General features: G+C 51.7%; 51 protein-coding genes and 6 pseudogenes (1 of these 57 running past the window's edge). 22 read left to right on the top strand and 35 right to left on the bottom strand.

Annotation, left to right across the window (positions count from 1 at the left end):
• The 6 genes in view from DES54_RS03355 to rsxA are tightly spaced (at most 10 nt apart) and all read right to left on the bottom strand, a layout consistent with a single transcriptional unit that may run on beyond the window.
• Positions 1–216, bottom strand: partial view of an electron transport complex subunit E gene (locus DES54_RS03355; protein ID WP_113865202.1) — the 5' end (the start) only. It extends 516 nt beyond the left edge of the window; only the first 216 of its 732 coding nucleotides appear in the window; it begins with the start codon at positions 214–216; its stop codon lies beyond the left edge, outside the window.
• Positions 209–859, bottom strand: a complete 651-nt coding sequence (gene rsxG, locus DES54_RS03350; RefSeq protein ID WP_113865201.1) for an electron transport complex subunit RsxG — start codon at positions 857–859, stop codon at positions 209–211. Before rsxG ends, DES54_RS03355 begins: the two co-directional genes overlap by 8 nt.
• Before the next feature lies 1 nt (position 860).
• Positions 861–1,832, bottom strand: a complete 972-nt coding sequence (locus tag DES54_RS03345) for an RnfABCDGE type electron transport complex subunit D (RefSeq protein WP_113865200.1) — start codon at positions 1,830–1,832, stop codon at positions 861–863.
• Positions 1,826–3,274, bottom strand: coding sequence for an electron transport complex subunit RsxC (gene rsxC, locus DES54_RS03340; protein ID WP_113865199.1), 1,449 nt, complete (start codon positions 3,272–3,274; stop codon positions 1,826–1,828). The genes DES54_RS03345 and rsxC overlap by 7 nt, the downstream gene beginning before the upstream one ends.
• Complete coding sequence (locus tag DES54_RS03335) at positions 3,267–3,809, bottom strand: RnfABCDGE type electron transport complex subunit B (protein WP_113865198.1); 543 nt, start codon at positions 3,807–3,809, stop codon at positions 3,267–3,269. The genes rsxC and DES54_RS03335 overlap by 8 nt, the downstream gene beginning before the upstream one ends.
• Positions 3,810–3,819: 10 nt before the next feature.
• The gene (gene rsxA / locus DES54_RS03330; protein WP_113865197.1) at positions 3,820–4,398 is read right to left on the bottom strand and encodes an electron transport complex subunit RsxA; all 579 of its coding nucleotides are present in this window, start codon (positions 4,396–4,398) and stop codon (positions 3,820–3,822) included.
• A gap of 331 nt (positions 4,399–4,729) precedes the next feature.
• Here rsxA and nifL point away from each other — a divergent pair, with 331 nt between their 5' ends.
• From nifL to DES54_RS03310, 4 genes are all read left to right on the top strand, one after another.
• A complete protein-coding gene (nifL, locus tag DES54_RS03325) occupies positions 4,730–6,214 on the top strand; it encodes a nitrogen fixation negative regulator NifL (protein ID WP_113865196.1) in 1,485 nt (494 codons plus the stop codon).
• Between the two features lies 1 nt (position 6,215).
• Positions 6,216–7,805, top strand: a complete 1,590-nt coding sequence (gene nifA / locus DES54_RS03320; protein WP_113865195.1) for a nif-specific transcriptional activator NifA — start codon at positions 6,216–6,218, stop codon at positions 7,803–7,805.
• Positions 7,806–8,004: 199 nt separating this feature from the next.
• Entirely contained in the window at positions 8,005–9,402 is a 1,398-nt protein-coding gene (gene nifB / locus DES54_RS03315; protein ID WP_113865194.1) for a nitrogenase cofactor biosynthesis protein NifB, read from the top strand.
• Complete coding sequence (locus DES54_RS03310; protein ID WP_113865290.1) at positions 9,402–9,926, top strand: nitrogen fixation protein NifQ; 525 nt, start codon at positions 9,402–9,404, stop codon at positions 9,924–9,926. The genes nifB and DES54_RS03310 overlap by 1 nt, the downstream gene beginning before the upstream one ends.
• A 21-nt stretch (positions 9,927–9,947) precedes the next feature.
• On the opposite strand, the pseudogene DES54_RS19320 reads toward DES54_RS03310, so the two are convergent.
• Positions 9,948–10,079 (bottom strand): annotated as a pseudogene (locus DES54_RS19320) (substrate binding domain-containing protein); the annotation flags it as partial.
• Between the two features lie 129 nt (positions 10,080–10,208).
• Here DES54_RS19320 and DES54_RS03300 point away from each other — a divergent pair.
• Entirely contained in the window at positions 10,209–10,805 is a 597-nt protein-coding gene (locus tag DES54_RS03300) for a hypothetical protein (protein ID WP_113865193.1), read from the top strand.
• A 195-nt stretch (positions 10,806–11,000) separates the two neighbouring features.
• On the opposite strand, the gene hutG is transcribed toward DES54_RS03300, so the two are convergent.
• The 9 genes and pseudogenes from hutG to pth form a co-directional block, all read right to left on the bottom strand.
• Positions 11,001–11,804 carry an N-formylglutamate deformylase gene (gene hutG / locus DES54_RS03295; protein ID WP_113865192.1) on the bottom strand — a complete coding sequence of 268 codons (804 nt, stop codon included), beginning with the start codon at positions 11,802–11,804 and terminating at the stop codon, positions 11,001–11,003.
• 3 nt (positions 11,805–11,807) lie between these two features.
• A complete protein-coding gene (locus tag DES54_RS03290) occupies positions 11,808–13,196 on the bottom strand; it encodes a formimidoylglutamate deiminase (RefSeq protein ID WP_113865191.1) in 1,389 nt (462 codons plus the stop codon).
• Between the two features lie 24 nt (positions 13,197–13,220).
• On the bottom strand, positions 13,221–13,997 hold the full coding sequence (locus DES54_RS03285; RefSeq protein ID WP_113865190.1) for an amino acid ABC transporter ATP-binding protein: 777 nt from the start codon (positions 13,995–13,997) through the stop codon (positions 13,221–13,223).
• Positions 13,997–14,668, bottom strand: a complete 672-nt coding sequence (locus DES54_RS03280; protein WP_113865189.1) for an amino acid ABC transporter permease — start codon at positions 14,666–14,668, stop codon at positions 13,997–13,999. The genes DES54_RS03285 and DES54_RS03280 overlap by 1 nt, the downstream gene beginning before the upstream one ends.
• Before the next feature lie 27 nt (positions 14,669–14,695).
• Complete coding sequence (locus DES54_RS03275) at positions 14,696–15,448, bottom strand: transporter substrate-binding domain-containing protein (protein WP_113865188.1); 753 nt, start codon at positions 15,446–15,448, stop codon at positions 14,696–14,698.
• 17 nt (positions 15,449–15,465) lie between these two features.
• A complete protein-coding gene (locus DES54_RS03270; protein WP_113865187.1) occupies positions 15,466–16,260 on the bottom strand; it encodes an IclR family transcriptional regulator in 795 nt (264 codons plus the stop codon).
• A gap of 233 nt (positions 16,261–16,493) precedes the next feature.
• Positions 16,494–16,673, bottom strand: a pseudogene (locus tag DES54_RS03265) (Arm DNA-binding domain-containing protein); the annotation flags it as partial.
• Positions 16,674–16,887: 214 nt separating this feature from the next.
• On the bottom strand, positions 16,888–17,979 hold the full coding sequence (ychF, locus tag DES54_RS03260; RefSeq protein WP_113865186.1) for a redox-regulated ATPase YchF: 1,092 nt from the start codon (positions 17,977–17,979) through the stop codon (positions 16,888–16,890).
• A 130-nt stretch (positions 17,980–18,109) separates the two neighbouring features.
• Positions 18,110–18,748 (bottom strand): aminoacyl-tRNA hydrolase, encoded by a 639-nt coding sequence (gene pth / locus DES54_RS03255; RefSeq protein WP_113865185.1) that lies wholly within the window; start codon positions 18,746–18,748, stop codon positions 18,110–18,112.
• 244 nt (positions 18,749–18,992) lie between these two features.
• On the opposite strand from pth, the gene ychH reads away from it, so the two are divergent.
• On the top strand, positions 18,993–19,262 hold the full coding sequence (ychH, locus tag DES54_RS03250; RefSeq protein ID WP_113865184.1) for a stress-induced protein YchH: 270 nt from the start codon (positions 18,993–18,995) through the stop codon (positions 19,260–19,262).
• Between the two features lie 179 nt (positions 19,263–19,441).
• Here ychH and prs read toward each other — a convergent pair whose 3' ends face one another.
• The 3 genes from prs to lolB form a co-directional block, all read right to left on the bottom strand.
• Positions 19,442–20,389, bottom strand: a complete 948-nt coding sequence (prs, locus tag DES54_RS03245; protein WP_121556322.1) for a ribose-phosphate diphosphokinase — start codon at positions 20,387–20,389, stop codon at positions 19,442–19,444.
• A 146-nt stretch (positions 20,390–20,535) separates the two neighbouring features.
• Complete coding sequence (ispE, locus tag DES54_RS03240) at positions 20,536–21,420, bottom strand: 4-(cytidine 5'-diphospho)-2-C-methyl-D-erythritol kinase (RefSeq protein WP_113865183.1); 885 nt, start codon at positions 21,418–21,420, stop codon at positions 20,536–20,538.
• A 3-nt stretch (positions 21,421–21,423) separates the two neighbouring features.
• Positions 21,424–22,047, bottom strand: coding sequence for a lipoprotein insertase outer membrane protein LolB (lolB, locus tag DES54_RS03235; protein ID WP_113865182.1), 624 nt, complete (start codon positions 22,045–22,047; stop codon positions 21,424–21,426).
• A 233-nt stretch (positions 22,048–22,280) separates the two neighbouring features.
• Here lolB and hemA point away from each other — a divergent pair, with 233 nt between their 5' ends.
• The 7 genes from hemA to DES54_RS03200 all read left to right on the top strand — a co-directional run bounded on the left by hemA (position 22,281) and on the right by DES54_RS03200 (position 30,052).
• Positions 22,281–23,537, top strand: a complete 1,257-nt coding sequence (gene hemA / locus DES54_RS03230; protein ID WP_113865181.1) for a glutamyl-tRNA reductase — start codon at positions 22,281–22,283, stop codon at positions 23,535–23,537.
• 34 nt (positions 23,538–23,571) lie between these two features.
• On the top strand, positions 23,572–24,654 hold the full coding sequence (prfA, locus tag DES54_RS03225) for a peptide chain release factor 1 (protein ID WP_113865180.1): 1,083 nt from the start codon (positions 23,572–23,574) through the stop codon (positions 24,652–24,654).
• A complete protein-coding gene (gene prmC, locus DES54_RS03220) occupies positions 24,654–25,499 on the top strand; it encodes a peptide chain release factor N(5)-glutamine methyltransferase (protein ID WP_113865179.1) in 846 nt (281 codons plus the stop codon). Before prfA ends, prmC begins: the two co-directional genes overlap by 1 nt.
• Positions 25,500–25,767: 268 nt before the next feature.
• Positions 25,768–26,577, top strand: a complete 810-nt coding sequence (sirB1, locus tag DES54_RS03215) for an invasion regulator SirB1 (protein WP_113865178.1) — start codon at positions 25,768–25,770, stop codon at positions 26,575–26,577.
• Between the two features lie 81 nt (positions 26,578–26,658).
• Entirely contained in the window at positions 26,659–27,513 is an 855-nt protein-coding gene (kdsA, locus tag DES54_RS03210) for a 3-deoxy-8-phosphooctulonate synthase (RefSeq protein ID WP_113865177.1), read from the top strand.
• Positions 27,514–27,945: 432 nt separating this feature from the next.
• On the top strand, positions 27,946–29,442 hold the full coding sequence (locus tag DES54_RS03205) for a catalase (protein ID WP_205680174.1): 1,497 nt from the start codon (positions 27,946–27,948) through the stop codon (positions 29,440–29,442).
• 67 nt (positions 29,443–29,509) lie between these two features.
• A complete protein-coding gene (locus DES54_RS03200) occupies positions 29,510–30,052 on the top strand; it encodes an ankyrin repeat domain-containing protein (protein ID WP_113865175.1) in 543 nt (180 codons plus the stop codon).
• A gap of 71 nt (positions 30,053–30,123) precedes the next feature.
• On the opposite strand, the gene ydgH is transcribed toward DES54_RS03200, so the two are convergent.
• Positions 30,124–31,074 (bottom strand): DUF1471 family protein YdgH, encoded by a 951-nt coding sequence (gene ydgH, locus DES54_RS03195; protein WP_113865174.1) that lies wholly within the window; start codon positions 31,072–31,074, stop codon positions 30,124–30,126.
• Positions 31,075–31,648: 574 nt separating this feature from the next.
• Here ydgH and pntA point away from each other — a divergent pair.
• Entirely contained in the window at positions 31,649–33,178 is a 1,530-nt protein-coding gene (gene pntA / locus DES54_RS03190; protein ID WP_113865173.1) for a Re/Si-specific NAD(P)(+) transhydrogenase subunit alpha, read from the top strand.
• 10 nt (positions 33,179–33,188) lie between these two features.
• The gene (gene pntB / locus DES54_RS03185; protein WP_113865172.1) at positions 33,189–34,577 is read left to right on the top strand and encodes a Re/Si-specific NAD(P)(+) transhydrogenase subunit beta; all 1,389 of its coding nucleotides are present in this window, start codon (positions 33,189–33,191) and stop codon (positions 34,575–34,577) included.
• A gap of 91 nt (positions 34,578–34,668) precedes the next feature.
• On the opposite strand, the gene uspE is transcribed toward pntB, so the two are convergent.
• The 9 genes from uspE to DES54_RS03140 all read right to left on the bottom strand — a co-directional run bounded on the left by uspE (position 34,669) and on the right by DES54_RS03140 (position 46,531).
• Positions 34,669–35,625: a universal stress protein UspE gene (gene uspE / locus DES54_RS03180; RefSeq protein WP_113865171.1), complete on the bottom strand. Its 957-nt coding sequence runs from the start codon at positions 35,623–35,625 to the stop codon at positions 34,669–34,671.
• A gap of 124 nt (positions 35,626–35,749) precedes the next feature.
• Positions 35,750–36,502 (bottom strand): fumarate/nitrate reduction transcriptional regulator Fnr, encoded by a 753-nt coding sequence (gene fnr / locus DES54_RS03175; RefSeq protein ID WP_113865170.1) that lies wholly within the window; start codon positions 36,500–36,502, stop codon positions 35,750–35,752.
• Positions 36,503–36,674: 172 nt separating this feature from the next.
• A complete protein-coding gene (gene ogt, locus DES54_RS03170) occupies positions 36,675–37,208 on the bottom strand; it encodes a methylated-DNA--[protein]-cysteine S-methyltransferase (RefSeq protein WP_113865169.1) in 534 nt (177 codons plus the stop codon).
• A gap of 225 nt (positions 37,209–37,433) precedes the next feature.
• A complete protein-coding gene (gene sodC / locus DES54_RS03165; RefSeq protein WP_113865168.1) occupies positions 37,434–37,958 on the bottom strand; it encodes a superoxide dismutase family protein in 525 nt (174 codons plus the stop codon).
• Between the two features lie 195 nt (positions 37,959–38,153).
• Positions 38,154–40,625: a putative virulence factor gene (locus DES54_RS03160; protein ID WP_113865167.1), complete on the bottom strand. Its 2,472-nt coding sequence runs from the start codon at positions 40,623–40,625 to the stop codon at positions 38,154–38,156.
• Positions 40,622–43,609 (bottom strand): virulence factor SrfB, encoded by a 2,988-nt coding sequence (locus DES54_RS03155; RefSeq protein ID WP_113865166.1) that lies wholly within the window; start codon positions 43,607–43,609, stop codon positions 40,622–40,624. The genes DES54_RS03160 and DES54_RS03155 overlap by 4 nt, the downstream gene beginning before the upstream one ends.
• Positions 43,609–45,006 carry an SrfA family protein gene (locus DES54_RS03150; RefSeq protein ID WP_113865165.1) on the bottom strand — a complete coding sequence of 466 codons (1,398 nt, stop codon included), beginning with the start codon at positions 45,004–45,006 and terminating at the stop codon, positions 43,609–43,611. The genes DES54_RS03155 and DES54_RS03150 overlap by 1 nt, the downstream gene beginning before the upstream one ends.
• Before the next feature lie 322 nt (positions 45,007–45,328).
• A complete protein-coding gene (locus DES54_RS03145; protein WP_113865164.1) occupies positions 45,329–45,595 on the bottom strand; it encodes a YjbD family protein in 267 nt (88 codons plus the stop codon).
• Positions 45,596–45,841: 246 nt separating this feature from the next.
• Positions 45,842–46,531 carry an expansin EXLX1 family cellulose-binding protein gene (locus DES54_RS03140; protein ID WP_113865163.1) on the bottom strand — a complete coding sequence of 230 codons (690 nt, stop codon included), beginning with the start codon at positions 46,529–46,531 and terminating at the stop codon, positions 45,842–45,844.
• A gap of 455 nt (positions 46,532–46,986) precedes the next feature.
• Between DES54_RS03140 and xopG the strand changes: the two genes are divergently transcribed.
• Positions 46,987–47,631: a XopG/HopH/AvrPtoH family type III secretion system effector gene (gene xopG / locus DES54_RS03135; protein ID WP_113865162.1), complete on the top strand. Its 645-nt coding sequence runs from the start codon at positions 46,987–46,989 to the stop codon at positions 47,629–47,631.
• Between the two features lie 104 nt (positions 47,632–47,735).
• Here xopG and pdxK read toward each other — a convergent pair.
• Positions 47,736–47,984, bottom strand: a pseudogene (pdxK, locus tag DES54_RS03130) (pyridoxine/pyridoxal/pyridoxamine kinase); the annotation flags it as partial.
• A gap of 329 nt (positions 47,985–48,313) precedes the next feature.
• Between pdxK and DES54_RS03125 the strand changes: the two are divergent.
• The 5 genes from DES54_RS03125 to DES54_RS03105 all read left to right on the top strand — a co-directional run bounded on the left by DES54_RS03125 (position 48,314) and on the right by DES54_RS03105 (position 52,132).
• The gene (locus DES54_RS03125) at positions 48,314–49,159 is read left to right on the top strand and encodes a mannosyl-3-phosphoglycerate phosphatase-related protein (protein WP_113865161.1); all 846 of its coding nucleotides are present in this window, start codon (positions 48,314–48,316) and stop codon (positions 49,157–49,159) included.
• A 22-nt stretch (positions 49,160–49,181) separates the two neighbouring features.
• A complete protein-coding gene (locus DES54_RS03120) occupies positions 49,182–50,399 on the top strand; it encodes a glycosyltransferase family protein (protein WP_113865160.1) in 1,218 nt (405 codons plus the stop codon).
• A gap of 72 nt (positions 50,400–50,471) precedes the next feature.
• Positions 50,472–51,221 (top strand): bifunctional NADP-dependent 3-hydroxy acid dehydrogenase/3-hydroxypropionate dehydrogenase YdfG, encoded by a 750-nt coding sequence (gene ydfG, locus DES54_RS03115; protein WP_113865159.1) that lies wholly within the window; start codon positions 50,472–50,474, stop codon positions 51,219–51,221.
• A gap of 162 nt (positions 51,222–51,383) precedes the next feature.
• A complete protein-coding gene (locus tag DES54_RS03110; protein WP_113865158.1) occupies positions 51,384–51,734 on the top strand; it encodes a DUF1283 family protein in 351 nt (116 codons plus the stop codon).
• 95 nt (positions 51,735–51,829) lie between these two features.
• Positions 51,830–52,132: a DUF1161 domain-containing protein gene (locus tag DES54_RS03105; RefSeq protein WP_113865157.1), complete on the top strand. Its 303-nt coding sequence runs from the start codon at positions 51,830–51,832 to the stop codon at positions 52,130–52,132.
• A 46-nt stretch (positions 52,133–52,178) separates the two neighbouring features.
• Here the strand turns inward: DES54_RS03105 and DES54_RS03100 are convergent, their stop codons facing one another.
• The 4 genes and pseudogenes from DES54_RS03100 to DES54_RS03085 form a co-directional block, all read right to left on the bottom strand.
• The gene (locus tag DES54_RS03100; protein ID WP_113865156.1) at positions 52,179–53,648 is read right to left on the bottom strand and encodes an MDR family MFS transporter; all 1,470 of its coding nucleotides are present in this window, start codon (positions 53,646–53,648) and stop codon (positions 52,179–52,181) included.
• Between the two features lie 140 nt (positions 53,649–53,788).
• Complete coding sequence (bioD, locus tag DES54_RS03095; protein ID WP_113865155.1) at positions 53,789–54,454, bottom strand: dethiobiotin synthase; 666 nt, start codon at positions 54,452–54,454, stop codon at positions 53,789–53,791.
• A gap of 183 nt (positions 54,455–54,637) precedes the next feature.
• Positions 54,638–55,855, bottom strand: coding sequence for a sugar metabolism global transcriptional regulator Mlc (gene mlc, locus DES54_RS03090; protein WP_113865154.1), 1,218 nt, complete (start codon positions 55,853–55,855; stop codon positions 54,638–54,640).
• Positions 55,856–56,004: 149 nt separating this feature from the next.
• Positions 56,005–56,395: pseudogene (locus DES54_RS03085) on the bottom strand (LysR family substrate-binding domain-containing protein); the annotation flags it as partial.
• 16 nt (positions 56,396–56,411) lie between these two features.
• Between DES54_RS03085 and DES54_RS03080 the strand changes: the two are divergent.
• Positions 56,412–56,945: pseudogene (locus tag DES54_RS03080) on the top strand (MFS transporter); the annotation flags it as partial.
• A gap of 42 nt (positions 56,946–56,987) precedes the next feature.
• On the opposite strand, the pseudogene DES54_RS03075 reads toward DES54_RS03080, so the two are convergent.
• A pseudogene (locus DES54_RS03075) lies at positions 56,988–57,479 on the bottom strand (YopT-type cysteine protease domain-containing protein); the annotation flags it as partial.
• Between the last annotated feature and the right edge of the window lie 192 nt (positions 57,480–57,671).

Here is a 57,671-nt window from a genome sequence, read left to right as displayed (position 1 = left end):
GCTGCGCAGCAGCGATACCAGCAAATTAGCCCCCGCCAGTACCGCGGTGGTCATGACGCCCATCCCGAAACCGTTGGTGGCGGTGGTGGTGACGGCCATCAGCGGACAGAGTCCGAGGATCTGCACGTAGGTGATGTTATTGGTCCAGATCCCGCTGACCAGAATAGCGCGGTAGGCGGGACGATCGACCGGCGCGGTGGCGGTAATCTCACTCATTGGCTTTCTCCTGCGTTAAACCCAGCAATTGAGCACGATGTCGTTGGAACAGTTGCAGTGTCCGGTGAACCCCCTTCACTACGGCGCGCGGGGTAATGGTGGCCCCGGTGAAGGCATCGAAATCGCCGCCGTCTTTTTTGACATGCCACTGTTTTTCCGAAGTGTTTTGCAGCGACTTGCCGTTAAACCCCGTTATCCAGTCGCTGCGGTTTACTTCGATTTTGTCGCCCAGGCCCGGCGTTTCCGTATGGGAGATAACCCGCACGCCGGTCAGTTCCCCGTTGGCGTCAATGCCGATCAGCAGGCTGATGATGCCGCTGTAACCTTTTTCGCCGCCAAACATCACCACGCCGCTGGGCCGGCCTTGCAGCGTGGCGCGATAAGCCCGTACCGGCGCGCCATCCAGCGTTAATGTGACTTCGCTGTCGCTGAGCGGGTTGTCATGCAGTTCACTGGGGAAGACCGCCGCCAACTGGCGCTGGGTATCTTCCTGGTGGCGCAATTCAATCTCGGCGTAGGTTGACCACCAGGTACCGGCAACCATCAGGCTGATGAGCAGGGTAAAGGTGCCGAGCAACAAGCTCAGGTTGACGGGGTGACTGCGTGGCGGCCAGCGCAGTTTGGTACCTGACGCGGCAGCCATGTTATTTCTCCTTTTGGGTCTGATAGCCATAGGCCCGCGGACGCGTCCAGCTATCGATCAACGGGGTGATGGCATTCACCAGCAGAATGGCAAAGGCGACGCCTTCGGGATAATTGCCAAAGCTGCGGATGGCCCAGACCAGAAAGCCCGCCAGCGTGCCGTAATACAGACGGCCACGCGGACTACCGGGGCCGGTGACCGGATCGGTGATGATAAATACGGCGCCCAGCATCAAACCGCCGGTGGTGAGTTGCGCCAACGGCGGTAAAATGGATTGCGGCGCAATAAACCATTGGGTCATCCCCGGCAACAGGCAGCCGACCAGCATGGCGATCGGGGCATGCCAACTGAATACCCGCTGTTGCAATAACCATAGGCCGCTTAGCGCGAGCAACAACGTGGAGGTTTCGCCGAAGCTGCCATTATGGGTGCCCAGCAGCATGTTTTCCCAAGAGAACGAGGCCACTGCCTGTTCACGAAACGCGCCGAGCAAGGTGGCGCTGGTGGTGCCATCGGTATGCAGGGAGTAGACCGCGCCGTTCCAGAACTCGCTTGGCACCACCCACTGCGTCATTTGCACCGGGAAAGCAATCAGCACCACGACCCGCGCCAGCATCGCCGGATTGAACAGGTTTTGTCCCAGCCCGCCGTAAATATGTTTACCCAGCAGGATGGCGACGGCGGAACCAAACGCGCCCAACCACAGCGGCGCATGGGGCGGCAGACTCAGGGCGAACAACAGGGCGGTCAGCAAGGCGCTGCCGTCGAACACATGGCCGAGCGAAACCGGGTTGGCCCGCAGGCACAAGGCTTCGCACAGCAAGGCGGTGATAATACAGGTGACCATCAGCATCAACGCTGGGGCGCCAAACTGGACAATCCCCAGCATAACCACCGGCATCAACGCCAGATTGACCTTATACATCAGGTTCCGGGTACTGAGCCCCTGATGAACATGAGGTGATGTCAACATGCGGAACCCTCCATCGGCGCATCTGGCGCAACGTTACGGCGGCGCGACGGTTTGGCCGCTTTCGCCGCGGCTTTTTCGACGGCTTCACGGGCCAGCCGTTCCTGCCGCCGCAGACTATTGGCGCCGGCGCGTTGCATTTTGTTGTCCCGGCGTTGTTCCAGCCGCAATTGTTGTTGTCCCCAGTCGAAGAACTGTGTCAGCGGCAGTACGGCGGGGCAAACCCATGAACAGGAACCGCACAGTAAACAGCTATTCAGCCCCAGATCGCGGGCGTTATTCAGTTGGTCAATCTTCAACTCGGCCAGCATCGCCAGCGGCGGCAACCCCATCGGGCAGGCATCCACACAGCGACCGCAACGCAAACAGGCGCTGCTGTGCGGCTGGGGAATTTCATCCTCGGTCAGCAACAGCAAGCCGCTGGTGCCTTTGGTGATGGGGGCATTGAGATCGGTAGTCGCGCGGCCCATCATCGGCCCGCCGAGGATCATGCGTGCCGGTGTGCTTTTCAGCCCGCCGCAGGCGGCGATAATGGTGTTGATCGGCGTCCCGATCGGCACCAGCAGATTACCGGGTTCTTCAACCGCCCGACCGCTGACGGTAATCACCCGGTGAGTCAAAGGCTGACGGAAGCGAATAGCCTGGAAGATGGCGATACAGGTGCCGACGTTCTGAACCAGTACGCCCATTTCCGGCGAACGTTTGTTTTGAGGGATTTGCTGTCCGGTCACCGCTTCTATCAACTGCTTGGCGGAGCCCATTGGGTAGAGCGACGGCAAGGCCACCACCTCGATATCGGGTTCATCCTCACACAGCCGGTCGAGACGCAGAAGGGCCTCGCGTTTGTTGTCTTCAATCCCGATATAGACCTGACGCGCGTTGGTCAGTTGTTGCAGATAGCGGATGCCGCCAATCAGAAATTCGGCCTGCTCCTGCATCATGCGTTCGTCGGCGGTGATGTAAGGTTCGCACTCGCCGCCATTGATGATCAGGTAGTTGATGTCATGGCGCATCGCCAGACGGATTTTATCCGCCGCCGGGAACATGGCGCCGCCCATGCCGACAATCCCGGCCTGCGCGATAAGCGACAGCATGCGCTCGACGCTGCTGTCTTCGGTGGTGCTCAACCGAGAGACAGTCGAGGTGGCGGGCTGGGTGCGCAGTTGAATATAGCCCGCGTCGCCGGTCACGATTTCCGTCACGATCGCATCGGTCGGACTGTGTATCGGCGCCGACATCCGGCCAAACGGCTGGGCCAGGCATTGACCTTTTGTGACGGTGTCACCAATGGTCACCACCGGAATCGCGGGCGCGCCAGTATGCTGGCGCAACGGCAGCACCAGTTTTTCCGGCGTGGGCAACGTTCGAATCGCCCGTTCACGGGTTAAGGATTTATGGCTATAGGGACGAATGCCGCCGTGGGGCGTCGTGAGGGCTTTAAGCATAGTTGGGCTCCTGGCGCGGCGCTAAACCGGGTTTGGCGACGGTGGGGGTAAGTTGCGGATCGGCATAAAGATGAATGCTGTCTTGCGGACAGATATCGACACAGGAACCGCAACCGGTGCAGTCTTCGCTGAGTACGCCATGTAATTGACGTGTGGCGCCGATAATCGCGTCGAAGGCGCACTGTTTGAGGCAACGACCGCAACCATCGCACCTTTGAGGGTTGATCATCGCCACCATCGGCCCCTGCGCCTCGCTGTCATCCAGACTGACGCCCATCAAGGCGGCGATGCGCTGCGCCACCGCGTTGCCGCCGGGGGCGCAGATGGTAACGGCGGCTTTTCCGCTGGCCATGGCGACTGCGGCCTGACGGCAGCCGGGATAGCCGCATTGACCGCATTGGCCGCTTGGCAATAACGCCGTAATGCTATCGACCATCGGGTCGCTTTCTATTTTCAGGTAGATGGCGGCATAACCGAGCAATGCGCCGATTATCGCGGAGATAAACGGCAGGGCGAGTAAAGTCAGTATCAACATCTCACACCCCTCATGACGACAATCCGGCAAAGCCGGTAAAGGCCAGCGCCAGAATACTGGCGGTAATAAAATTGAGCGGCGTCCCTTTGAATAACAACGGCGGGAGCGCGCTGGCCTGCCGTTCACGCAGTCCGGCAAAAATAATCATCACCAGCGAATACCCCAGCGAGGCGCTGAAGCCAAAGAATACGCTGTGGGTAAAACTCAGCCGATCCTGAAGCACCAATAACGCCACGCCCAGCACAGCGCAGTTGGTGGTAATCAGCGGAAGAAAAATGCCCAGTGAGCGGTAAAGGGGCGGGCTGTATTTGGCAATCACCATTTCAATCAACTGAACCAGCGAGGCAATGATCAGAATGACCGAGAGCAAACGCAGGTAAACCAGATCGAGCGGGGCCAGGATCCAGTACTCAACCAACCAACCTAATGCGGAACCCAGTGTAATCACCACCGTGGTCGCAATGGATATCCCTATCGCCGCCTTGACCTGATTGGTGACGCCCATAAAGGAACAGAGTCCCAAAAAGCGCGCCAGCACCACATTGTTGACCAGAATATTAGCCAGCATGATTAACAGTATCTCTTTCATTTCTCCCCCAGAGGTCGAGATTCCCTGAGGGGTATTGCGAAAGGCGTGCCAGCTTGAACGGGTTAATAAATGTTCACTCAAGGTGCAAAAATGTGCGCCAAAAACGGGCAACGTCGCGACAGAAAATGGCGTGACAGCGATCACAGATGACGGAAATCGGGATATAGCGGCAAAAACCCACATCGTGATCAAGGTTTTTGCGTTTTTTTCGCGGAGGGGAATAAATCTTGCACCGTAAACAGGGGTATTTCATGTCGTTCGATGTCTGTTCCTTAATCTGACAATTTGTCATGAAGCCGACAGACTCGCTATGCAAACCGGAGGGGCCCGGATGAGTTCATCGTTAGTCTTGGATGATGTACAGTTGATAACATCATCGCTGGGAGGAAAAGGGCTGCACGCGGCGCTATTTCATACGGCTGTTGAACAATCTTCAGTGGCGATTTCGATTACCGATCCGCAGGCCAATATTGTGTATGCCAACCCCGCTTTCTGTGAACTGAGCGGTTACTCGCTGCATACATTAATGGGCGCCAATCATAATCTGCTTTCCAGCCATCAGACGCCCGCGTCGGTATACCAGTCGCTATGGTCGACGATTACCGCCGGCAATTCGTGGAGCGGTCAGCTTATCAATCAGCGCAAGGATATGTCGCTCTATCTGGCGGAAATCACCATTTCCCCGATCGTCAATGCGCAAGGGGAAATTGAACATTATCTCGGCATGCATAAAGACATCAGCGAACGCTACGCGCTGGCGCAGCGGGTGCGTAACCAGATGACGCTGATTTCCGCGGTGCTGAATAACATTCCGGCGGCGGTGGTGGTGGTGGAAGGAGAGCAAAATATCGTGATGGACAATCTGGCCTACAAAACCCTCAGCGCCGATTGTGACGGTCAGGAACCGCTGGTGTTGCTGGATTGCCTGAATGGTAACGAGAATTCCGCCATGACGCCGTTGACCATTCGCGGCGTCCAGCGTTGGTTTGCGGTGAGTTGCTGGCCGCTGCACGCGGTCAATGAGGAAGCCAGTCTTTATTTCACCGACAACGCGCCGCCGCGACAGTTGGTGGTGATTGTCGATTGCACGGAGCAGCAACGACAAATGACGCAGGATCGCCGGGCGCAGCTTGAGCGCCAGATTAGCGTCAATAAAATGATGGCGGCGATCCGCGAAACGCTGGACGCCGCGTTAATTCAACTCAGTTGCCCGTTGAACATGCTGTCCGCCGCGTTGCGTCTGAATCCCGATATCGATAGTGTCGCGCTGCGCACCGCCTGGAATGAAGGAAAAGAAGCGATCGCCCGTCTGACGGCATGTCGTCCTCCATTGCAGCAGGAACCGCAAGAGCGCGTTCCCGTCACCGCGATGATGACGGATCTGGCTGATATCTATCGGTATCGTATGGGGCCGTCCGGCAAGCTGGTGTGGTCTTGTTCCTCACCGGATCTCAGTCTGCGCGGTCAGCGAACGCTGATTCTGACCGCCTTGAGCCTGTGGCTTGATCGCTGCCTGGCATTGGCGGGGAAAATGCGGGATGAGGTGTTGATCTCCATTCAGGTCAGGCAGCAGTGCCAGCGACTGTGCTTTGTCGTCACCGATAACCTTCCGTCCTGCGTGCAGGAGGCGGCTCACCCGATGATAGAAATATTGGCGACCGGTCAATGCATGGAATTGCGTTTGATACAGATGATCATGTCGCAACTGCGTGGCTCGGTTACCACCGAACAAACGGCGTCAGACGGCACCTTGATGATGCTCATGCTGCCGGTTGACAGCTTATGCCTCACCGATACAGAAGCTTTGGGAGGATAAAATGGCGCATTTCCCCACGACAGAACGACTTTCCCGACGCCTGGATTCACAGCAACAGGTGGTGGCGCTGCATAAAATCAGTGTGGCGTTGAGCCATTCTCTGGATGTGCAGCACACGCTGGAAGAGATGATCCAGGCGCTGCACGACCATGCATTTATGCAATATGGCATGGTGTGTCTGTTTGATAAGGATCGTGCCTCGCTGTTTATTGAAGCGTTGCAAGGCGCGGATACACAGGTGGTCAAAGGCGGGCGCGGCGTGCGTTATCGGGTTGGCGAGGGCATTCTGGGCGCCGTGATGAGCCAGCGGACATCGCTGGTGCTGCCGCGGGTATCGGACGATCCGCGTTTTCTGGATCGCCTCAATCTCTATGATTATGCGCTGCCGTTTATCTGCGTGCCGATCCCCGGCCCGGATGAGATGCCGCTTGGCGTGCTGGCGGCCCAGCCGATGGAATTGCATGAGGACAGATTGCCTTCCAGCACCCGTTTTCTGGAAATGGTGGCTAACCTGATTGCGCAAACCGTGCGCTTAATCGGGCATGCCAAAGGGGAAAGCGAAGCGTTGCGCAGTGAACGCGACAGCCTGCGGCGAAAAGTTCAGCAGCAGTATGGTTTTGACAATATCGTCGGTAAAAGTCAGCCGATGCGACATATCTTCGACCTGATGCGTCAGGTATCGCGCTGGGACACCACGGTGCTGATCCGGGGAGAAAGCGGCACAGGTAAAGAGATGATCGCCAACGCCATTCACTACAATTCCCCGCGTGCCGGTACGCCGTTTGTGAAATTCAACTGTGCGGCGTTGCCCGATTCGCTGCTTGAAAGCGAACTGTTCGGCCACGAAAAAGGGGCCTTTACCGGGGCGGTCAAGCAGCGCAAAGGGCGTTTTGAACTGGCGGATGGCGGCACATTGTTTCTGGATGAAATCGGCGAGAGCAGCGCGTCGTTTCAAACCAAGCTGCTGCGTATTTTGCAGGAGGGCGAAATGGAGCGTGTCGGCGGCGATGAGACGCTGCGGGTGGATGTGCGCATCATCGCGGCGACCAACCGCAACCTGGAAGATGAAGTCAGAGCCGGGAATTTTCGTGAAGATCTCTATTACCGCCTGAATGTGATGCCGATTTTTTTGCCGCCGTTACGTGAACGGCTTGAGGATGTACAGGATCTGGCGCAGTTTCTGATCGCCAAGCTCAGCAAGCGGCAAGGTCGGGAACTGCATATCAGCGACGGCGCGATACGCTTGCTGATGAGCTATGACTGGCCGGGTAATGTGCGCGAACTGGAAAACTGTCTGGAGCGAGCAGCGGTGATGGCGGAGGACGGTTTAATTGACCGGGATGTTATTCTATTCAACTACAAAGAAAACTCGCTGGCGCCGTTTAATCGCAACAAAATCGCCAACGATGTTGGCACGAATATGAATCACGAACCCGACATTGAAAATATTCAGGATGAGCGGCAACGTTTAATTGCGGCGCTGGAACGCACCGGCTGGGTACAAGCCAAAGCCGCCCGCCTGTTGGGAATGACGCCGCGCCAGGTGGCGTATCGTATTCAGATTATGAATATTAATATGCAGCGCATGTGAGATGCGTTATGAGTAAAGGGGAGGTCGGATAGCCCTCGGCCACACCAATGTCGCACTCAATACATTGTCAGACAATGTCAGTTATGAAGCAGTAAAGTTAATCGCTAACCCACTATAAAATAAACGTTTTATCTTCGTGATTGTCCGGCATGCCGTTTGCACCAAAGAGATGAGGTCGCTCATTATTGAGGTTAAGCATATGACAGACAACGCATCTCTTTCAGGCAAACGATCATGCGGGCCGATGAATACGGCGCAGTTTACCCCGTTACAGGCGGATAAAGTGTCTCGCCACCCTTGTTACTCGCCGCTGGCCCATCATCGCTACGCCCGGATGCATCTGGCGGTGGCGCCGGCCTGCAATCTGCAATGCAACTATTGCAACCGCAAGTACGATTGCAGCAATGAATCCCGTCCCGGCGTTGTCTCGGAACTTTTATCGCCAGAGCAAGCGATCGCCAAAGCGAAATATGTCGCATCACAGATCCCGCAATTGTCGGTGATTGGCATTGCCGGGCCGGGCGATCCGCTGGCTAACATTGCCCGTACCTTTAAAACGCTGGAAGGGCTGCGGGCGGAATTGCCGGATATTAAGTTGTGCCTGTCCACCAATGGCCTGATGCTGCCGGATGTCATCGATCGATTGGTGGATATCGGCGTCGATCATGTCACTGTCACGGTGAACGCCATCGATGCCGTGATTGCCGAAAAAATCTATGACGGCCTGTGGTACGAAGGCGACAAACTGAACGGGCGTATCGCCGCCGATTTGCTGATTGAACGGCAGGGTGAAGGCATTCGCAAACTGGCGGAACACGGCATTATGGTGAAAGTGAATTCTGTCCTGATCCCGGAAATCAATGCCGCGCATCTCAGCGAGGTCAGCTTGCAGGCGCGCCAATGGGGAGCCGTGCTGCATAATGTAATGCCGCTGATTGCCAGGCCGGAGCATGGCACCCGGTTTGGTCTGGAAGGCGTGCGCGAACCGGATGCGGAAACGCTGGGCGAGGTGCGCGGCCATTGCGGACGGCATATGCCGCAAATGGCGCATTGCCAACAGTGTCGCGCTGATGCGATAGGGATGCTGGGCGAAGATCGCAGCCAGGAATTTCCGCTGGCTTCATTGCCTGACCGCCAGGAATCGTGGCTGCCGGCATTGTTCCGGCGGGCAAGCATTCAGGCCAGCATCGCGTCACAGGGGGAATCAGAAGAAGCCGATGCCTGTCTGGTGGCCGTCGCCAGCGGACAAGGCGAGGTGATCGATCAACATTTTGGTCATGTGGATCGCTTTCATATTTTCAGTATTTCCCGTGCGGGCATTATCCCGTTGGGTGAGCGTTTCACCCAGCGCTACTGCAAGAGTCCGACGGAGTGCGAGGAAGGCGAGCCGGAAGATCGGCTGGATCAGGTCATTGCGTTGCTGGCGGATGTCAAAGCCGTATTTTGCGCTCGTATCGGGATGGCGCCCTGGCAGCGGCTGGAAGCGGAGGGCATCGAACCCTGTGTCAACGGCGCATGGCAACCCATTCGCAAAACGCTGGAACAATGGTGGATGCAACGTGCTCAGGTGGAGGTCAGTCAGCAGGGGGTGGCATGATGACAATCTTATCCACGCCGCTGGCATGGTTGCGTTATCTGGTCGATAATCATCTGCGAGGGCTGGCGCGCTTCCCCGCCCAGATGCATCTGAATAACGACGACTGGCAACGGCTGTTGCAGCGAGTGGGACGCGAGACGCCAGCGCGTCCCGCACCGCTGGCGCAGCAGGACGCCTTGTTAAGTATGTTGCTGCGTTCACGCCAGCCGGAGTGCGAGCAGTTGGCGGATTGGTTGCTGCAATATATGGATGAAGACGCGGCGCCGATGCACTGGTTAATCGCCAGCGCTTCAATGAGTTTCAATCATCTGTGGCAGGATTTGGGGCTGGCGTCACGTGACGAACTCCGTGAATTGATGACCGTCTGCTTTGCGCCGCTGGTTGAAATGAATGCGCAGAACATGCGCTGGAAAAAATTTTTCTATCGTCAGTTGTGTCTGTCGGTGGATGGGGAACTGACCTGCCGTTCGCCATCTTGTGAAAGCTGTAGTGAAGTCGCCGTCTGTTTTGCGCCTGAGGTTTGATTACGCCGGCAAAATTGTTTTTCAAACGCTGAGTTTTCGCATCAGCGCCGTGCGCTCAAATAAATGTTCCCGCAGCCTGGTTACCAATAGCCTTATCGCCGGGGAGAACTGTTTGCGATGGGGACAAATTAAATGTAAAGGCGCGGCGTCTCCCCATTCGCCAACTCCTCGCTGTGACACGACACTCGCTGTGATACAACACACGCCGTATACAAAAAAGGCTATCCTATCCTCATCTGATAGCGATAAAGTGGTCTAAAAAATCAGTCACGGGAGAACGACATGAGGAACGGCGCGATAAAGAAAGGGATTTGCGGCCTGTTGTTGGCGCTGCCGCTGTGTACGCTGGCAGATAACGGCGATGCTGACCGGATAGCGGGTTATACCTCGCAAGATCTGGCCTCAGCATTACCTAAAAAAGTATTGAATATGACGCAACGCGAGGTGGTGGTTGATGCGCCAAATCACGCATTGCAAGCGGAGTATATCGATAATCTCTCCGGTAATAAGGCGCTGGTGACGCTTTATACGTTACCGCCTGACAAAAACGGCAAGGTGGCGGAAGCTTCGCTGGACAGCGATCTGGATCGGGTTATCGCCAGTACGGAAAAAGAGATGCTGCGCCAGCGCATTCGACCCGACAAGCGGGATGTGCCGGTTAACGGGACGACGCGATTCCGTTGTTTACAGACCATCCTGAACAATAAAGTGATGCATTCCCTTTGTTCCATGCTGGTCAAAGGACGGGTTCTGGAAATTCAGGCGATTAATATGCTGGATAATGTTCAGGATGAGGCGGGCATTCAGGCGGTAATCAACCAGCAGGACAAGTTTGTGGCAGCAATGGGCAACGCGCTGTTGTCGTTCAAAAAGTCGTGAAGCGGGGAAAATCCCTGCAACAGGCGGCTCCACTGCTTACGCCGATGGGCGTGAGTATTAGCAGTTCCTGGCGCTGGTCATCACTAATCCGGCGATGACCAGCGTATAACTGGCTAATTAAGTAGCGTTTCTTAAGAGAATAGCCGGATGAATAGAGCACATCCTGACTGGATATGATCTATCATTGATAACAGTTTAACTGTGTTGCGCAAACTCAATAGTGCTTTCGAGCATGAGCCTGAGTCTTTCCTGCATGTTACTCGCATGCTGCGCATTCCATACCCAGGGAGGAACTTCCTGCATATAAGTACTTTGCGTCAGTTCCATCTGCAAGGTATGAATCCCCTGACTTTGATCCGAATAATTTCGGGTAATATACCCCCCCTTATAGCGACCATTATTTACTGCGGTAAACAGGGGGCTCTGCTGTGCGATATTTGTAATCTGTCGCTCAAGCCTTTGGTCACAACTCGTTCCATTATTTGTGCCAATACTGAAGTCCGGCAATTTTCCGGAAAAGAATTGCGGCAACACCGAACGTATTGAATGCGCATCCCACATAACCACACGTGGAAAATCGCCGCATAATTCTTTCAGTGTTGCCTGAAGCTTGTCATGCCAGGGCTGCCAGTATTGTTCCCGGCGCCGGGCGATCTCTGCAGCATCGGGTAGACAGCCAGGAAGATAGATTTCTCCGCCATCAAAAAGATTCACTGGGCATAATCCTGTTGTCGCCTGACCTGGGTACAGCGATTCATTATTGGGTGGGCGGTTGAGGTCGACCACATAGCGCGACCACTTGGCCTGTAATATTGATGCCCCCATCTCTTTCGCAAAAGCATACAGCTTTTCAATGTGCCAGTCGGTATCAGGCACGCTCTGTGCTTCAGGCGTCAAACGGCCCGCGATATGCGCTGGAATAGCCGTTCCGGTATGTGGCATTGTAACAAAGAGTGGAGCCGTTCCACGGTGAAAAATATAATCTTCGGTCTCTGTCACCTTTTATTCCTCTATGCGATTTGCCAGCACGCGACGACGGATGGCGGCGATGTCATGATGTAATGATGCTGGCATGCTCATCCCCTGATAGCACAGCGTACCTGAGGTCCACACACGCCTGATGGCAGTTTGTCGTGAGCTTGCAAATACATGAGCGGCAAGCAGGTAATCTGACGAAATACCTGCCAAAGCAGGATGCTCGGCGTCCAACTCAACAAAATCAGCATATTGACCCGCCTGTATGCCCGAAATGAGTCTGCCAGACGCTTGTGCTCCTCCCTGTAACGCTTTCCGGTAGAGATATGTGGCAACATCGGGTTCCACGCTGTTGCAGCAGATATTACGCTGCTGATTCCGCAGTCGCTGCGAATACTCAAGTTGCAGCAACTCTTCCGCTGCGTTCACGGTAATGTGGCTGTCCGAGCCAATACCCCAAGAGCCTTTATACATTTGCCACTGACGGTAATCAAAAATGCCGTCCCCGAGATTCGCTTCTGTGGTTGGACATAAACCAATAACCGCACCGGTATCTGCCGCTTCCCGATATTCCTGTGCATCCATATGTGTTGCATGAATCAGGCACCAGCGAGAATCAACATCGAAATTATCCAGTAACCATTGCACTGGGCGCTTCCCGCTCCAGGCTAAGCAGTCATCAACCTCTTTCTGTTGTTCTGCGACATGAATATGTACGGGGGCGGTGGCATCTGCCGCAAAGATGTGAGACAGCACTGCCTGCAAATCAGCAGGATTTATCGCACGTAATGAGTGAGGAGCCAGCCCCAGTTTTACGTTCGACGACTGACAAAGGCCGAATAACTGATCCCAAAAAGCCAGGAAGGATGACATATCATGGGTAAAACGGCGCTGATGAACCTCTGGCGGCTGACCGCCAAAGCCGCTGGTCTGATACAGCACCGGCAGCAACGTCATGCCTATTCCAGTGCACTGAGCCGCGCGGACCAGCGCTGAACTCATCGCGATCGCGTCCTGATAGGGCTTTCCCCCGGGCTGGTGGTGCACATAATGAAATTCGCAGACTGAGGTATAACCCGCCGCCAGCATCTCCTGATATAACTGTGTGGCAATAATTTCGAGTTGTTCCGGTGTGATTTGCTGGGCAAATTCATACATCAGTTTCCGCCAACTCCAGAAGCTATCCGCAGGGTTTTGACGAAATTCAGCCATGCCGGAAAAAATTCGCTGGAAGGCGTGTGAATGAAGGTTTGGCATACCTGGTAGCAGCCAGGACACCGACTCGATCCCTTCAGCTGGCGTTGAGTTGGGTTCTGCGGCTGTAATTAAACCTTCGTGGTTCCATGAAATCAGTACATCCCGTTGCCAGCCTCGTTCAAGCCAGGCATGACGGGCAAAAATCTGGTGGGTGTTCATACGTTACGTTTCTCAGTTCTGGTACTATTGTCGTGTTAAAACAGCATTGAGGAATTGGCGGGTACGCTCACTTTGCGGTGCGCCAAATATCTGCTCAGGCGGACCGGCTTCCACGATGCCGCCGCCATCCATCACCACGACAACATCAGCCACTTCACGTGCAAATCCCATCTCGTGCGTTACCACCATCATGGTCATGCCTTCGCTGGCGAGCATCTTCATCACCTGTAACACTTCGCCGACCAATTCAGGGTCAAGCGCAGAAGTGGGCTCATCAAAAAGCATCACGCTGGGCGACATCGCCAGCGCGCGGCTAATAGCAACACGCTGCTTTTGTCCACCGGAAAGATTGCCCGGCATCGCTTGTGCTTTCGCGGCCAGCCCCACTTTTTCGAGCAGTGACATTGCCTGCTGCTGCGCTTTTGCTTTATCAATTTTGCGCAACATCACTGGCGCAACGCACAAGTTTTCCAGAACAGAGAGGTGAGGAAACAGGTTGAAGGACTGGAACACCATGCCCACCTCTTTGCGCAGTTCATTCAACTGTTTCTCTGGCAGAGGCTTCCCGTTGCTGATCAAAGGTATGCCGCACAGCATAATATCCCCGCGCTCGGGCAGTTCTAGCCCGTTACAGCAGCGCAGGAATGTGCTCTTGCCGGAACCACTTGGTCCGATGATGACAATCACCTGGCCGCTGAATACATTAAAATCAATGCCATTCAGCACCACATTGTCGCCATAACGTTTATGCAGATCGCGAACACTGATCTGCGGTTGTAAGCTGGCTTTGTGACTCGACATTACTGTACCCCTCTCTGATGATGCCGTTTTTCAAAGTGCCGCAATGCCATTACGGTCAGGCTGGTCAACACAAAGTAAATAATCGCAATTACTAGGTAAGTCTCAAGGTCGCGATAGGTATTACTGATGATGGTATTACCCTGCTGCATCACATCGTGGATCGTTATCAAAGAGACCAGCGCGGAATTTTTAATCAACGCAATAAATTCATTACCCAATGGTGGCAACATACGTACAACGGCCTGAGGCAGAATGATTTTCATCATTGCCTGCTTTGATGACATGCCCAGCGAACGTGCAGCTTCATTCTGTCCACGATCAATTGAGGTTATAGCGCCGCGTACAATTTCTGAAATGTAGGCGGCGGAGTAGAGGCCCAGACCAATGACGCCACAGAAAAAGGAGGGCAGCATGATCCCGAGTCGCGGCAGGCCGTAATACCAGATAAACAGTTGTACTAACAGCGGTGTGCCGCGGATCACCGCGACGTAAGCGCTGGCAATACCATACGCGGCTTTTCGCTGTGGATTGATTCTGGCAACACCTATCATCAAGCCCAGTACGCACCCCAGAATCAGAGCGCAAAGGGTTATTTCAATTGTCACCAACGTGCCTGCCAGCAGCGCATCGCTGCTGGCAAACACTGGCGAGAAATTAAGATCTAAACTCATCATTCATCCTGTGTCTTCGCCAGTGAATTACTTCGCCGAACCCGGGAACCATTTATCGACCAGCTGTTGATAGCTGCCGTCGGTTCTCAACTGTTCCAGAGCTTTGTTCATATCGGCAACCAGTGTGGTTTCATCTTTGCGCACGGCAATGCCATATTCTTCGTTGGTGAGGGTGTCAGGGAGAATTTTTACACCTCCACGGGTACGAGCGTACTGGAATGCAGCGGGTTTACCGGTTACCGCCGCATCCACGCGTCCGATACTGACCAGATTGAACATCTGCTGGTTCTTCTCAACTTCAGCGGTGTGCGCTTCTGGAATATGGGTGCGAAGCCACTCGACGGATTTGGTTCCGGTCTGTACGCTGACCTTTTTCCCTTTTAAGTCATCTGCACTTTTGATGGCGTCATTGCCTTCTTTGACCAGGACAACGAGGCCACCTGCCATGTAAGGCTGAGTGAAATTAACGACCTGCTGACGCTCTGGCGTTATATAGATAGCCGATACGGCGATATCAGCACGTCCTGCCGTCAGGCTGGGGATCAGTCCTTTAAAATCGACGTTGGTCCACTGCACGGAACGACCAAGCTTGTGCGCGATAGCTTCAGTCAGATCAATATCGAATCCCGTTATTTTTTGGTTTTCAGTAAATTCCATTGGTGGAAAAGTGGCGTCGGTTACCGCTTTGATTGGTTCCCCGGCGGCCAGCGCTGTTGCTGAAATGCTCAGTAAGCCAAGTGATAACAGGGCATGTTTAACTGTATGTTTGAATGTAGACATGGGCTCACTTCCTGAAATTAAGATTGATAATGAAAAGCAGGTGATGTCTGCTCAAATGTCGTATTCAGGCTGGCCTGAATACGTTTTGCTGCATGCAACGTATCTTCGATGAAACGCGGATGTTTATTCTGTGTACGGATGACTGGAGCCATCAGCGTCAAGGCCCCCAGCAGTTGTTGACTGGGTGACAGAATGGGAACGCTGACCCCCCATACACCCGCGTCTACTTCGCTTTCACTGCAGGCATAACCCTGCTGAACAATTGAAAGTAACTCTTTCTCATAGGCTTCGCGTTCGAACATATTGTTGTAGTAGGTTTTCGTAATATGCTGCCTCGCGGATTGCGGCATATGTGCCAGCAAGCATTTCGCTGTTGCTCCACGATGAAGCGGCAAGCTCCGGCCCTTTTCGAAAGAGCAGCGCAAAGATTGCCGGGGTTCTAACATGCTGATGCATACCGCTTCCTGATTCATCACGACTGTAACCGCAACGGTTTCTTGCGTGACATCACGTAATTCAATCATTGCTTCACTGGCATGCAGTGAAAGCAACGTAACGGCGTCAAAGTTCAGCGCCATTTGAAGACAAGCGGGACCTAGTTGATACATCGCATCAGACTCCATCACGAAACCCCAGCGGCGCAACGACGCTAACAGCCGATACAATGTGCTTTTGTTTAAACCTGAAGCATGAATAAGTTCACTGGCACTGACGGGGCGACCATATTCAGCAACGATCCGCATTACCTTTAGCACTCTTTCGGAGGTGGGTATCTGTCCATCCGGATCAACTTCGTTCCGTAATGCATCCATATGTTGATTAACCTGTCATGTGACGTTTGAGACATTAATGCAGGTGATGTGCCATCTTTGAGGAAACTTATTCCTGTAAAAAGGGAATTTGTTTTTAAACATGATTATAGAGTCGAGTAATTTTGGCGTGAGGGGGATTATTATGAAGGAAAATCACTGAAAGGATGGATTATTAGGGCGCGGTGAACTTAAATGGTGCGCACCTGCACCTTTAAGGTGCCTTGTACTTATGTTTTCGCGACATGCTCGCATTTCTCTCGCGCTTCGGCGAGTTTTACCGCGGGATACTCACCCAACGCGAACATGCTGGATTTGCCATTGGGTTTAACTTCGAGGTAGAGACCGTCGGAGTCATTGAGTCGATAAAGTTTTTCTTTCGGTTTGGCAGTGCGGCATTGCGTATCAGTGAGCATAGGAAGTCCTTGTCTATTTCTTATACCGCTATTGTGCTCACCTAAAATAAAGATGGAAACAGATTGTACTCATGTCTGTAATCATTTTGGAATGCGCTCTTATAAGGTGCCTTGAGACGGAATGAAATAAAAAATCCACGCAACTGCGTGGATTATACTGGTTTTGTTATTCTTCATGAGAGTCAGTGAGATTTCATGAGACAACAAAAATTGTTTAGACGTTGAACAAGAAATTCATCACATCGCCATCTTTTACAATGTAATCTTTGCCTTCCGAGCGCATTTTCCCGGCCTCTTTCGCGCCTTGTTCACCTTTATAAGTAATGAAGTCTTCATAGGAAATGGTTTGCGCGCGGATAAAGCCTTTCTCGAAGTCGGTGTGGATCTTGCCGGCCGCTTGTGGGGCGGTTGCGCCGACAGGGATAGTCCAGGCGCGAACTTCTTTTACGCCAGCGGTGAAGTAGGTTTGCAAGTTCAGCAGTTCATAGCCGGCACGAATAACACGGTTCAACCCTGGTTCCTCCAGGCCTAACTCAGCCATAAATTCTTCCCGGTCGGCATCGTCCAGTTCCGCAATGTCGGACTCGACGGCGGCACACACAGACACGACGACTGAACCTTCTTTCGCCGCGATTTCGCGAACTTTATCGAGGTAAGGGTTATTCTCGAAACCGTCTTCGTTGACGTTGGCGATATACATGGTTGGCTTGAGGGTCAGGAAGCTCAGATAGCGAATGGCGGCTTTGTCTTCTTCCGTCAGACCCAGCGAACGCAACATACCGGCATTTTCCAGATGCGGCAGACATTTTTCCAGCGCGGCCAGTTCCGCTTTGGCGTCTTTATCTCCGCCTTTGGCTTTTTTCTGTACGCGATGTATCGCGCGCTCGCAGGTGTCAAGATCAGACAACGCCAGTTCGGTGTTGATGACGTCAATGTCGTCCGCTGGATCGACTTTATTATTCACATGGATGATATTGTCGTTTTCAAAACAACGCACCACATGACCGATGGCTTCCGTTTCACGAATGTTGGTCAGGAACTGGTTACCCAGGCCTTCGCCTTTGGACGCGCCTTTTACCAGGCCGGCGATATCAACAAATTCCATCGTGGTGGGGAGAATACGCTGTGGCTTGACGATTTCAGCTAGTTTGTCCAGACGCGGATCCGGCATCGGCACCACGCCGGTATTCGGCTCAATGGTACAAAACGGGAAGTTGGCCGCTTCGATACCGGCTTTGGTCAGCGCATTGAACAGAGTGGATTTACCGACGTTAGGCAGCCCGACGATACCGCATTTGAATCCCATGGTTATATCACCTTAAATAACTTATTTATCAGGCAATTACTTTCGTTTGCCTGTCAGAATGAAAATATTCCGGCCGATTATACACGGAATGATGATTTATCTCGAACCGCCATCGGCATCGGTGAATGAATTATGCCGCTTTGAACGAATGCAAACGGTTCATGGCTTTAACCATGTCTTCTTTCAACAGAATTTCCGTGCAGCGAACGGCTTCCTCAATTGCGTCATCGATCAGCGTCTGTTCGCTGGCTGGCGGTTTGCCCAGCACAAAACCGGTCACTTTGCTTTTATCGCCCGGATGTCCAATACCGATGCGCAAACGATGAAAGTTGGGATTATTACCCAGCTTGCTGATAATGTCTTTCAGGCCGTTGTGACCGCCGTGACCGCCGCCTGACTTGAGTTTGGCGACGCCGGGTAATAAGTCCAGTTCATCATGGGCAACCAGAATTTCATCCGGTTGAATACGGTAGAACGTCGCCATCGCCGCCACAGCTTCGCCGCTGAGGTTCATAAAAGTGGTGGGAACCAATAAACGGATGTCATGCCCGGCCAGCGTCAAACGAGAGGTATAGCCGAAGAATTTGCTTTCTTCTTTTAGTGGTTGACGGTAGGCTTCCGCCAGACGATCAATGTACCAGGCGCCCGCGTTATGGCGGGTTGCGGCATATTCGGCGCCGGGATTGGCCAAACCGACAATTAATTTAATGCTGCTCACGGTAATATTCCAACTACACAATATTGATGCGGTATTCACGGGATGCCGCATGATTCAAATAAGTCATGAAGGCGCTAGTTTACACACAGGGCAGGTTGAACGCCAAATCTCCAGTAATTGATACCGACTAGTGACTATTTAGGTTTTTGCCTATTTATTTGTTTTAAACGTAAAAAAATATTAATTCCTGCTTGTATCTGTGATCTTGCACCCACTCATTCAATCATTTCCTTGTCTATAATTACATCAATAGCAGCAATCGTATTCATCCACAGATGTTATCTGGAGGTGACAGATGAAACGTAAGAACGCAATACTTTTGGGTAATGCCCTGATGGGGATTGGCATGGTGTTGATGATTGGCGGCATCGGTTATTCCATCATCAGCCAGTTGCCTAAATTTAATGTACCTAATTTTATGATCTACATTGATTTGGTGGGGATTTTTGCCGGCGCTATTTTCTGGCTGGTTGGTGCACGCGTGAGTGGTCATGAAGAGGTGGCGGATCGTTATTGGTGGGTCAAACACTTTGATAAACGTTGTCGCCGTCAGCGCCATTCCTGAACCGAATTTTAAAATCCGCTATGGCCGACTGGTTGTAGCTGGTTTTCGTTCTTAAATTTTCCCGCCATCAACTGTGGTTGTGCCACGGATTATCTCTCTCATCATAATAGCAAAGCCGCCATTTTACCGGCGGCTTTACTTGCTTATCGTCACAAACCGATAGATTGGTTCAAATATGATTAATGCTCAAACATGGCGGAGATGGATTCTTCGTTACTGATGCGACGAATTGCCTCGGCCAACATGCCTGACAAGGTCAGCGTGCGAACATTCGGCAAGGATTTGATGTGATCCGTGAGTGGTATGGTATCGCAGACAATCACTTCATCAATGACGGAGTTCTTAATGTTTTCATACGCGTTGCCTGAGAAGATCGGGTGCGTCGCGTAGGCAAATACGCGTTTGGCGCCACGTTCTTTCAAGGCTTCCGCCGCTTTGCACAAGGTGCCGCCGGTATCGATCATATCGTCAACCAGGATGCAGTCACGACCGGCAACGTCGCCGATGATATGCATAACCTGAGACACGTTGGCACGTGGACGACGCTTATCGATGATTGCCATATCGGTATCATTCAGCAGCTTGGCGATGGCGCGGGCGCGGACGACGCCGCCAATATCCGGGGAAACCACAATCGGGTTCTCCAGATTTTGCTGCAGCATATCCTCCAGCAGGATAGGACTACCGAAAACGTTATCAACTGGAACGTCAAAGAAGCCTTGAATCTGTTCTGCGTGCAGATCGACCGTTAAGACGCGGTCAACACCTACGCTGGACAGGAAATCGGCAACCACTTTGGCGGTGATTGGCACACGGGCGGAACGAACCCGGCGATCCTGACGAGCATAACCAAAGTAAGGAATAACCGCGGTGATACGCCCCGCGGAAGCGCGACGTAGCGCATCAACCATAACGACCAGTTCCATCAGGTTGTCATTGGTGGGTGCGCAGGTGGACTGGATGATGAAAATATCACCACCGCGTACATTTTCATTGATTTGCACGCTGACTTCGCCATCACTAAAACGACCGACTGCGGCGTCGCCAAGGCTGGTGTACAGACGGTTGGCAATACGTTGTGCTAGTTCCGGGATGGCGTTACCAGCAAAAAGCTTCATATCAGGCACGAGAAGAACCTCAGGCTTGCGTCCAGAGAAATATTGTACCTGCTCGCCATTGGGAGCAGGGCGCAATAACAGGCACAATATGCATACGGGTGTATGAATCAGGCCTGATAAAACACGTTTAACGGCAAAACGTGTGTTATCAGAACCTAAAGTTGCCCGGAAAGTATACGTTGCAACGGAGAGACATTAACGCCTCGCGCGACAAAACCATTCAACCATTCCGGGGCCTGGTCAAGCACCTGGCGGGCTTCGGACTCGGTGTCGAACTCTGCGAACACACAAGCCCCCGTTCCAGTCAGGCGCGCCGGGGCGTATTCTAACAGCCATGAAAGTAGCTGTTCAACCTCACGAAAACGTTTTCTTGCGATAGCTTCACAATCATTGACGAAGGTCTGTTTTAATAACCTCTCCAGAGGGCGCACCGGCGAATCGCGTTTTAGCTGCGGATCGCCAAAAATCAGCGGGGTGGGAATGCTGATCCCTGGGTGGGCGACCAGATACCACTTCTCCGGCGGCGATGCCGGCGTCAGCTTTTCGCCGATACCTTGCGCAAATGCGGCGTGGCCCCGAACAAACACCGGTACATCGGCGCCAAGCTGTAAACCCAGTCCGGCCAGCGTATCCGTATCCAATCCGCAACGCCACAAATGATTCAGTGCCACCAACACGGTGGCCGCGTTAGAAGAACCGCCGCCAAGCCCGCCGCCCATCGGCAGACGTTTATCAATACGGATATCCGCGCCAAACCGGACGGGGCGAATGCCGTGACGCACGCAGTGCTGTTGTAACAGCCGGGCGGCGCGCACAACCAGATTCTGCTCGTTCTCAACGCCTTCCAGCGACGTAAGCAAATTAATACGATCGTCCTGACGCGGCGTAATGGTCAGCGTGTCGCCATAATCCAGAAACTGAAATAATGTTTGCAACAGGTGATAGCCGTCCGCACGCTGGCCGGTAATATAAAGGAACAGATTAAGCTTGGCGGGTGAAGGCCACGTTTCAATGCAAGGTTCAATGCCATTGGGTTGCATGGTCTATTTAACTATCCAGTTATTCATTTTCAACTTGATGCGCTGTTCGTCCTGAACCAGTTCCAGACTTACCGGCATCGGCGGATTAACCTCAGTATTGTAGCGCTGATAATCCACGTTCCAGCTTTGATTGCCCTGACGATAGGTGATGGTCTTCAAAAGAGAGCGGTCATCCAGCGTAAACTCGCTGGCATCTCCCGGCAGGCCGATAATCCATTGACGTAGATTGTTCAGCGGGATCGCCATACCGGTCAGTTGCTGGATCATGGCTTCTGCGTCTCTACCTTCATAGCGCTGGCCTTGATTATCGGTGATTTGTACGCCATCCGGCTGGGTACGAAGATCCAATTCCGTACTGCCTAACGGATTGGTCAACAGTAAACGGTAACGTTGCGGCGGCGTGTCCTGCCAGAAAAAATTGGCCGATACTCTTTTCCTATCGGAGATATAGGCAAAAGAACCGCGCGCCTGATATTGGCTCAATTGGCGTACTTGTTGCTGATGCTGTTGCCATTCTGGAGAGGTCTGACTTTTCCCCGGACCGGTGGGTTGATTGAGGCTACAGGCAGTGAGTAACAGACTGGCTAACGGCAGTAACCGCAGGCAACGGACGGTATTTATCGGCATGTCGCGTGATCCTATCAATCAAATTTACGTACCACAGGGAGTGTCACGCTAACGGGCTTGATGCTCATCGTCAACGTTTGTTATTTCCCGGCGATGCAGGTTATTTGGTGCCATAGAGTATATACCTCATGGGTAAGCATCGCGCGCCGTCGCTTTTCTTGCTTCCCCGCATCAAGTAGAATGCCTTGCAAACGAAACCCATACTAACACCGGTATTACTCAAGAATTGCTCAATGACCCTGCTTGCGCTTGGTATTAATCACAAAACAGCTCCTGTTTCTTTGCGGGAACGTGTCGCTTTCTCGCCAGATATGCTGGGGCAGGCTCTCGATAGCTTGTTACAGCAACCGCTGGTGCAGGGCGGCGTGCTGTTGTCTACGTGTAACCGTACCGAACTCTATCTGAGCGTGGAAGAGCAGGAAAACCAACTTGAGCAACTTATTGACTGGCTATGCCGATATCATCATCTCGAACCGAACGACGTGCGCAACAGCCTCTACTGGCATCATGATAATGCGGCCGTCAGCCATCTGATGCGGGTTGCCAGCGGGCTGGATTCACTGGTGCTGGGCGAACCGCAGATTTTGGGGCAGGTGAAGAAAGCCTTTGCCGAATCGCAGCGCGAACAGTCGCTTTCCGGCGAACTGGAGCGGTTGTTCCAGAAGTCTTTTACCGTGGCCAAGCGGGTTCGCACTGAAACCGACATCGGCGCCAGCGCGGTATCGGTGGCCTTCGCCGCGTGTACGTTGGCGCGACAGATTTTTGAATCGCTGGCGGAAGTTAACGTACTGCTGGTGGGCGCGGGCGAAACCATTGAACTGGTTGCTCGTCATCTGCGCGAGCATCAGGTCCGGCGCATGGTCATCGCCAACCGTACCCACGAGCGCGCTCAGGCGCTGGCGACGGAAGTTGGGGCGGACGTCATCACGCTGGCCGAACTTGATGAACAACTCGTTCATGCCGATATTGTCATCAGTTCAACGGCCAGTACATTGCCAATTATCGGGAAAGGGATGATAGAAAGGACGCTCAAGGCCAGACGCAACCAGCCAATGTTGATGGTGGATATCGCGGTTCCGCGTGATATCGAGCCGGAAGTAGGCAAACTGCCAAACGTTTATCTTTATAGCGTTGACGATTTACACGCCATTATCCAGCATAACCTGGCGCAGCGAAAAGCCGCGGCGATTCAGGCGGAATCCATTGTTCAGCAGGAAAGCGCCGACTTTATGGCCTGGCTGAGGTCGCAATCCGCAGTGGAGACGATCCGTGATTACCGGGCGCAAGCCGATGAGTTGCGGGCGGAAATGACCGCTAAAGCGCTGGTCGCCATTCAGCAGGGCAGCGATGTTGAAACGGTGATCCAGGAACTGACGCACCGGTTAACCAATCGCTTGATCCATGCTCCTACCAAATCTCTTCAGCAAGCTGCCCGCGATGGCGATTTGCAGCGTTTACAAATTTTACGAGACAGCCTTGGGCTGGACTAGCATTCATCTCTCTTAACAGGATTTAACCGCCCGCATGAAGCCTTCTATCGTTGCTAAACTGGAAGCGTTACAAGAACGCCATGAAGAAGTTCAGACGTTACTCGGTGAGCCCAGCGTTATTGCTGATATGGACCGTTTTCGCACTTTATCGCGTGAATATGCGCAACTTACCGATATAACCCGCTGTTTCCAACAATGGCAGCAGGTGCAGGAAGATAGCCTGACTGCGGAACTGATGTTGGATGATGCGGAAATGCGTGAAATGGCGCAGGATGAGCTAAAGCAGGCCAAAACCGCCAATGAAGCGTTAGAACAGCAACTTCAGGTGTTGCTGTTGCCGAAAGATCCTGATGATGAGCGCGGTTGTTTTCTGGAAGTCCGAGCCGGCACCGGCGGGGATGAAGCCGCAATCTTCGCCGGCGATCTTTTCCGCATGTATAGCCGTTACGCCGAAGCTCGCCGTTGGCGGGTTGAGGTGATGAGCGCCAGCGAAGGCGAACATGGCGGTTACAAAGAAGTGATCGCCAAAGTGTCCGGTGATGGCGTTTACGGCCAGCTTAAGTTTGAATCAGGCGGTCACCGCGTTCAGCGTGTACCGGCAACCGAATCTCAAGGCCGTATCCACACCTCAGCCTGCACCGTCGCCGTCATGCCGGAAATTCCTGAAGCTGAACTGCCGGACATCAACCCGGCTGACTTGCGTATTGATACCTTCCGCTCTTCAGGGGCGGGTGGTCAGCACGTCAACACCACTGATTCCGCTATCCGAATCACCCACCTGCCGACCGGTATTGTGGTGGAGTGTCAGGATGAACGTTCACAGCATAAAAACAAAGCCAAAGCGCTATCGGTGCTCGGCGCACGCATTCGGGCGGCGGAAATGCAAAAACGTCAGCAGGAAGAGGCATCTACGCGGCGTAACCTGCTGGGCAGCGGCGATCGTTCAGACCGTATCCGAACGTACAATTTCCCACAGGGAAGGGTGACCGATCATCGTATTAACCTGACGTTGTACCGTCTGGATGAGGTTATGGAAGGAAAACTGGATATGCTGATCCAGCCGGTGGTGCAGGAATATCAGGCCGATCAGCTTGCGGCGTTGTCTGAGCAGGAATAATGAATTATCAAGCCTGGTTAACCTCGGCGGCGGCGCGTCTTGCCGCCGGAGAAAGCCCGAAGCGCGATGCTGAAGTGTTGCTGGGGTTCGTTACGGGCAAAGCGCGCACGTTTCTGCTGGCGTTTGGCGAAACCATACTGACCGAAACGCAGCTACAGCAGTTGGAGTCATTGCTGACGCGGCGCATGGCCGGTGAACCTGTTGCCTATTTGACCGGCGAGCGTGAATTCTGGTCGCTGTCGCTGGCGGTATCGCCTGCGACACTGATTCCCCGGCCAGATACCGAATGTTTGGTCGAACAGGCATTGTCCCGATTGCCGCCCGGCGGCGCCAGCGTGCTGGACTTAGGGACTGGCGCCGGCGCGATTGCATTATCCATCGCCAGCGAACGCCCGGACTGTCAGGTCACCGGTATTGACGTTCAACCGGCGGCGGTGGCGTTGGCGCAACATAACGCCGCCCGGCTGAATATAAAGAATGTTCGTTTCCTGCAAGGCGACTGGTTTTCGCCGCTGTCGCCGACACGTTTTGCTCTGATTGTCAGTAATCCGCCTTACATTGACGCGGCAGATAGTCATCTTGCGCAGGGCGATGTGCGCTTTGAACCTGCAAGCGCCCTGATTGCTGCCGAGAATGGACTGGCCGATCTGCGTTTTATCATTGAAAATTCAATAAATTATCTGCAATCAAACGGTTGGCTGTTGCTGGAACATGGCTGGCGGCAAGGGGCGGCGGTACGGCAACTGTTGCAGCGGAACGGGTTCGCACGGATTGCAACCTGTCAGGATTACGGTGGCAATGACCGCGTCTCGCTTGGGCAATGGACGAAAACCATCGCCACTTGACGTGATGTAGTTGCTGGTCAGTGCATGAAGTTTGGTTTTCATTAATCTTGTTTATCCGTTTACTGCCGAATAAAGCTGGCTGACGGGAAAACAGTTTGGCGTTATTATTTAACTTCTACATTATTTAACTTCTGCGTCGCCTGATTGCTTTGGAAAAACGCTCTCGTAGCCAGAAGGTTTGCTGGCCGGCGTTTATTTTCGCTTTGGCAGGCGTCAATCCGGTGAGACGGATTTCGCTTGCCAGGTTACTGTTGCTGATGGAATAACTATGAGTTCTATTGCTGATTTTGAATTCAACCGTTCACAGTTAAGTGAAGGTGTCGTATTAGTGTCACAGGTTATTCGCCGTGACTTCCCCGCTCAGGATGTGCGGCAAAATCTGCAACGACTGGCTGATGAAGCCCGTTCTGTTATCGCTGATGATCTCGAACAAGATCTGCAACTTGAGAAACTGATTGAGCTTTTTTTTCACACCTGGGGATTTGGCGGCGCCAGTGGCGTCTACCGGCTTTCGGATGTGTTGTGGCTGGATAAAGTGTTGGAGTCGCGGCAGGGGATGCCCGTTTCTTTAGGGATTATCTTTCTGCATGTCGCCCATGAACTCGGCCTGCCGCTGATGCCGGTGATTTTCCCAACCCAGTTGATTTTCCGAGCGGACTGGCTGGATGAAGAAATGTGGCTGATTAACCCGCTAAATGGCGATACCCTGAGCGAGCACGTTCTGGAAGTATGGCTGAAAGGCAACATTGGCCCATCGTCACAGTTGATGGACGAAGATCTGGATGAAGCGGAGAACGTGCTGATAGTGCGCAAGATGCTTGATACGCTGAAGGTCGCCCTGATGGAAGAAAAACAGATGGAACTGGCCCTGAGAGCCAGTGAAGCGGTATTACAGTTTGACCCGGAAGATCCGTATGAAATCCGCGATCGCGGCCTGATTTACGCGCAACTGGATTGCGATCACATCGCGTTGTCCGACCTGAATTATTTTGTTGAGCAATGCCCGGAAGATCCGGTGAGTGAAATGATCAAAGTTCAGATTCATTCCATCGAGCAAAAGAACGTTATTTTACATTAACGTAGTTTTACATTGATGTTTTATGCGAGCGCATTTTTTTATTTATTCAATTTCGAGTTATCCGACATTTAAGGTAAAAGTATGAAGAACAAAGTGGTCAAGGTTGGGGATATCCCAGTTGCCAACGATTTGCCTTTTGTACTGTTTGGCGGCATGAATGTACTTGAATCACGCGATTTGGCGATGCGTGTCTGTGAACACTATGTCACGGTAACTCAGAAGCTGGGCATCCCCTACGTGTTCAAAGCCTCATTCGACAAGGCTAACCGTTCCTCGATCCATTCTTACCGTGGGCCTGGTCTGGAAGAGGGTATGAAAATCTTCCAGGAATTAAAACAGGCCTTCGGCGTAAAAGTGATTACGGATGTGCATGAATCCCATCAGGCACAGCCGGTGGCGGATGTGGTGGACGTCATTCAGTTACCGGCTTTTCTGGCGCGTCAGACCGACCTGGTTGAGGCAATGGCGAAAACGGGTGCGGTAATCAACGTGAAGAAACCCCAGTTTGTCAGCCCCGGACAGATGGGAAACATCGTCGATAAATTTATCGAAGGCGGTAACGATCAGGTGATCCTGTGTGATCGCGGTAGCAACTTTGGTTACGACAATCTGGTGGTGGACATGTTGGGTTTCAATGTGATGAAACAGGCCTCCAACGGTTCACCGGTGATTTTTGACGTAACCCATGCGCTGCAATGTCGTGATCCGTTTGGCGCCGCGTCTGGCGGGCGTCGTGCGCAAGTAACGGAACTGGCGCGGGCGGGAATGGCAGTCGGTCTGGCCGGTTTATTTATAGAAGCGCATCCTGATCCGGCCAACGCCAAGTGTGACGGTCCTTCCGCGCTGCCGTTAGCTAAGCTGGAGCCATTCCTGCAACAGATCAAAGCCATTGATGAGTTGGTGAAAAGCTTCCCGGCGCTGGATACCAGCAACTAAGGAGTAGCTAGTATCACCTGCGTGCTTGCTGGTGCGCAGGTTATTTATAAAAATTTTTATCAATGGCCGTATTGATGAAAAATAGAAAAGTGTGATCCGCATCAAAAAAACCATCTGTTTCTCCTCTTATTAATAACGCCATCATTCTTATTTCAAGGCACATTCGCCTTACTTTAAGTAAGGAATTAAGGGACTGACTATTAATGTAATAGGTTAGATGCTCTTACGAATCCGTCATCATATGGGTAAGGTAATGCACATTCAGGCTGTAAGCCTGAATAACCCTGAGAGTTGAGGCGGGAAGATCCTTGGCTTCACCAGATTGCGATTGCTAACGCTTCAGGGTAATGGACTTTACGACAAAGAAACGAGGATATCGTTATGAGCAACAGCCCTGTGAGCAGCATTTATACTCTTAAAAAAAGTACGGCGATGGTGTTAATCGCACTTTTCATCAGCCCGGTAAGCCTTGCCGATACCCTGACGCGAGATAATGGCGCGCCGGTCGGTGATAATCAGAACTCACAAACGGCGGGTGATGGCGGCCCGGTGTTACTGCAAGATGTGCAATTACTGCAAAAATTACAGCGTTTTAACCGTGAACGAATCCCGGAGCGGGTGGTTCATGCTCGCGGCACCGGCGCTTACGGAGAATTTACCGCAACAGCGGATATCTCCGATTTGACGATGGCCCAGGTATTTAAGGCCGGCAGCAAGACGCCGGTTTTTGTGCGTTTTTCCAGTGTGGTGCACGGTAATCATTCACCGGAAACGTTACGCGATCCGCGAGGTTTCGCCACCAAGTTCTACACCACGGAAGGTAACTGGGATCTGGTGGGAAACAACTTCCCGACCTTTTTTATCCGCGATGCGATCAAATTCCCGGATATGGTTCACGCCTTTAAACCCGATCCCAGAACCAACCTTGATGATGACGCTCGCCGTTTCGACTTTTTTTCCCATGTACCCGAGTCCATCCGTACACTGACATTGCTCTATTCCAACGAAGGGACGCCAGCCACCTACCGGAATATGGATGGCAATAGCGTACACGCCTATAAGTTCGTGAACAGCAAAGGTGAAGTTCACTACGTGAAATTTCGCTGGAAAACGTTGCAAGGAATAAAAAATCTTGATCCTCAAGAAGTTGAGAAGGTGCAGGGCAAAGATTACAGCCATATGTCGAACGATTTGGTATCGGCTATCAACCGTGGCGACTTCCCAAAATGGGATCTCTATATTCAGGTGTTGACGCCGGAATCGCTGAAAACATTTGATTTCGATCCGCTGGACGCCACCAAAATCTGGCCGAATGTGCCGGAGCGTAAAATTGGGCAGATGGTGCTGAACAAAAATCCTGACAACATCTTCCAGGAAACCGAACAAGTTGCGATGGCGCCATCAAATCTGGTGCCGGGTATCGAACCATCCGAAGATAAGTTGCTTCAGGGGCGTCTTTTTGCCTATGCCGACACGCAAATGTACCGTATCGGCGCAAATGGCCTGAGCCTGCCGATTAATGCGCCGCGCAATAAGGTCAACAACGGCAATCAGGATGGCAGCATGAACAGCGGTAAGACACAGGATAACGGCGTGAATTATCAGCCAAGCCGCTTGTATCCGCGTGAAGAACTGACCTCTGCCCGTTACAGCCACCTGCCGTTACAGGGAACGACAACGCAGAGCAAAATCCAGCGTGAGCAGAACTTTAAGCAAACCGGCGAGTTGTACCGCTCCTACAGCGAAAAAGATCGCACCGATCTGGTAAACAGTCTGGGATCGGCGCTGGCGACGGCAGATGAGAAAAGCCGCGATATCATGCTGTCGTATTTTTACAAAGCCGACCAGGAGTATGGTACGCGCCTGACCTCCATAGCCAAAGCCAATCTGTCGACGGTACAAAAACTGGCAGAGAAGCTATCTGATTAATCGTTATGCCTTTATTGTCCGCGCCGGTTCATGGCGCGGACAATAAAGAGACCCGGAGGGAACAACGATGAAATCGTTATTGCTGACGCTATGCCTTTTGGCGACAGGCTTTTCCGTGGCTCAGGCCGCCGAAAAGATTCAGAACGAACTTGCACTAAAGCAATCGCTGAACACCTATTTATGGAATGCGGCCAGAGAGGGCGATCTTGCTATTCTCGACACCTTTATCAGCGCCAAATATAATCTCAATGTCGCGGATGAAAAGGGGTATACAGCGGTCATCCTCGCTGCGTATCACGGACGTGACGCTGCGGTTGAGAAATTATTGCAGGCCGGCGCCGATCCTTGTTTACGCGACAAACGCGGCAATAGCGCCCTGATGGGCGCCGTATTCAAAGGGGAAATCATAATCGCACGGCGGTTAATCGCCGCAGAGTGTAATCCTGATGAGCGCAATAATGCCGGACAAACCGCCGCCATGTTCGCCTCGCTATTCCAGCGTGAAGAGTTGCTGAACGCGCTGAAAGCGAAAGGCGCGGATATGCAGGCGGTTGATGTGAATGGCAACAGCGTGAAGACGTTAAAGAAAGGCGAGTTTGTTACGCATTGAGATTTGTTGGGCCCGACGTAATCTTAAGCTTAAAACCCGCATAGCATGCGGGTTTTGGCGTTTTGGCATGCTTATTTATACAGGTCGGCGCTAATGGTCATGTTGTTGCCTTTGCCTTCCCATTGCCGGGTGATGTGGTAGTACTTGGCGCCTTTCTGGGCGGCACGTTTGGCGACGGCTTCGGAAACGGCGGTCATATTAGTGTAGTTGCCACGGAACTGGATGGAGTCGAATGGCGCCATCTGAGCAGCTGTCGCGTTATTCAACTCCTGAATTTTTGTACCGTCCGCCAACGTGACAGTGTAACGACCGCCTCTTGATGATTGCGTTTCAAAGAAGTTGCCGATATTGCGGCTTGGGCTGCCAGAGGTGGCGACGCCGGGAATTTCCACTTTAGCGGCTTGCTCACCGCCAGCAGCCAGCGCCGCACGTCCGGCATCAGAATCCGCCGGGATCGTATCCGTACTTTGAATCTGACGTTTTGGCGCATCGGCTTTATAAATATAGGCGGTGATTTTCTGATTAGCGCCGCTGGAGTTCACATCCGCCTGCCGCACAATATAGAAAGAATCGGCGTCTTTTTCTTTTGCTGCTTTGGCGATGGCGTCATTCAGGTCCGGCTGGCTGCGGAAAAAGCCGCTAACCGTGACCGTATCGAACGGCTCAAGACCATAAGCCACATCTTTTGGCAATTCTTTCACGCCATTAAACTGGCGGTACTCAACTTCTTTACTCACTTTCGGCGCGTCTTTATGGTAGAGATCAACCGTTACCTTCCAATTGCCGCGTGAGTTCAGGTCGCTCATGCTCTGAACATAAAACGAATCAGCGCCCGCTTTATCAGCACGTTTCGAGGCGGCTGCGACGGCTTCGTTTATCGCATTAAAACGCCCGACAAAAGAGATGCGCTCGAAGGGTTGCAGAGATTCAGCCTGCTCCGGCGTGAGTTCTTGCGCTGCGTGCGCTGAAAAAGCAGCGAATGAAAGTAACGTGGATGCAATAATCGTAGTCTTCAGCTTCATAAAAAATCCTTTCACCTGACGCATTGGGTTTACAACGTGCTTAGCAATCAAGATATAACAGAACAGTCGCCGATTATCGCACGGAATAAACCGGTACGCTTCAGCATTTTAAGCGGCATACGGTGTTATTATTTTTTCAGTGAAATTGAGAAAAGCAATAATAATAACGGTTAATGATTGTTTTACCGACATAAGAAATATTTATACAAAATTTCACATTAACAAGCCCGTAACACATCGTTTTTGTGAAATAACACCGGACAAAACTTTATTAATAATGCTACAAAAGAAGTCGGTAAACGTGATTTATGACCAAAAAACGCGCTTACCCGGTGGTAACTCGGCTTTTCCGCGAACTTCATTTTATGTATGGATCAGCAATCACATTTTCAGTAGTTTATATACTTTAAATAATTCGAGTGGCAGGAAAGTCAGCGCATCTGCAACTTGAAGTATGGCGGGTATCAATGAATTTGCTAATGAGATAAAGGGTGCGATAAGTCTCGGCTGATTCATATTACAGATGCGGTGAAAATTACAACCTTCGTTCAAATAAGCGAAAAAGGGAATCAGTATGCGTATTGGTGTACCAAGAGAACGGTTGACCAATGAAGCACGGGTTGCAGCAACGCCGAAAACGGTGGAACAGTTGCTGAAACTTGGCTTCGAGGTCGCGATAGAAAGTGGGGCGGGGAAACTGGCCAGCTTTGACGATGCGGCATATCAACAAGTCGGCGCGTCCATTGTTGATACTCATGAAGTCTGGCGATCAGACATTGTTCTGAAGGTGAATGCGCCACAGGATGATGAAATTGAACTGACCCGCGCGGGAAGTACCATCATCAGCTTTATCTGGCCTGCTCAGAACCCTGAACTGCTGGAAAAACTGGCTGCCCGCGAGGTGACGGTGCTGGCAATGGACTCGGTGCCGCGCATTTCCCGCGCCCAGTCTATGGATGCGCTCAGTTCGATGGCCAACATCGCCGGATATCGCGCGATTGTTGAAGCCGCCCATGAATTTGGCCGCTTTTTCACCGGGCAAATCACCGCCGCCGGTAAAGTTCCGCCCGCAAAAGTGATGATTATTGGCGCGGGCGTGGCAGGGCTGGCCGCCATTGGCGCAGCCGGAAGCCTCGGCGCGATTGTGCGTGCTTTTGATACTCGTCCCGAAGTGAAAGAGCAGGTCAAAAGTATGGGCGCCGAATTCCTCGAACTCGACTTTGAGGAGGAAGCCGGCAGCGGCGACGGCTATGCCAAAGTGATGTCCGAAGCCTTTATTAAAGCGGAAATGGAACTGTTTGCGGCGCAGGCGCAAGAGGTGGACATTATTGTCACGACCGCGCTGATCCCCGGCAAACCGGCTCCGCGTCTGATTACTAAAGAGATGGTGCTGAGCATGAAGCCCGGCAGCGTGGTGGTTGATCTGGCGGCGCAGACGGGGGGTAACTGTGAGTTGACCGTCGCTGATCAGGTTACGGTAACGGAAAACGGCGTAAAGATTATCGGTTATACCGACTTGCCAAGCCGCCTGCCCACACAGTCTTCTCAGCTTTACGGCACCAATCTGGTTAACCTGCTGAAGCTGTTGTGTAAAGAGAAAAACGGCGAGATTGACGTCGATTTTGAAGACAATGTCATTCGTGGCGTCACCGTCATCAAAAATGGCGAAGTCACCTGGCCGGCGCCGCCGATTCAGGTTTCCGCTCAGCCGCAACAGGCTAAGCCCGCCGCCGCGATGGTAAAAGAAGAAGCCAAACCTTCATCGCCCTGGAAGAAATATGCTTTCCTCGCGTTGGCGATCCTGCTGTTTGGCTGGCTGGCTAACGTGGCGCCGAAAGAGTTTTTGTCGCACTTCACCGTTTTTGCGCTGGCCTGCGTCGTGGGGTATTACGTGGTGTGGAACGTCAGTCACGCGTTACACACGCCGTTGATGTCGGTTACCAACGCGATTTCCGGCATTATCGTCGTAGGGGCATTGTTGCAAATCGGTCACGGCGGATGGGTGTCTTTCTTTTCCTTCATCGCCGTATTGATTGCCAGCATCAATATTTTCGGTGGTTTCACCGTTACTCAGCGCATGCTGAAAATGTTCCGCAAAAATTAAGGGGTAGCACATGTCTGGTGGATTAGTTACAGCTGCATACATTGTTGCCGCGATTTTATTCATTTTCAGTTTGGCCGGTTTATCCAGGCACGAAACATCCCGTCAGGGGAATGTTTTCGGCATCATCGGGATGGCGATTGCCCTGCTTGCCACCATCCTGGGGCCTGATACCGGTAATGTCGGCTGGATTATCGTGGCGATGGTAATTGGTGGTTCGATCGGTGTTTATCTGGCGCGTAAAGTCGAAATGACGGAAATGCCGGAACTGGTCGCCATACTTCACAGCTTTGTTGGCCTGGCGGCGGTGCTGGTTGGATTTAACAGCTTCCTCGATCACGGTGAAATCACCGATCCGGTGCTGGTGAATATCCATTTAACGGAAGTCTTTCTGGGGATCTTCATCGGTGCGGTGACCTTTACCGGTTCAGTCGTCGCGTTTGGCAAACTGCGCGGCCTGATCTCTTCCAAACCACTGATGCTGCCGCATCGCCATAAAATGAATCTGGCGGCGCTGGTCGTGTCTTTCCTGTTGTTGTTGGCCTTTGTCAACACGGGTAGCGTGGCGTTGCAAATTATCGCGTTGCTGCTGATGACGGCGATTGCACTGGCGTTTGGCTGGCATCTGGTGGCTTCTATCGGCGGTGCGGATATGCCGGTCGTGGTTTCCATCTTGAACTCGTACTCTGGTTGGGCCGCTGCCGCTGCCGGTTTCATGCTGAGCAACGATCTGCTGATCGTAACCGGTGCGCTGGTTGGTTCCTCCGGCGCGATTCTGTCCTACATCATGTGTAAAGCGATGAACCGCTCTTTTATCAGCGTGATCGCCGGGGGCTTCGGCACTGACGGCTCTTCCACGGGGGAAAGTGAGGAGATGGGCGAATATCGTGAAGCATCTGCGGAAGACGTCGCTGAATTGCTCAGGAACTCAAGCTCTGTGATCATCACGCCCGGATACGGGATGGCGGTGGCGCAAGCGCAATATCCGGTGCACGATATTACGGCCAAACTGCGGGCTCGCGGTGTTAACGTCCGCTTTGGTATTCATCCGGTGGCGGGGCGTCTGCCCGGTCATATGAACGTGCTGCTGGCTGAAGCCAAAGTCCCTTATGATATCGTGCTGGAAATGGATGAGATCAATGATGATTTCTCCGATACCGATACGGTACTGGTTATCGGCGCCAACGATACGGTTAACCCGGCTGCTCAGGAAGATCCGCATAGCCCCATCGCCGGGATGCCGGTGCTGGAAGTGTGGAAGGCGCAGAACGTTATCGTGTTCAAACGTTCAATGAATACCGGTTATGCCGGCGTTCAAAACCCGCTGTTCTTTAAAGAAAATACCCAGATGCTGTTTGGTGATGCCAAAGAGAGCGTAGAGGCGATTCTGAAAGCGCTGTAAGCGTTGATTCATCATCGTTTTATAAAGCAAAAGGGGCGAGATAATCGCCCCTTTTTACTTTTATCGATTATATCGATTTAATCAGTCCGCGCTATTCGTCATCGTTTTCTTCATCCTCCAGCGAAATCGGTGAAACAAAGTCATCAGGCTTGATCGCCAGCAGGTCGCATTTCAGGTGATCGATAACATGTTCCACTGTATTACCGATAAAGGCCGCCGATAAGCCGGTTCTACCAAGTGAACCCAATACCACGACACCCGCCTGTAAATGTTCCGCCAGATCGGGGATGACTTCTTCCGGCAAACCTTTTTCCACATGCGTTACGCGTTCGTCCAGCCCAAACTTTTGGCGTAACGATTTCATGGCTATCAGGTGCTGACCCCGAATGGCGTCATTGTATACGCCGGGATCAAAGTCCGGCAGTTCGATGGCAATGTTGATAGGCGTAACCGGATAAGCGCCGACCAGATGGACTTCGGTATGATTCACCTGCTTTGCCAGTTCCAGCGCTTCGGAAACCAGCTTGATGTTGAGCGGATCATGATAGGGATCTTCACTGGCTAAATTGACGGCGACCAATGCGCGTCCTTCTTCTGGCCAGGGTTGATCTTTCACCATCCACACCGGGCAAGGGCATTTACGCAATAACTGCCAGTCGGTCGGGGTGAAAATGACGGCTTCCAACCGGTCATGCTGGTGCGTCATTTTTAATAGCAGGTCATGTTGGCCGGCAATCACTTCGCGGATAATGGCTTCATACGGTTTATTGTGCCAGACCACTTTTATCTCAATTGGAACGCCCGCATCAAGATAATATTTGCATTGTTCCGCAATCCAATCGGTACGCTGCTGAATGACGCCTTGCCGCATTTCTGTTCGTTCGTCGGGAGATAGCAGGGTGGTCATTTCATAAGAAAAATCATAGATGGGCAAAAAAGCCTTGATTCGGCCTCCAAGCCGCTGAACCAGGTATACCGCCCGACGCAGTGCCGGCTGGTCATCCTGATTTGGGTCAATAGCTACAAGTAAGTTCTGATACTTTGCCATAGGTCCTCCAAACAGCTGCTGGTCCACAGCCTGTAAATTAAGAGTACCCCAAGGGAATCGTTTTGGACAACAGATGATGTGGGCCGGATCAATAAAATAGAATATTCACTGATCCGCCAATCGGTTAGGCTTTGTTACGCGCCGTACCCGCCAGTTCGGAAAGCGCGTCAATTTTCTCGATGGTGATGTATTTGCCTTTTACCGCTAGAATGCCGCTTTTCTGGAAACGCCCCAACAGACGACTGATAGTTTCAACGGTTAATCCCAGGTAGTTGCCGATATCGCCGCGGGTCATGGTCAGACGGAACTCACGAGGAGAAAAACCACGTTGGGCGAAACGGCGCGACAGATTGTAAACAAACGCCGCCAGACGTTCTTCCGCGTTTTTCTTCGACAACAACAGGATCATGTCCTGATCGCCCCGGATTTCCCCGCTCATCAGGCGCATCATTTGCTGGCGCAGATTGGGCATCTTGCCGGAGAGGTCATCCAACGTTTCGAAGGGAATTTCACACACCATGGACGTTTCCAGCGCCTGCGCGAAGCTTGGATGCTGCGCATTACCGATCGCGTCAAAACCCACCAGGTCGCCCGCCAGATGGAAGCCGGTAATTTGCTCATCACCTTGCTCAGTGATGGTATAGCTTTTAATGGTGCCTGAACGGATCGCGTACAATGATTTCAACTCATCGCCAGCTTTGAACAGCGCTTGTCCTTTCTGAATGGGTTTTTTTCTTTCAATAATATTATCAAGCTGATCAAGCTCGTGTTCATTTAAGGTAAAAGGGATACATAACTGGCTGATGCTGCAATCCTGGCAGTGGATAGCACAACCGCCAGACTGAATGCGTCGAATAATTCGCTTTTCCGGGATCATAGACTTTGCTCAGGCGATAATTGATATCGGTCAATTTTAACAGCTTTTATCGTCGCTGATAAGACTGCTCATCCCCAGAAAAGGGCAGTAAATAGTGAGTTCACTATAAATTCGGACTAATAGTTAGCGGAATAAGCGATAGCGATCAAAATCTTGTCATGGAAAATATTCTCTATAACGGCAATAAATCCGGCTGTGGAAAATATCCCTCATGAGTTAACAACCACTGTTTTCGGTGTACGCCGCCAGCGTAGCCAGTCAATGTGCCGTCGGCGCCTATAACACGATGACATGGCACCACGATGCTGATTGGATTCGAGCCGTTCGCCATGCCGACAGCTCGTGATGCGGCGGGGCGGTTCAATTGTGCAGCCAGCGAGCCATAACTCATTATTTTTCCAGGTGGAATCTGGCGTAACGCTCCCCATACCTGCCGTTGAAATTCGGTGCCTGCCGATGCAACCGGCAGTGATTCGATAGCCATTAATTCTCCTGCGAAATAGCTTTGCAGACTTTCGCTCAGCCCGCCGGGATTATGGCGCGGTTGCAATGAGAAAGGGGCATGGCGATGAGCGCGATTGAGCAAACGATATAATCTTTCTTCATATTCGCTCCATTCCACTGCCTGAAGGTGATTATTTTCATCCGCAACAATCATTAATTCGCCAATAGGCGTCAATATTTTATCCATAAAGAAAACCTGCATAACTATTCCTTATCTTCTCAGCGCGATGATTCGCTATGAAAAATAAAATGCGACGAATATCACTTAATAACATGGGGAAAGAGAAACACAGCGCGTTTTTAATCTGAAAATATGAGAGAAAGATCACATTAAAATGGTATTAATTGTTTCGTCTATTAAAGAGGGACTGGAAAACCGTAAAAATCCGATGCCGCATCGGGTTTTGCTACGGCATCAGCCGGTGAATTACTTGATCACGCCACACGTCATACGTGCGCCGCCGCCGCCCAGTTTTTCCGGGCTATCGGCATAGTTATCGCCACCGGCATGCACCATTAATGCATGATCTTTCACCTCGGACAGCGATTTGATGCGTGGGGTCAGAACCGGGTAGGTTGAGGTGCCGTCGGCTTGCACCACCAACCCCGGCAGATCGCCAAGATGCCCGCTGTTATCATAAGGACCAAGGTGTTTACCGGTTTTTTCAGGATCAAGATGGCCGCCGGCAGCCAGCGCCGGGACAGCTTTATCATCCTGTTGCGCGGGTTCACAACTGCCTTTTTCATGAATGTGGAAACCATGAATACCTGGCGGCAAACCTGTCAGATTCGGTGTCAGTAACAGGCCGTAGGGTGTTTCAGTCAAGGTCACTTCGCCAACGCCATTACCCTCACCAGTTGGTAACGCTTCATTCAGCGTCACCATTGTGCTGGCTGCCAATGCGGAACAGGAAAAGAACACGCCTGTCAGGATAAATACCTTCAGTTTCATCGTCTTTGCCTCGCGGATTAATCTGCTTGCGCAGGGATAACGTTTCATATTGGAATGAAAGGATAGTTGAGCCAGCCGGTGCGTCAAATTAACGCATTGGAAATAAAGAATGATGTTGGGGAAAGAGTAAGGTAAAAACATATACTGTTTAACGGCGGCGCACAAAAACACGGCGGTTTTTGTGCGCGTAACCGATTATTTTTCCACCGGTTTAATCAACGCCAGAATAGCGGCTAATTGCTCGCGCTGTTCGGCACTCACTTCCCGTGCCGCGGAATAGCCTGCATTCTGAATAATGGTTTCATTCAAACCGACCAGCCAGTCATAGATATAAAAAGCGGTATTGTTGGTGGGTGTTAACGCCAGTTTGGTCAGACGCTGAGATGCACCGAAATTGACGGCCTGTTTTTCCGGCTTGGCAAAAATCTTGTGACCACGATTGATACGGCTGGCAGGACGCAATTCTTCCGCCATTTGCTGGAAGCCCAGCCAGGCCACGAAGTCACCCAGCACGGTCAGCACGCGGGATACCTGACGGTCCGCTTTACTTTCACGGTGTACCCCCAGTTGCTCCGAATCGACCAGCATGCCCACCAGCGCATCCTCGATATTCAGGCGAATGCTGGCGGTGATAAGCTCTTCCACCAGCATTTCAATCGTGGCTTTTGTCACGCCCAATAGTTCAATTAATGGCCCGTTGTCGGGCAGGCTGCGCAGATGGTTAATCCAGTAGCGATAGACATGATGCGCATACCCGACTTCATAACCGTGATCCAACGCCTGAACCCGGGAAGGTGGCTGCGGTTCAGGTTCGATCGGATCGTCGGCAAACAGATCGATGTCGATCCCGACGCCAAAAGGGTCGAGATTGGCGGCTGGCGCGCCTGCTTCTTCAATTTCAGCATGGTACGAGCCATATTCCGGTTGATCTTGCTGTTTCAGATAGAGACGGCGCAGTTCGTCGCGGGAAGGCAACAAACGTTCCAGTAGCTCACCGTGTACGCCGGTGCGGGTCTGCAATGATTTAAGCAAAGTCTCGGCGATGCGTTGTTTCTCCGCCGGATCATCGGCGCCAGCGGGGTGATACCAGTTCCCCAGCAAGTTATCGCTCAATTCGCGTTGAATTTCGCTGAGTTGTTCGCTGATGCGACCAAGTTTTACTTCCCGGTGTACTTCGGTTCCCAGCCAGGCCGCCATGCGGGTTACGCCGCGTTTATCCATCGCCAGCATGGTTCCCCAGGCATCGCCGGGGTTGCCGACGTAGCGCTGTACGGCGGCGTCATGGTTTTGGCCGTGGGTAATGCGGCGATCGAATTTGGTCACCGCCCAGATCAGACCCGGTTTGCGCCGGCTGCGGATCTGGGCGTTTTCGCCCTGCGTTTGCCGTACCCAGTAATCCAGCGCTTTACCTACGGTTTTGATATCCTCGCGCTTACCAGCAGCGGTGCAGACCATCAGGACGTTCATTTCCTGATTATCGGTATAACGTTCCAGCAGGTAGGCGCGTTTGGCGCGCAGTAGTGTTTGCGCCAGTGAGTGACTGCTATTACTGGTTTCCGCCGTTTGCGCATCGTCAGTGGATTCGCCGATATCGCCAAAGCCGGGGAAATCCAGAATATCGACCTGTTCAAACAAGGATTCGCGGGTAGCTGAATGCAGCGGGATCAGGAGTTCAACCGCCAGCATGGTTAACTCCGCCAGCGATAGCTCGACGGTTTTTCCCGCCCGACCGTTGATCACCGGCCTTACCAATACGTCGGGATCTGATGGGGTGTTAAGACGCGTCAGCGTCGCGCCGTTAATAATGCCGTTGGCCGGTTGCTGGTTTTCATCGACCAGAATTCTCAGCGGCGCCAGCACTTTGCCTGTACCTGAAAGGTGTTGCAAGGTATGGCCGAAATGACGATAGGCGTCGGTTAAGGTTTTGAAATCGCCCCATAATACGGAAAACAATCGGGCGCGATCGTCAATGCTGAGGTAAGGCGCCAACTCCACGGCGACAGGCCAGTAGTGCGTCTCCAACTGTTTTTGTCGTTTGGCGTCGTGACGGGCCAGATAATCCCACAATTCGACTACTTCATCGCGGGTCATGCCTTCCACCGGCTCCGGCTGACGGTGCCTCAGCAAGGTTTTCAGGTGTTCGGCAATATGATGCTCGTCTAACTCCTCGAACGACGTTTCCTGATTGAGATCGTGCAGGAAGGCATGCGCCATAATCTTGCCGATGTTCACTTCGCTGAGCAGCAACAATTGGACCGGGAAGGATTTGTTTTTTACGCCAGCCTGACGGCTAAAACGCGTGACCAGCGCCGTGGTTTGATGCGCCGGATTAATCTGTGCCAGAAAATCGATCTGTTGTCCTTCCAATGAAGTTTCCAGCTTGCCATTCTCGCCGCATGCCAGTGAAGAAATCAGATAGGATTTTCCCGCCTGCGACAGACCAAAGAAACCAATGGCGATATCCTTGAGCGATACGTCAGCCAGATGTTTTGCTTTGTTGCGGTGGCGACGTAGCTTGACGACCAGTCGGTCTGCTTCCATATCCAGACGCGGCGCATTCTGGCGCGTGCTTTCAATCCAGTCTATAGCCTGATCAACGCCCTCGGTGACAGTTTGTAACTGGTTATTGAGTCGGCTTGAGAGTTGTTTGGGCGTTAAGGGTCTCATTTTCTAAATACACTCCCGCTATCGATCCAGTAGTGCGTGGCGCCGGTTCCGTTAGCGGTCAAGGTGTTCAACTTAAGTCGTAAATGCTGTACGGGAACATGTGCGCCATCTTCCAAAACGGCATCCGCGATTTCAAACCGTTCCGGGCTATCCTGACCGTCGCCTTTCTTCACCGCCAGTTTGACGCGCAGGACGCTGTCGCCAACCACTTTTCTCGCCAGTTCCTGATCGACAATCGATAGGGTATAAAGCGAAGATGCGGGCCAGCGTTCGTTATCAAGCTGACGGAAACCCAGACACAGGGAACCGCGCACCTGAAAACTGGCTTCCGGGTCCAGTTTGAAATCGGCCTCATCCAGATCGATATCGCTGTAATACTTGTTATCCGTGGTCAGCGCATTGTTGCTGTCCATCATGCCGAGGTAGCGGATGGTGGAATAGGGTTGAAAATCCCCAACTTTGAAATAGAAGCCTGGCAGACGCAGATCGAGCGCCAGCAGACATAACATGGCGCCTACCGCCGCGGTCGATTTCGGGTTATCAATACGGCCACGTTTATTGAACGGATACCAGTCATTGGTATGGTAACCGTCCAGCGACAACATGCGGTTGATCGGCAATGGCTGCAAATGCCGAAACAACGCCTGAATGCCGGGGAAACGGGAAGGGCGACCTGTTAGCAATAAAATATCGCAGGCATAGAGCGATACTACCTCGGACATTAAACGCAGATTCTGCGTAATGTTCATGCGGTTGGACAAAAATTCGCCGTGCAGCTTGCTCAATTTGAGAATGAGCGGTACTTGCAGAATATCAAACGGGTTGTCATCCACCGACAATTCGCGCTGTACTTCCGTGTTGATGTATTCCAGCACTTTCAGTGTCGGATGCTGCGTCAACAACTCGCCGAAAGTCGATTCGATTTCGGCGCTGGCGTCCAGCGGATCGAAGCTTTCATAGGCTTCCAGGATCGCGCGGCCAATCGGGATGAAGATCTGTAACGTCACTTGCTGACGCAGGGTGAGTTGCCCGTCCATCCGGCCTTCATTGCCAAACAGTTTCGCCATTAGCGCATCCGGGCTGGTTAGGCTAACATCTTTTAATGCCGACTGAAGCGCCGGTAAAACATAAAGCTGGATCACATCAAGCAGAATATCGTCGCCCGCGACCTTGAATCCTTCGCGGAACAGCAGGCGTGGAATGATTTTGACATTGTTGCCGACGCCGTCATCCAGCAAATATTGGGTAATCGCCAGATCAGTGGTGCCGCCGCCGATATCAATCGAGGCGATACGCAATGTTTTACCGGCTGGCTCACCTTCGGCCAGTTCTTTATCCGGGCGCACCATGCTGGCAAAAAAGTCTTCGGCGCGGCCACCGAAATTCACCTGGGCTTCGTTATACAAATAGACCATTTGTCCGCAAGTGGCTTCGTCCCATTCGATCTGCACATCCGGTACCGGTACGTGGCTTTTCTGCTTGTCCGCGGGCGTAGTGAAGTCATCATCCAGCGGATGCCAGCCCACGGCTTTCCACACCAGCGCGATTGCTTCATGCATCCGGCGACGGAAAATTTCACGTTCTGGTTTGGGCATGGCCGAGGGCAACGTCAAAATAATGTTGCGCAACTGACGCGGCGCGGCGCTGTGGATTATTTTCAGCCGTTGCGCCGCGCTGTTCATTTGCATCATCGCCTGAAGCAGTAATTCGGATAGCATGAACGTCATGATGGAACTGCGGCTGTAGTGCGCGGAGAAGACGGGCAATCGCTCGTCCAACGGTTGGTTGTACAGCGGCTGACCTTCATCATTGAGCAGGATGGTCAGCGGCATGGCCGTCGCCAGCGGTTCATTTTGCGAATGCGCATCCGGTTGGCTGAAACGCCAGCCAGGGGCATAGCTCTCTTCATCCCACAGATAACGGCGCGGACTGGAAATCCCCGTTGAACCTTCCGTACCCTGACGCAATAGCGCCATCCGGCTGGCCTCACGACCGACACGGACGATTGACGGCCACAGGAAAGCATCATCGCGACCGCTTTCCACGGAGAAGTTTTGCTTACCGAATTTCACCTGAGCAAATTCAACACGGCTTTCAAACAGTTCGTTATACAGGTAATGCGGTTCGCTCAGATCACGCAGTTGCAACTCGTAGGTTTGTTTCAGGCCATTGCTTTCATCCGCGTGATCTTCAACCAGAATACCGCAAGTGTGCGAGTTACCGACATCAAGGATCAGATCAACATTGACGGTAGGCTCTTGTAACGTTTTGGTATTAATACGAATTTCTGGTACAGACAGTTGGTTGCCCAACATGTCCAGCAGGTTCATGAAGTGCGCCTGATATTCAAATCCCCTGAGCGCGGCCTTGATATCGCGCGCATCCCGATTTTCCTGCCGGATCGCCTGCTGAACGAACACTTCCCTCAACCAGCCATCAACCCAGGTTTGATCGAGAAACTCACCCAGTTCATCACTGTGATAGGCCAGGGCAAAACTGCCGCCGGTTTTGATGTCATTCTCATTGGACGCCAACGCTTCGTAGGGATGTCCCTCAGGATACACTTTGGTATCGAACGCCAGGCAGATGCGGTGTGTATTACCATCCTGATCCGGCTTATCCAGCGCGAGGATTTGCATCCGCGCCCAGTTATCCGGCCCGCCCATAAAGGTGCGCGGCGGATTGAAGCGTAAAAAAGGCACAGGCAGCCAGATCTTTTCCAGCAACTTTAGCGATTGTTCAAGCGGAGTACTCAGTTCCGGCTTGACCACCTCCGGCAGCGCGCCGATGGGCGAGGGCAGCAAATACTTGTCTGTCTGCTCGTCATAAATCAGGCGCAGTAGCGGCCCGTTGGCGCTTTTACGGACATATTTATTCGGAAAATCAATGCTTGCTTCCGGTTTCAGTGCGAAATCCAGAAACTGGATCCCGCTGTTCTGAATAAGCGTAATTCGTTGTTTGTAATCAGTAATCGTTGCCAGCATTAGGATTTACTCTCGCCCGTTACCGTCATAGGGAATACCGAATCGGCGTTGTAGCGACCGATACACTCCGCCGCGCCAGCCGCGCTTTGTTTACATACGATTTCCGGCATCTGGAATCTGGAGTTATCACTGCACCGCGCTCTGGAGCGGCTGTTAATGATCAGATTACCGGAGCTCATCAATCCGGCTTCAATATTCGCACGACAAGTGACGCCATCACCGTGCGTTATCCGTGCGGTGCCTCTGCCGTCCCTGATTTGGTATCTCAGGCTCGGCGGGCGACCGGTGATCGGCGGTGTTTTGGCATCCACCGCGACACGCCAGGTCCCATTAAGGAATTTGATGGAACCGATACGCACTGCATCCGCAGGCATCACCAAATCGTCTTTCCCGGCGGGAACCACCGGCGGCGCGGGTTCAGGAACCGGGGCCGGTTGCGCTGTCATGTCTTTTGGTTCGCTGGCGACCGGCGGTTTAACGGCGGGTGTTTCCGCTACCGGTTCGGCAATCGTCGTTTTAGTGGTCACGGTTTCAGTTGGTGGGGCTTTTTCGACGACGGGTTCGGCGGGTGCGGTTTCAGCCGGAGCAGGAGCGTTATTGACCGGCGGCTGCGGCGCGGAAGAAGGCAGGGCGCGTTTTTGCGGCGTGGTGACCGATGCTACTCGATCCGTCTCAGAAGCGGCGCTCTGTTCCGACACGCATCCACGAATTTGCAACGTCAGTACCGTCATCAACGCCGCCGCCGGGAGCAGCCACCACATCCGCAACCAGGGGCTGCGGACAGCAACGGCAGGTTGGGCGGCGGGAACAGGCTCCGGCGTGACGACAGGTTTGGGTGCGGGCGCAACAACGGGGGCTGCGGGAGGTTCGGCATAGGCGGATGTTGCAACCGTAAACACCGGCTCACTCTCCTTTTCTGCCGGGCGGAGGCAATCAAGCGCATCGGTGCGGGATTTCTTATCCAGATTGACGAAGCCCCAGAAGGTCAATACTGGATTGCCATCAACCAGATAGACATGGTTCGGCCCTGGAAACTGGATAGCCTTGGCCAGCAGAACGCCAAACAGTTTCTGACCGGCTTTCTCCGCATTTTGTGCATGCTGGCTAATTTCAGCAACGGTAGCCTGATAGGTTTCCAACCGTTTTAGCGCTAAATTCCGTTCTTCTTCGCTAGCGGCAATCCATGAAGTAACGTTGCCTTCAACAGGCGAATACCAGTCAATTCGGTCGCCATTTTCATTGGGCTGTGGGATCGCCAGACAGTCTGCAATCTGCTGTTGTTTTCGCAGACGTAATGTTTCCCGTAACTGAAGTGCTGATGCATAAACCGGCTGCCCATTTTCGCCTAGCGCCAGAAAATCATCCAAACTTCCACTACGTAAAAATAATTTTGCCACGCAAAAAGACCTTTTGTAATAGATGCATAAAGCAGAAAATAGAGTGTAATCTGCGACAGGGTATACTTTAGTGCTAATGATGGCGAATCAAACGCTTAAAGAAGTGACAAAACAGACAAATATTTAAGCTATAGATGGTGTTGAAACCGGAAATACCGGGAAAAATCACGGTTGTTTTGTGTGGCGGATAAAAATCGGCGTCACACCCCAAAGCGCTGATGGAAAAAAGGCCAGTTAAGCTCAATCGCAGTGATTGAGGTCTTTTGTTGCTGGCAGGGGGCGAGTCTGCCCCTTTAAATTTTCGTCACGTAAATTATTGCGTCTAGCGTCGGCCTCGGAGATTGGTATTGGCAGACCACTCATAGGTTGTTGAAATATCAGGTTTGAACTTGTTCTTTTTCCTTTGAGCCTGGGCCTTTTTCGCTACGGCCTCACGTTCTTTGGTTAACTTATCGATGTAATCGTCTTTGATGTGGTTATTTTCGGAATTAGTCAGCAGGCGACCGAGCTTTTTTCTTTCCTGATCGAGCAAGGTTTTCAACTGACGTTGCTCACTTTCGGTCATATCTCTCTGCGTTAATCGGGACATAGTGGTTAGCCTGGTAGAAGAAGATATTTCATTGTAGAGGAAAAGGGCGGTAGGGTCATGGCGAACAGGAAAAATAGTTAATATCGATATAAAAAACACCAATTTAACGTTATCTGCTGATGATCAGAAGGATCGCTGGCAGGGGGAGCCGCCAAAACGCCAAAATGTAATGGCCAAAGATTTTTATGAAGGTGAGAGCCATTATCCAACAACAACAATAACTCTCGACCTTGGAAAGGGGCGTTATTACAGTTGTACGTTCCCCTTGATCAAATAGGCTGATGATGTGCTTTGCAACATTGGTGGCAGCGTATCACGTAGCGTATTGCCTTTTATATCGGTGAATTCGATAGCGATATTATTATTGCCAACATGTTCTAAAATAAAATGGTTATAATCGGTTTTCGGTGCGGAAATCCATTGATTGCTCCGCATGTATTTCATTTCAATTATCGGATATTTCACATTTCTGAATTGTACGGCGGCCCAGTAAGGATTTGAGCCTTCTTTTATTCTGTAAACGACATTGCCATTGACTGGGGCTTCGATTAAAACCCAATTGATATCTATTTTCCCATCTTTTAAATCACCGATTTTTTCAAACGCATTAAAGGATAAATCCAATGCGCAGTCACCACCTTCGGGATATAAATCAGTTACGTATACGATTGTGCTTCCTTTAGGCCCGTTTACTTGCAGATACGCCCCGGCCAACGCAGCTTTTACGCCGCGATAATCCAGTTGATTCCGGTTTAATGCGGTGATTTCCATATCCTGGGGAATGGGGTCCAACAGGAGTGCGCCGCCGGAATATCCCGAACCAGTCGCAGTGGCATAGCCGTAGCATATGTCACCCAATTCCCATTTTGCATGAGCCGTATTAATGAGAGGAGTAAATAAAAATGCAGATATTAATAACGAGATTATTTTTTTCATGTTCACATCCCATATGATTCAAGATTAATAAAATAGACGAATCGTCTAACACCATAACCGAAATAGATTGCGGATTTATTTCGGTGTTTTTAAATATACTACTTTTACTGCGCAAAGGGAAAAATTTATATTTATGAGGGTAGAGCAGCATTAAGGAGTGCGCAGACGCAGGTTTAAATAAAAAATTAATATAAAACCTTTGCTCGCAAGAATTTTAATGCATAAACATAAAGTCAGATAGTGATAACTAATTATAATTCTAATAATAACCAATAATTAGTAACATAATAATGCTGGAACCAAGCCTTATTAATAAAAACTAACGTGGCAAGAAGTATGTTTTTAAATAAATACTTCCCAGGCGCACATTAATATGTGAGTTATATATACCTATTAGATATGAAACGTAGGGACTAATCTTTCTAGGTATATGTCAATCCGAGTGAGTTGTTAATATGAACAATTTTCCAGGAATCAGGATTGGTGGTTATTCATCATACAGTTTTGAAAATGATGTTGTCGAATCGCTCAACCGAATCCAATCAGGCCCATCCGGGCGACGTCTTTTGCAAAAAATATCTGAAGAATCAACCAATGAGAAGCATGTAACCATTTCCGAAGCGAATGCTGGACAGGCGCCAGTGGCCCGGCCCAGGCTGACGCTTTCCCAAATGAGTAAGCTGGGAAGCAACCCGACGCAAAGAGAATTTGAGTCAATGCTGATCAAAGAGTCAACCAGTTCAAGTTTTATCAATAAAAAGGGCACCGCATCGGAAATACCCTGGAGTAAAATGGCAGCCGAGCCGGAGGTCAATTCATCAGGCGTTCCGATTGCAGGGGCAAATCCTGATAACGCGTTTATCGCATTAGCCCATGAGCTCATTCATGCCAATCATCATCTGGCAGGAACCAGTAAATATGGTGGTTCGGTAACGCGGGATGCTTCCTCTGCTTTAACAAAATCTGGAAAAGAGGAGCTTCGAGCCGTAGGGCTTGGCAAGTATGAGTTCGAAAGAACCGGAAAGCCGACGGAAAACTCTATTCGTCGTGAACACGGGCTCCCATTAAGGACCAAGTATTCGCGCTCAGGCGAATGGTGATAGAGTAAAGGAGTTACAGCGGGAACGCCAGTTCCCGCCCATCCTCACCTTGGTTCGCATAATGTATATTATGTTAAATTGAATTTCTGCCAACCATAGCCGATTTCGAGCAGCCCTTTAAGAAAGCCTTCAAACCACTCAACGGGGACTTTGCCGCCATAACAGGTTGGATAGTGAGGCGTGTTGCTCAATATGACCGTCGGCACAAATGAAACCCGTAAACCATGCTGCATCAACGCGGGAACCGCGATACTGTTTCCCACACAGCCATAAATGACCTGTGATTGAATGGAGATAACATCATATCTCGCTGGACTCGCGCTATGGCAGTTGTGATCAGGGTTTGGCGTTATTGGTACGTATTTCAATATGATTCCTTATCGCTTACTGTGCGGCTTTCAACAGATCTATGATTTAGTTCACCACATTTTTTCCTGCGCTGTGTAGCATTTTATTTATTCCCACAAACAAGATCGATATGTTTGCCCTATCCGTCAACGGCTAAATGCGGGCGACGGAAACGTAAGTTTGCGTAAACACCGATTTCCGCATACAGTTAGGTACGGTGATTCATATCACACTTTATCCGCATTATCAGGTTGATATCTCAACCAGCTTGGAAACAACGTCTTATAAGCCCATCGTTATCATCTGTTTATTTCCGATTAAGTATGGAGAATCAATGCCTGTATTGAGCGCCAACCTGATGATCTTCACCGATCTTGACGGCTCGCTGCTGGATCATGATACCTATAATTGGGAACCCGCGCGTCCGTGGTTGGCACGACTGAGGCAATGGGAGATCCCCGTCATTATCACGACCAGTAAAACGGCGGCGGAAGTTGAGCAATTGCAAAATGAATTGGGGTTAAGTCACCTGCCTTATATTGCGGAAAATGGTGCGTTGATTGTGTTGCCGCCCGCGTGGTGCGCGCACCCGGATTATCCACGTAAAGTTTTTGATGCTGACTATCCGGCCATCTGCGCCCGACTTCACCAGATACGGGAACGGGAATCTTTTCAATTCAAAGGATTTGCCGATATGGATAACGAGGCGGTTGCCGGCGTAACGGGGCTGTCACTGGAAGATGCAGGTTTGGCTCGTCAGCGAGAAGCGTCCGAACCGCTGCTATGGCTGGATGACGCCACGGCGTTAGCCCGCTTTCGTCAATGTCTGGCCGAATACGGGTTGTCGCTAACGCAAGGCGGACGCTTTTATCATGTAATGGGACAACGAGTTAGTAAGGGACAGGCGGCAATCTGGATAAAAAAACAGTACGCCGATAAAGACGGCACTCAGGTCACCACGTTTGGTCTGGGCGATGGCCCGAACGATATCTCTTTGTTAACCGCTATGGACTTCGCGATTTTGATTAAAGGGAAAGGCATTCAATTAGTTGAACTGCCTCCAGATTATGTAGGCAAGCTGTATCGCACACAGGCTATGGGGCCTGTGGGTTGGTCTGAAGGGCTGACGCACTTCATCGGCGATGATTTTTCATCGACAAAACCTGCGCATAAAGCATAAACGCAACCTGAGGGAGAATGCGATGAGTGAATTTTATCAGGATGGGATCATTACCAATTTCCATAATCTGACCCAGCGTAAAGTGGAAGAACTGGAATACGAGCTACAGGTATTTTCCGGGCAGAACAGCATGGGGCTGATTCTTCCCTCGCTTTATTCGGAGCTTGAAGGTCCCGCGTTGGGAAATATCGTAGAAATGTTATCACAGGTAACCTATCTCGGTGAAATCGTGATTGGTCTTGATCGCGCTGACGAGGCGCAATTTAAATATGCCCGCGAGTTCTTTTCCCGCCTGCCGCAGCGTCACCGTATTTTGTGGAATGACGGGCCTCGCCTGAAAGCGCTCAGTGAGGAACTGGCGGATAAATCGCTGGCGCCAGTGGAACCGGGTAAAGGCCGCAACGTATGGTTTTGCGTCGGCTATACACTAGCTTCGCGTCGATCCTCCTGCGTAGCGTTGCACGATTGTGACATTGTCACGTATGATCGAAATATGTTGGCGCGTTTGCTTTACCCGGTGGCAAATCCACATTTTCATTATGATTTCTGTAAAGGGTATTATGCACGGGTGGCGGATGGCAAACTCAACGGACGTGTAGGCCGTTTGCTGGTCTTCCCGCTGCTGAAATCGTTGCAGCAGGTTTATGGTAATTCAGATTATCTGGATTACATGCGTAGTTATCGTTATCCCCTGTCGGGCGAGTTCGCGATGCGCACGCATATTCTGAATAACCTGCGTATTCCTAGTGACTGGGGGCTGGAGATTGGCGTGTTGTCGGAAATACATCGGGGGACGGCCACCAGTCGCATTTGCCAGGTGGATATAGCCGATAATTATGATCATAAGCATCAACCGATGTCGGAAGATGATCCTCATTCCGGTCTGCAACGTATGGCGAGCGATATCACCAAAGCACTGTATCGTAAGCTGGCGATATTGGGCGTAAATATTACGACCGATTCGTTCCGGGTTCTGCGCGCTACCTACTACCGAACTGCGCTGGATATGATTGATGCGTTTGAGCATGATGCACGTATGAACGGCCTGCACTTCGATCGGCATACGGAAGAATCTGCCGTGGAACTGTTCTCTGATGTCATTACCCATGCCGGTCAGGTTTACAGCGAAAGTCCGGGGGATAAACCTTTCGTGCCAAGCTGGAACCGGGTGCAGTCAGCATTTCCCGATATCCTTGAGCGCTTGTACAGCGCTGTGGAAGCCGATAATCAGGACGACTGATACAATTTGCCTGAATCTTTCGCATCTGCGTCGTTTGTTTACAAATCATGAACATAATCAGAGGAAAACAGCATGATTATTTTTGTTACCGGTGCAACCGCCGGATTTGGCGAGTCAATTACCCGTAAATTTATCAAAGAAGGCCATAAAGTTATCGCAACGGGACGTCGCCAGGCGCGTTCGGATGCACTAAAAGCGGAACTGGGCGATGCACTGTACACGTTAACGCTGGATGTCCGTGATCGTAAGGCAATCGAAAACGCTGTCGCCGCCCTGCCCGCTGATTGGCGCGCGGTTGATGTGCTGGTGAACAACGCTGGACTGGCGCTGGGGTTGGAGCCTGCTCACAAAGCCTCGGCGGATGACTGGGAAACCATGATTGACACCAATAACAAAGGGCTGGTTTTTATGACGCGTGCGCTGTTGCCGGACATGGTCAAACGTAATCGCGGACATGTTATCAACATCGGTTCAACGGCTGGAAGCTGGCCGTATGCCGGTGGAAATGTCTATGGCGCGAGTAAAGCTTTTGTCCGTCAGTTCAGTCTGGGGTTGCGGGCCGACTTGTTCGGAACGCCGGTTCGCGTGACGAATATTGAACCGGGGCTGGTTGGCGGCACCGAGTTTTCCAACGTGCGCTTTAAGGGTAATGAAGATAAAGTGAGTCAGACCTATGGCAATACCCAGCCACTTACACCGGATGATGTGACAGAGGCCGTATTCTGGGTGGCGACGTTGCCTGCGCATGTGAATGTCAATACGTTGGAAATGATGCCCGTCAGCCAATCCTTCGCGGGGCTGAGCGTACATCGCGAGAGCTAATCGCAGTCTGTCCGAAGTAAAACGGCGGCTGCAATGGCCGCTTTTTACCCTTTTGCGTCACTATTCGGGTGTAGTGCTATTGAGATGAAGAATGGTAAGCTAGCTTTCGTTATAGGATCGTCGTGGCGTTTGTATTAATCATTTGTTCTGTCAAGGTGAAACATGAACCAACATTCCTTTGCTTCTCTGATTCGGGCGTTGCTCCCGCTCTCCCTGGTCGTGATGGCTGCGGCCTGGCAACCCGTCGCACTGGCAGATACCCGCCATGTTGTGATTGAATCTGGCGACAGCACCTTATCCAAAGAGGCCGCTCGTCAAAGCAGCGAACAGTGGGATTCCACCCGCTCTCTGCGTAATAAAGTCAATTTCCGTACTGAAAAAGAATTCGATAAAATTGAAAAAGCGATCGATGGGCGTGAAAAGTGTGATGCCAGCTATAACGTGAATGCTTATTGGGAAGCCAATACTGAGCGTTGTCTCGATCGTCGTACCGGTCGTCCGGTCACTCCTTAATTTTTAGTCTACGCTTTTATAATCATCGTCATCCGTCTGATAAGTTGAAACATCAGAGGGATGACATGATTTAATCCAAATAAAAGGGTGACAATATGAAAAAAATCATCATTTTTAGCGCGGCTTTATGTGTCATTGCTCCTCTGGCGGCACAAGCGTCTTGTGAAAGTGTCAAAGCTGACATCTCACAGAAAATCATCAATAACGGGGTGCCTGAATCCGGTTTTTCACTGGAAATCGTACCTAATGATCAAGCAAGTCAGGTCGGTGGTCAGGTAGTCGGCCATTGTGAGAATGATTCACAAAAGATTGTTTATACTCGCCACGCCGACGGTGACATGGGGACGGACAGTTCGATGGCGCCGTCGGAAAGTGAACCTGCACCACCGGCGCAGTAACCGCTCTGTCGGCGGCCTTCCCTCTGGTTCTGGGGGAGGAATGCTTTTATCTGGCCGCTTCCGGTTTTTGGCGCGCCGGGATCATGCAGGCTGAAAATAACGTCAGAACCGCTATCAGCGCGGAAACGATAAACACCCAATGAATAGACGTCGCTACCTGCAAAGAGATGGCATTAATCAGTTCGGTGCTCATCATATTTCTACCACCCATCAATGTCTGTAGCGGATCGTCCAGTTCCGGCAAACGCCAGTGCAAATTAATGTTGAGCGTTGCGCCGAGGATTGCGGTTCCCAGCGCGGAACCCAACATGCGGGTAAACATGGTTGATGCTGTCGCGATACCGCGAATAGAGTAATTCACGGCGTTTTGTACTGACACTAAAAACGTGGTGTTGCTCAACCCCATTCCGGCGCCGATAAAAAATGCGGCGACACGCGCCCCGTTCAGATTACTGGCTTGATCAAGCGTCAGCAGCACCAGGCTGCCTGCGATAATCAGTATGCCGCCGATGATCGCGGTAAAGCGGTAAGAGGTGCGCAACATCAGGCGTCCGCTCAGCGTACTGGCCAGCGGCCAGCCAATAGACATCGATGCCAGGATACTACCTGCTTCCAGCGGGGTTTTGCCCATCACGCCTTGTATAAACGTTGGCAAAAAGGCGCTGACGCCCATCATTGCCGCGCCGATGGTTAACCCACCAAGATTACCCGCAATGATGACTTTATTACGCCATAGCGCCAACGGAAAAAGTGGCTCCGGTGTGCTTGACTCCTGTCTGAACAGCAAAATGCCACCCACGAATGCGATGATCAGGAGTGGAATAACCCAGAATCCCAGCGCCTCGGCTTGAAGCAACGCCATTAATAAACTGGCGACGGTCACGGCAAGGTAAAAGGCGCCTGCCCAATCCAACTGGTGAGGGCGTTTGTGATCAACGGACGGCAGATAACGCGCCAGTAGAAAAATAGAGAGTAAGCCGATGGGAACATTAACCCAGAAAACCAGCGCCCAGTTGAAATGCTGAACGATAAAAGCGCCCAACAGCGGCCCGATGATAGCGGAAATTCCCCAGACGCTGGAAAGATAACCCTGGATTTTCGGACGCTCCGAACTGCTGTACACATCCGCGACGATAGTAAACGCGATAGGCGTGATCGCGCCTGCCCCTAATCCCTGAATGGTGCGAAACAGGATCAACCATCCCATATGGGTGGAAAAACCACATAGCACCGAGCCCAGTAAAAACGTGATAGTGCCAATGAAAAAAATACGTTTTCGGCCAAAAAGATCGGCCAGCCGACCATAAATGGGGATGCTGATGGCCTGTGTCAGCAAATATCCCGCGAAAACCCATCCCAGCAGCGAGAACCCCCCAAGATCCGCAATAATCGTCGGCAATGCGGTTGCGACAATAGTGACTTCAATGGCCGCCGTGAACATCGCCAACATGCAGGCAATTAATACCCAGTGGCGATGCGCAACCGGGGGATGCTCGGAGTTATTCGCTGTTTTCATTACATTTTCTATGAGGGGAAAGAGTCAGTTTGTGAGTATATCAGGTGTTGAGCGGCGTGAGAGAAAAGAAAATCTGGCGGATTGCCGACACATAAAATGACCTCGCATCGTGTAAATAATCGCACGATGCGCATAGCGGCTTAATTCATGATGGCGGAGAGGTCGATATAAGGTGATAAATCACGCTGTTCAGCACGAGGCAGATAGGGTAACTCGCCCAACTGAGGCGCGGGGATCTTTTTACGCAGTACGGTGATAATTTCCGCATAGTTTGCCAGGCCGGGATTAATACGGTTGGCGACCCAACCTACCAACGGTAAACCGTCATTAAGAATAGCCTGAGCGGTTAATAGCGCGTGACTGATACAACCCAGTTTGATGCCGACGACCAACACGACGGGAAGCTGTTCCTGAATAACCCATTCGGAATAAGGCCGTAAATCATTCATTAGCGTCCGCCACCCGCCGCTGCCTTCCACCACCACCATATCCGCCTGTTCACTCAGATACTGCAACCCTTGCGTCATCGAACTGTAGTTAATCGGGTATTCACTGGCGCTGATTTCATCTTCCGGCAACGCGATGGGATTCACTTGTTCATAAGTTAACTCAAGAGTAGACGCCGACTGTAACAGTTGCGCATCGCGGTTTCTCAGCCCTTCTTCTGTTTCCTCGCACCCTTTTGCAATGGGTTTATAGCCTGCCACGGATTTGCCACTCATGGCCAATTTTTGCAATAGCGCTTTGGAAACCACCGTTTTTCCAACGGCGGTATCAGTACCTGTGACAAATATATGTTTCAACATGAGCTAACTCCGGGCCACCTGAAAAATAACAAGCACAACAAAATGCTTTCCAATAGTGAAAGTCTATGCGATGCACTGTTCAGGCGGCTTGCGTTAGCTCAATGTTTTGCTTCTCAGGACTTTCGTCCAGAAGATAGAGAAGAAAAAAACGGAAGTTTTAAACAGTGCGACAGAAAATACATTTTAGCCTTGCAACAGCTTCACCAGCAGCGAACCGTTGTACAGTGCGTCTTTCACTAATGCCGCGCCGGGCATCGTCCCCTGATTATAGAAGTGCGTCGCTTCAACCTGAATGTTATGGCTGTATGGCGGGAAAGACTGCTGCCGGATGCACCCTAAAATCGCCGGATATAAAATGCTGGCCGCCTTATTCAGCGGAGAACCGACCAAAATTTTATCCGGGTTGAACAAGTTCACCATGATGGCGACAATACGGCCAATATTGCTACCGACATCCTGAATAATATCTTTTGCCAGCGCGTCGCCTTTGAGCGCCGCGTCGCACAAACTATCCACGGTGAGCGGTGAACCGTGCAAAATGGAGCTCATGGAGGCGCTCATCCGCTGCTGAGCTAGTTCCAACATGCTTTCCGTGCCGGCAACGGTTTCGAGGCAACCATGATTACCGCAATAGCAGCGTTTACCATAAGGATCGACCTGAGTATGGCCGATTTCAACCAGATTACGGCTGCCTGCATGCAGAATATGGCCGCCGGTAATGACGCCGGCGCCCACATTGTGATCGATAACAACCTGAATAACGTTCTGCGAGTCGCGTGATGCGCCGTACAACGCTTCCGCCATCGTCCAGGCGCAGATGTCATGTTGCAGATAGATCGGCAGCCCGGTTCGTTTTTCCAACGCCGGGCCAATAGCCATCTCTTTAACATGATAAAACGGCATGCGATGGATAATACCGGTAGTGGCATCAATAATGCCCGGCGCAGTGATGGCGATAGCCGTCAAACGTTCCAGCTTTTTTTGGTGGCGAATGAAAAAATTATCAATTTCATTCAAAATACGATCCAGCAAAGGCTGGGCGTGTTCGGCAGGAAGCGGAACATTGTCTTCGACCACCAGTTTGCTGCTCAAATCGCGCAGCGCCAGAATCATCGAATGGTGGCTGATGCGAACGGAAAGGAAGTGCCAGGCCTGAGTATCAAGGATCACCCCGATTGCCGGACGCCCTCTGCTGCCGATATCCTGATATTCCGTTTCCTGAACCAGATGGGCTTCCAGCAGTTCGCGCACAATTTTGGTGATACTGGCGGGCGCCAGTTGAGCGCGTTTTGACAGTTCGATACGTGATATCGGGCCATACTTGTCGATCAGTCGGTAAACCGCGCCGGCATTCATTTGTTTAATTTGATCGATATGACCTGGTTGACCATCGGCAATCACAAACCTGGCTCCTACTTTTCATTGCGATACGGCGGCTGGGGATCTGTTTCCTAATATCCTGACGGTTAAAGCCTGCGACGATATGCGCTTTATTTTTCACGCTGCAAAATAAAAAACTGCGGGTATGGTGGAGCTTTTAACTAAAGCCGTCAAATATTTGATTCGTTATGTGATTTACCGCACATATTGCATGGATTATCGGCCCAAAATCAGCGCAATCAGCGTCTGTGCCGCCGCACTCAGCGGCAGGTTTCGGGCCGTAACCAACCACACTTCGGTCGTGGCATCGCTTTCGGCCAGCGACAAATACTTCACGCCATCCACGCTGATACGGGTAAAAGAGGCGGGCAATATGGAAACGCCAAGACCCGACGAAACCAGCCCGATAATCGTCATCGCCTCGCCCACTTCCTGCGTAATGTACGGGCTGATGCCGTATCGCTTGAGTATGGTCAGCGTTTCGTCGTAAAGCGCCGTTCCCACCGCGCGCGAGAAAAAGACAAAGGGTTCCTGCGCCAGTTGCATGATACTGATGGTGTTGTCCGAGGCGTGCTTGGCGGGACTTCCGTTGCTGTTTTTACAAGGTTTCCTGTTGATGGGATCGTTCGTGACGCTGTTCAACTATATCGGCTATCGATTACTGGCGGCGCCGTATTTGCTGAGTCAGGCCGTGGTAGGGTTATTGTCCATCGTTTACCTGACCGGCAGCTACAGTTCACCGAAAGCAGGCACATTGACTTATCGCTTCGGACGTGGCCCGGTATTGAGCATTTCCGTGCTTTTGATGCTGCTCGGTTTGGGGCTTATCGCGCTGAATAGCCTTTTTTTTATTGTTGCCGGCATGATGCTGTTTGCCGGCGGCTTCTTTGCCGCTCACTCGGTTAGCAGCGGCTGGGTTGGTCAGCGTGCGCGGCGGGCAAAAGGCCAGGCGTCTTCCATGTATTTGTTTTCCTATTATTTCGGCTCCAGCCTCGCCGGTACATTAGGCGGCGTGTTCTGGCATGCATTCGGCTGGTCTGGGATTACCGTCTTTTTGAGTATTTTGTTGTTGCTCTCCCTGCTGATTAGTTTTCGCTTGAAACAACTTTGAACAGCGCCAGCCACAGAGTGATGGGATGTCTGTGGCAGCGAGTCAAGTTGCTCTAAGCAGATGAACTTCAGGCACGGGGACTCGGTACGTATAGTTCTGAATGATATCTCTTAGCGTGTTTTTAACCGTCGATTCTCTCGAATTGACGGTGGATTCACCTTCATTGGGATCGAATATATGGAGTTTTCCTGCTTCCTGATGAGTGGCGATGGCATGATGGTCGCCATTCGTTCTGATGAGAACCAAAACGTGGGATTCTCCCGGTTCGCTGAGATAATTAGCCAGGTTTCTCATTGCCCCGTCTTCGTTGCCGATGACGTGCATGAAACCGCGATTGGTCAGATTCAGATCGAACCGCTGAAATGTCGGTTGAAACAAATTTTCAAATGAACTACCTCTATTGTTCACCTCTCTGTCTCGATAACTTCTCTGTAAAGTATCTACATTTTGCAAAACCTCAACGCGACGAAGATAGTTCATTCGAGAATCGGCTTCGCCATTATAATTTTTTATCCTATCAAGCCAGGCGGCACTGAATACGACGCAGCCACTTCGTAAATCGCCTACTCTCGATAATTCGCTCGTTTGGTCGAACGTAGCGTTTCTAAATAACTGCGCCTAATAGTAGATCACTGAAGGGAACTCAATCCGGTTTGAGCGATCTGATCAATCGCCAAATCAAAACAAATCACCAACCGGACTGAGTTATGCCGATCATAGCATTCA

Source organism: Brenneria salicis ATCC 15712 = DSM 30166 (assembly GCF_003315515.1).
In the GTDB taxonomy this organism is placed as follows: domain Bacteria; phylum Pseudomonadota; class Gammaproteobacteria; order Enterobacterales; family Enterobacteriaceae; genus Brenneria; species Brenneria salicis.
The sequence above is the reverse complement of the archived record's forward strand: the minus strand, read 5'-3'. Positions and strand labels throughout refer to the sequence as shown.

Excerpts from the sequence above, each read along its gene's own strand:
- prfA (WP_113865180.1), top strand. The coding sequence starts at position 23,572 with ATGAAGCCTTCTATCGTTGCTAAACTGGAAGCGTTACAAGAACGCCAT.
- DES54_RS03345 (WP_113865200.1), bottom strand. The coding sequence starts at position 1,832 with ATGTTGACATCACCTCATGTTCATCAGGGGCTCAGTACCCGGAACCTG.
- DES54_RS03160 (WP_113865167.1), bottom strand. The coding sequence starts at position 40,625 with ATGAGACCCTTAACGCCCAAACAACTCTCAAGCCGACTCAATAACCAG.
- ychH (WP_113865184.1), top strand. The coding sequence starts at position 18,993 with ATGAAACGTAAGAACGCAATACTTTTGGGTAATGCCCTGATGGGGATT.
- rsxC (WP_113865199.1), bottom strand. The coding sequence starts at position 3,274 with ATGCTTAAAGCCCTCACGACGCCCCACGGCGGCATTCGTCCCTATAGC.
- pntB (WP_113865172.1), top strand. The coding sequence starts at position 33,189 with ATGTCTGGTGGATTAGTTACAGCTGCATACATTGTTGCCGCGATTTTA.
- DES54_RS03205 (WP_205680174.1), top strand. The coding sequence starts at position 27,946 with ATGGTGTTAATCGCACTTTTCATCAGCCCGGTAAGCCTTGCCGATACC.
- DES54_RS03275 (WP_113865188.1), bottom strand. The coding sequence starts at position 15,448 with ATGTCTACATTCAAACATACAGTTAAACATGCCCTGTTATCACTTGGC.
- DES54_RS03270 (WP_113865187.1), bottom strand. The coding sequence starts at position 16,260 with ATGGATGCATTACGGAACGAAGTTGATCCGGATGGACAGATACCCACC.
- DES54_RS03140 (WP_113865163.1), bottom strand. The coding sequence starts at position 46,531 with ATGAAAAAAATAATCTCGTTATTAATATCTGCATTTTTATTTACTCCT.
- DES54_RS03105 (WP_113865157.1), top strand. The coding sequence starts at position 51,830 with ATGAAAAAAATCATCATTTTTAGCGCGGCTTTATGTGTCATTGCTCCT.
- pth (WP_113865185.1), bottom strand. The coding sequence starts at position 18,748 with ATGCGGCATCCCGTGAATACCGCATCAATATTGTGTAGTTGGAATATT.
- DES54_RS03155 (WP_113865166.1), bottom strand. The coding sequence starts at position 43,609 with ATGCTGGCAACGATTACTGATTACAAACAACGAATTACGCTTATTCAG.
- rsxA (WP_113865197.1), bottom strand. The coding sequence starts at position 4,398 with ATGAAAGAGATACTGTTAATCATGCTGGCTAATATTCTGGTCAACAAT.
- DES54_RS03125 (WP_113865161.1), top strand. The coding sequence starts at position 48,314 with ATGCCTGTATTGAGCGCCAACCTGATGATCTTCACCGATCTTGACGGC.
- ispE (WP_113865183.1), bottom strand. The coding sequence starts at position 21,420 with ATGCAACCCAATGGCATTGAACCTTGCATTGAAACGTGGCCTTCACCC.
- DES54_RS03290 (WP_113865191.1), bottom strand. The coding sequence starts at position 13,196 with ATGAACACCCACCAGATTTTTGCCCGTCATGCCTGGCTTGAACGAGGC.
- nifB (WP_113865194.1), top strand. The coding sequence starts at position 8,005 with ATGACAGACAACGCATCTCTTTCAGGCAAACGATCATGCGGGCCGATG.
- ydgH (WP_113865174.1), bottom strand. The coding sequence starts at position 31,074 with ATGAAGCTGAAGACTACGATTATTGCATCCACGTTACTTTCATTCGCT.
- ydfG (WP_113865159.1), top strand. The coding sequence starts at position 50,472 with ATGATTATTTTTGTTACCGGTGCAACCGCCGGATTTGGCGAGTCAATT.
- DES54_RS03120 (WP_113865160.1), top strand. The coding sequence starts at position 49,182 with ATGAGTGAATTTTATCAGGATGGGATCATTACCAATTTCCATAATCTG.
- fnr (WP_113865170.1), bottom strand. The coding sequence starts at position 36,502 with ATGATCCCGGAAAAGCGAATTATTCGACGCATTCAGTCTGGCGGTTGT.
- DES54_RS03110 (WP_113865158.1), top strand. The coding sequence starts at position 51,384 with ATGAACCAACATTCCTTTGCTTCTCTGATTCGGGCGTTGCTCCCGCTC.
- sodC (WP_113865168.1), bottom strand. The coding sequence starts at position 37,958 with ATGAAACTGAAGGTATTTATCCTGACAGGCGTGTTCTTTTCCTGTTCC.
- bioD (WP_113865155.1), bottom strand. The coding sequence starts at position 54,454 with ATGTTGAAACATATATTTGTCACAGGTACTGATACCGCCGTTGGAAAA.
- pntA (WP_113865173.1), top strand. The coding sequence starts at position 31,649 with ATGCGTATTGGTGTACCAAGAGAACGGTTGACCAATGAAGCACGGGTT.
- lolB (WP_113865182.1), bottom strand. The coding sequence starts at position 22,047 with ATGCCGATAAATACCGTCCGTTGCCTGCGGTTACTGCCGTTAGCCAGT.
- sirB1 (WP_113865178.1), top strand. The coding sequence starts at position 25,768 with ATGAGTTCTATTGCTGATTTTGAATTCAACCGTTCACAGTTAAGTGAA.
- DES54_RS03145 (WP_113865164.1), bottom strand. The coding sequence starts at position 45,595 with ATGTCCCGATTAACGCAGAGAGATATGACCGAAAGTGAGCAACGTCAG.
- nifA (WP_113865195.1), top strand. The coding sequence starts at position 6,216 with ATGGCGCATTTCCCCACGACAGAACGACTTTCCCGACGCCTGGATTCA.
- hemA (WP_113865181.1), top strand. The coding sequence starts at position 22,281 with ATGACCCTGCTTGCGCTTGGTATTAATCACAAAACAGCTCCTGTTTCT.
- DES54_RS03335 (WP_113865198.1), bottom strand. The coding sequence starts at position 3,809 with ATGTTGATACTGACTTTACTCGCCCTGCCGTTTATCTCCGCGATAATC.
- prmC (WP_113865179.1), top strand. The coding sequence starts at position 24,654 with ATGAATTATCAAGCCTGGTTAACCTCGGCGGCGGCGCGTCTTGCCGCC.
- ychF (WP_113865186.1), bottom strand. The coding sequence starts at position 17,979 with ATGGGATTCAAATGCGGTATCGTCGGGCTGCCTAACGTCGGTAAATCC.
- nifL (WP_113865196.1), top strand. The coding sequence starts at position 4,730 with ATGAGTTCATCGTTAGTCTTGGATGATGTACAGTTGATAACATCATCG.
- uspE (WP_113865171.1), bottom strand. The coding sequence starts at position 35,625 with ATGGCAAAGTATCAGAACTTACTTGTAGCTATTGACCCAAATCAGGAT.
- ogt (WP_113865169.1), bottom strand. The coding sequence starts at position 37,208 with ATGCAGGTTTTCTTTATGGATAAAATATTGACGCCTATTGGCGAATTA.
- DES54_RS03280 (WP_113865189.1), bottom strand. The coding sequence starts at position 14,668 with ATGAGTTTAGATCTTAATTTCTCGCCAGTGTTTGCCAGCAGCGATGCG.
- rsxG (WP_113865201.1), bottom strand. The coding sequence starts at position 859 with ATGGCTGCCGCGTCAGGTACCAAACTGCGCTGGCCGCCACGCAGTCAC.
- xopG (WP_113865162.1), top strand. The coding sequence starts at position 46,987 with ATGAACAATTTTCCAGGAATCAGGATTGGTGGTTATTCATCATACAGT.
- DES54_RS03300 (WP_113865193.1), top strand. The coding sequence starts at position 10,209 with ATGAGGAACGGCGCGATAAAGAAAGGGATTTGCGGCCTGTTGTTGGCG.
- DES54_RS03310 (WP_113865290.1), top strand. The coding sequence starts at position 9,402 with ATGACAATCTTATCCACGCCGCTGGCATGGTTGCGTTATCTGGTCGAT.
- kdsA (WP_113865177.1), top strand. The coding sequence starts at position 26,659 with ATGAAGAACAAAGTGGTCAAGGTTGGGGATATCCCAGTTGCCAACGAT.
- DES54_RS03285 (WP_113865190.1), bottom strand. The coding sequence starts at position 13,997 with ATGTCGAGTCACAAAGCCAGCTTACAACCGCAGATCAGTGTTCGCGAT.
- DES54_RS03200 (WP_113865175.1), top strand. The coding sequence starts at position 29,510 with ATGAAATCGTTATTGCTGACGCTATGCCTTTTGGCGACAGGCTTTTCC.
- DES54_RS03100 (WP_113865156.1), bottom strand. The coding sequence starts at position 53,648 with ATGAAAACAGCGAATAACTCCGAGCATCCCCCGGTTGCGCATCGCCAC.